Genomic DNA, 57,671 nt, shown 5'->3' with positions numbered 1-57,671 from the left:
ACCATCTCCTTTCGGGTCGCCGGTTTGTATCATGAAATCTTTTATAACACGGTGAAATTTATGCCCGTTATAAAAAGGTTTTCCTTTATAATCTTTTTCAACCATTTCATTTTCACCCTCGGCAAGGCTTACAAAGTTTGCCACCGTGAGGGGAGTTTTTTCAAACTCCAGCATTAATAATATGTTTCCTTTATTCGTTTCAATTTTGGCATACAAACCATCTTCCAGTTTTTCGTATGATTGTGAATTATCTGTGTTATTGCAAGAAAATAAAAGAGCAATTACACTTAAAAAAATACTTGTCATTGGTTTCATTTATAAGTTAATTATTGTTTTTTTACTTCATTTTCCGGTTGTATATCATGTAGTGTAACGGTACATACCAAAGGCTGGTTTATGCCAATTTTATTATTATCGCCATGGTAGCCGTAACCCATGTTGGAAGGAAACAGAAAAGTAACCTTTTCTCCCTCTCTCATTAGCTTTATACCGCTGCGCAGCCCCATCATTATATTTTCTTTATCTACATAATACACTTGTGGTTTTAATTCTGCTTCGCTATATATAATGTTGCCGTTCAGGTCTTTTACATCATAGTCAAAGTAAGCCACATCGCCTCTTTTAGGTTTTAAGGTATCCGTTGTATTCTCTATTTCATAATGATACCAGTAACCTTTATCTGACGCAATATAATCAATATGCGGATTACTTTTAATGATAGAATCTATAAGTGCTTCTTCTTCGGCAATAAGTTTTCGGTTACGCTCTACCGATTCGTTTATAAATGCAGAACCCGAAGATTGCGATACGGGTCTTCTGGCTTGCTGTTGCTGTGAGCATCCGGTAAGTATTATACCTATTAAAAACAGCATTGTAAAAAAAATCTTCTTCATCTCTCAATCAATTTTTATGTTTGCTAAAGTAGCAATAAATTTTTGTATAGTGCTTTCTAATGATTCGGTTGATCTGCCACCGGCGGCATTAATATGTCCGCCCCCGTTAAAATACTCCCGTGCATATTGGTTTACATCAAAACCATCTTTAGACCGGAAGGATATTTTTATAATACCTTCGTCTTTATTTTCGGTAAAGAAAGCAGTAAAAACGATATCCTTAATACTTAATCCATAATTTACAACGCCTTCGGTATCGCCTTTACTGTGCCCCAGTTCGGATAATTCTTCCTGACTCAGGTAGCTGTATGACGTTTTATATTTCGGCAGCACTTTCATGTTTTGCAAAGCTCTTGCCAAAATATGTATCCTGTTTTCCGAATTGTTATCAAACAGCATACCATGTATTTTGCTGTTGTCTATACCAATATCTATAAAGTCAGCCACGATACGGTGGGTAGTACCTGTAGTAGAGGGGTAGCGAAATGAACCCGAATCGGTAACAATGCCGGTGTACAGGCAGGTGGCAATAGTTTTGTTTATAGTATTGCCTTCGCCCAGTTGATGGATAAAATGATATATCATTTCGCAGGTAGAACCATAGTTGGTGTCAGAGAATGTATATTGAGCATAATCATCAGGCTTTTGATGATGATCTATCATTATATACGTTTTCTCCAAATTTTCCAAAACACTCTGCATAGGGTCACCGGTACGGCTAAGGGTATTAAAATCGAGTGTAAAAATTATTTCGGCATCTTTTAACAGCTTTACAGCCGTATCATTTTCTCTTTCAAAAACAGTTACGTTCTCTGTACCCGGAAGCCATTGTAAAAAATCAGGAAACTCATTAGGAGAAATAACAGTAGGCTGATGTCCCTTTTGTAGTAAAAAATGGTATAATCCCAATGTAGAGCCCATTGCATCGCCATCAGGGTTACGATGCGTGGTTATTACAATTTTTTTAGGAGAGGCTAACAATATTTTAATCGCCTCTATATCTTCTTTTATCATCATTTTGCGAATTTACACCTTTTTCCCATATGCCCGCTATGTGCAAAATAAAAGGCTGCATAAGCCAAACGCTTTATACAGCCTTATAGTATATACTATTATTGTAATTATTCTCCCTTATTTTCATAGTTCAGCATCCAGCTTATGCCAAACTTATCAGTAAACATACCAAACAATGGCGCCCAAAAAGTTTTCTCCAAAGGCATGGTTACTCTCCCGCCTTCCGATAGTCCGTTAAAAAGGCGGTGAGCTTCTTCTTCGCTATCAACATTAATTGATATTGAAATAGTATTACCCACAGTAGTCATGTGGCTATAAGAGTTCATTACATCACTCCCCATAAGTAGGGTTTCTTTACTGATAGGTAATGATACATGCATTATTTTATCCTGTTCCGCTTCCGGTATCTGATATTCCGGAGAAGATGGAGTGTCTTTATAATGACCGATATATGGAAACTCGCCACCGAAAACAGATTTGTAAAAGTTGAATGCTTCTTCGCAATTACCTTTAAAGGTGATGTAGGGATTAATTTGTGCCATTTTTTATTGTTTTGTTTTATGCAATGCTAAAATTTAAACGATTCTAAACATCTGGAAACATTAAAGTAAAAACCTTCCAGTTGATAGGGGTTTTCCGCAAGCGTCAGGTAGTCATACTCACCATCAATAAGCGATTGTTTTCCACCAAAATCAAACCCAAGCAGGTTCAATATTTCATACTCATTTAAGGTATTAATTACATAAAAGCAGGTTTCTTTTTCAGTACCGTCGCCACTGCTTAGTATAGCATCTATAATTATAGTTGCCTGTACACTTTCCTTTTCCGCTTCGGCATCTTTGTCCAGTTCGCGAAACGAGTAAATACGATATTCCTTTATCCGTAAACTAAAAGGGTATTGTTTTAAAATATCATCGGTATATTCAATAATTTTTTCAAAATCTTCTTTCTCCGCTTTTTCTTTTTGCAATATTTCCTGCAACTTGTTTTGTTCCTCAGCCCTGCCATAGGGAGCATACTCCTCCTGAAAAGAATACCCGTAATACAAATGCCTTCTTTCTTCAAGCGTCATAGTACTGTCAGCACGATTATAACGCTCAAACAGCTTATCGAAATAGAATGCAGACTTTTTGTCTTTTACATTTTTTTCAATAACAGCATAGTCCGGTGCCGTAAATTCATGATTTTGAGCATATACGAAAGCACAAAACATAAGTGTCAGTAGTGTGGCATATTTTTTCATGGTGCTGGATGTTACTTATTTTAAAGATAATAAAAATACTGTAGTTATCACATAAAACGTGTTTTATCAAATTTTAATGTTATAAAAGTGATAAAAAGAGAGGAATAAAAATTAAAAGTGCGTTTTCATTTATCGATTTTATAGCTATTTTTGCACATGCAACACAACGTACTAATTTTAGATTTCGGATCGCAATACACACAACTAATTGCGAGAAGGGTTCGCGAGTTAAATATATTTTGCGAAATTTTCCCCTACAATAACCCTCCAACTGATTTATCATCCTATAAAGCTGTAATACTATCGGGCAGTCCCTTCTCGGTAAGGGCAGAAGATGCTCCGCACCCTGACCTTTCAGAAATTAGGGGTAAGCTGCCGCTGCTTGCCGTTTGTTACGGTGCGCAATACCTCGCTCATTTTCATGGCGGAGAGGTTGCTCCCAGCAACATACGCGAGTATGGCAGGGCTAACCTTTCTTATGTTAAAGATAACGAGCCGTTTCTTGAAAATGTTCAGGCAGGCAGTCAGGTATGGATGAGCCATAGTGACACTATTAAACAACTTCCCAAAAACGGAGTGAGGCTGGCAAGTACCAAAGATGTAGAAAATGCCGCTTACAGAATAGAAGGCGAGGAAACGTATGCCATACAGTTCCACCCTGAAGTTTATCATTCTACAGACGGTAAGCAAATGTTGGAAAACTTTCTTGTAAAAATAGCCGAAGTACCTCAGAATTTTACTACGGATACTTTTGTAGAAGATATTGTACAGGAATTAAAAGATAAAATACAAAATGATAAAGTAGTACTCGGTCTTTCGGGCGGGGTAGATTCTACCGTGGCAGCAGTACTGCTAAATAAAGCAATAGGCACTAACCTGTATTGCATTTTTGTAAATAACGGCTTGCTCCGTAAAAACGAATTTGAAAGCGTATTGCACCAGTATAAAGATATGGGCTTGAATGTGAAAGGCGTTGATGCGTCTGACCGTTTCCTGTCGCAACTGGCAGGTATTGAAGACCCTGAACTGAAACGTAAAACCATAGGTCGTGTATTTATAGAGGTGTTTGATGATGAAGCACACCAGCTTACTGATGTGAAGTGGCTGGCACAAGGCACTATTTACCCTGATGTTATCGAATCAGTGTCCGTAAAAGGACCTTCGGCAACCATAAAATCGCACCACAACGTAGGTGGATTGCCCGATTTTATGAAGCTGCAAGTGGTAGAACCACTGCGTATGCTTTTTAAAGACGAGGTACGCCGTGTGGGAGCAACGCTTGGTATAGACCCGGAGCTGCTCGGCAGGCATCCTTTTCCCGGCCCGGGATTATCTATAAGGATATTGGGCGATATTACTCCCGAAAAAGTGCGCGTATTGCAAGAGGTTGATGCTATTTTTATTGAAGGATTGAAATCGCACGGACTGTACAACCAAGTATGGCAGGCCGGAGCAATATTGCTTCCTGTAAATAGTGTTGGGGTAATGGGCGACGAGCGGACGTATGAAAAAGTAGTTGCACTGAGAGCCGTAGAATCTACCGATGGTATGACGGCTGACTGGGTACACCTGCCCTATGATTTTTTGATGAAAATATCAAATGAGATAATCAATAAAGTAAAAGGTGTAAATAGGGTAGTGTATGACATTAGCTCTAAACCGCCTGCTACTATCGAGTGGGAATAATTTATCCTAATGTTTTATATAGACAATGTATAGACAAACCAATTATTTAATGATAAAATAGGTTGGTCTTGTACTACCTCTTGTTTCTTTTTACTAAAATTGCAAAAATATATCTACACCCCCCTACATAGATAAGAATAAATTAAAATTTAAATCCTAATTGTTGAAATTTAATAGAAGTATTAATTTTTATTAAATTTTTGGCTGTAATAAGTAATTATTCATAAATGAAAAATAGTTTAGTTGCATTGCTGACACTTGGTTTAATGTTCAGTAATGCTGTAGCGGGACAGGAATCATCCACTCTTGTTTCCGCAAAAAATGTGGCTGAAGAAGTAATAAACCACAGAGTCGCTTTAGGCGAGACCATTGTACTGATTGCAAAAAAATATGTTATACGCCCATCGGATATATATGAGTTTAATCCCGATGCAGTTGAAGGTATATCTCCGGGTAGTATTTTAAAAATTCCTGTTGGCAGAAGTATGTCCGTCAAAGATCATACAAAACCAAAACAACAACAACCGGCGGTAAAAAAAGATACGGTAAGCAAAACACTTAAAGCAAACCTTCCTGTACAGCAAAATCATACGGCAACGGTTAATGATGTATTGCCACAGTCAGCTACGGTAACACCTATTATTGTCGAGCCTGTGCCCACAGAAGCTATTGCATTGCCCGGTAACGGAGTGTTTGAGGTGAAACACCAAGTAAAGTCAGGCGAAACATTAACAAGTCTAAGCAGGCGTTATAATACTACCGTTAGCGAAATTACAGATGCTAATAAAACAAAGTTGCGAAACGGATTACAGATAGGGCAGGAGCTTGTAATACCCGCAGGACCAACACCGGAAACACTTGAGGGAGTTATAGTTCATGAAGTAAAATCGGGCGAAACTTTAACAGGACTTGCCAGAAAATATAACACAACCATAGAGGTAATTACCGAATATAATAAGCGCAAGTTAAAGCACGGTCTTCAGGCAGGGCAAAAGCTGAGTATAATGCCCGGACAGCCGGAATAAGTGAAGTTTCCACTTATTTCAGGTGCAACCGTTTGTTGCTAAGGGGTAATATAAATTCTTAATATAAAAATAAAATTTGTCAATAAGTCGTTACAAAAGTTAACTTTGTAACGGCTTAATATTTTATATAAATACAATGAAAACAAGGTTAATTTTATTATTCGCATTCATGCTATTCTCAACAGTAGCTTTTTCTCAAGAGTATAAAAAACATACTGTGGTTAAAGGCGAGAACATAAAAAGCATTGCAAAAAAATATAAGATTACACCTTATGATATACAGCGGCTGAATCCTGATGCCAAAAATGGTATTAAAGAGAATATGGTGTTGCTCATACCGGCACAGCTTCCGGTATCGCAACAGGTTTCGCAGAAAGAACAACCCAGTAAAGTAGTAAACACTATACATGTATTACAACCATCAGAAACATTTTACAGCCTTTCTAAAAAATATAATGTAACTGTTGAAGCAATTGAAAAAGCAAACCCCAACACAAGTATAGATGACTTACAGATAGGGCAGGAAATAATTATCCCCATAAAAGGCAGTACTGTTGCAGCACAGGTTAAAAAAGTTGAAAAAATTGATGCCAAGAAAGATGTGGATGCCTACATATACCATACTGTTGTTGCAGGAGAAACAAAATACTCCATAGCACGCGATTTTGGTATGACACTGCAAATGCTTGAAGAACTTAACCCTGAAGTAAAAGATATACTGCCATTGGGCTATGAGCTAAAACTGGTTGATAAAAAAGTAGTTAACAATCAGATAGTTACTGCGGTTTCTGATTATATGATATATGTAGTAAGACCAAAGGAAACGTTTTATAACCTGAGTAAGAAAACAGGACTTACCGAAGAGGAAATTATAGTCCTCAATCCTGAAGCAAAAGAAGGTCTTAAAGAAGGAATGCAATTAAAACTTCCTAAAACTACTTCTGTTACTGATACAATACCAGTAGCAACCAAAAGAAAAGCAGTTGATTTGACTAAATCCTTACTAAGAACAACGCAGAAGGAAATAGCTTTGCTTATACCGTTCAATATGGAAAGGGTAGAAACTGATACTGTAAGATCGCAATTACTCAGGAATGATAAATTTTTAAACATAACCCTCGATTTTTATGCAGGCGCACTTATAGCTATAGACTCTGCCGAAGCATTGGGTTTACCATTACGAGTAAAGATACTGGACACAAAAGAAACCAGAAACACATCAGATATTGCAGCTATAAAAAACAGCCTTTATACTACTGATGCGGTAATAGGTCCGTTTTTCCCAGATAATGCAGAAACAGCAGCAAGTTTATTAGGCAATGTGCCTGTAATATCACCGTTATCTAAAGAGTATGGAAAGCAGTACCCTAATTTATTCCAGTCCGTACCATCTTCAGATGATTCTAAAAAAGCATTATTTGATTATTTAGTTATGCAGGGAGGAAACATACTGGCTGTTATCGACTCCAAAAAAATAAGTTCTAAGCAGTATTTAAAAGAGAAATACCCTTCTGTAAAAATAGTACCTCTTAATCCTGACGGCACCATTAATGCAGCCACATTAAAAGGGCTGTTGATAAAAGGCAAAATAAATTATGTTGTGCTGGAAACAGAGCGTTCGGCAATGGCGATAAATACAACAAAAATTCTTGAAGACGCTCTTGACAATTATAACATACAACTTGCAGTACCCGAAAACAATGAAATATTTGAAACAGCCGAAATACCCCTTAGCAGGCTTACTGCTTTGAAAATGATGTATCCGTCGGTAACCAATGATGTTCAAACACCCGAAGAAGCCCTGTTTATAAAAAAATTCAGGGAGAAAAACGGGTGCGTCCCAAATCAGTTTGCCACAAGAGGCTTTGATGTAACCTTTGATATTATACTGCGACTTTTTCAACCTGAACCCTTTACAGCAGTTATGGATAGCGTAACATCCGAGCAGGTAGATAATAAATTTTCATACAGAATGGAAAACGGAGGTTATCGCAATACAGGTGTATATATCATGCATTTTGACGAAAATCTTACTGTAAAACAGGCTGAAAAAACAACCGTTTCGTTACCTACATCACAACGACAATAAATTATGACATCAAAAGTAACCTATCTCGGCGATTTAAGAACATCCTCCGTACACCTGCAATCAGGGAGCGAAATTATATCGGATGCCCCATTGGATAATAACGGTAAAGGCGAAGCCTTTTCGCCTACCGATACTGTAGCCAATGCGCTGGCAACTTGCATGCTTACCGTTATGGGGATAAAAGCACGAGATATGGGTGTGAATATGAACGACTCGACAGCAGAGGTTACAAAACACATGATAGCCGACCCCCGCAGGATTGGTAAGATAGAAGTGGTGTTTACCATGAAATCGGATGCAGATGAAAAAGCAAAAACAATATTAGAAAGAACCGCTTTAACTTGCCCCGTACACCAAAGCCTGCATTCTGATATTGAAAAAAATATAATTTTTAACTGGTAAAAGTCATAATTGCTTGGAACAACCTTCGCCCGAACAGCAAAAAGATTATCTTATAAAATTAGCACATACTAAAATGCCTTTCGGTAAATATGAAGGACGTTACCTTATAGATTTGCCTGAATATTATGTAGTATGGTACAGCAATAAAGGCTTCCCGAAAGGACAACTGGGGCAGCAGTTACAACTGGTACATGAGTTAAAAGTTAACGGGCTTGAACATATAGTACGTACTATTAAAGCACAATATCCTAAACCATAACTCACTAATTGGTATAGGTAACAAGGCACCAATTATTTGTATATAAGGGTATTGATACATTAATTAATCGTTACATTGATTAATTGAAAAAAGGATTGATTAATTTTTGTACTTTTGCCTCGTTTTTTACAACTACTACAACACAACAACAAGCATTATAATGAATCAAACAAAATACATTTTTGTTACAGGGGGTGTGACCTCTTCACTCGGTAAGGGCATTATTGCCGCTTCTCTTGCAAAATTATTGCAGGCGAGGGGGTACAGGACTACTATACAAAAATTTGACCCTTATATAAATGTAGATCCCGGTACGCTTAACCCTTATGAACACGGAGAATGTTATGTGACTGATGATGGTGCTGAAACGGATCTTGATTTGGGACATTATGAGCGTTTTTTAAATGTACCTACCTCGCAGGCTAACAATGTTACTACAGGCAGAGTATATCTTTCGGTAATAGAAAAAGAACGCAGAGGCGAATTTCTTGGTAAAACGGTACAGGTAGTACCCCATATTACTAATGAGATAAAAGACAGGATGCAACAACTGGGGCATTCCGGCGATTATGATATTGTAATAACAGAAATAGGCGGTACGGTAGGCGATATAGAGTCGTTACCGTATATAGAATCAGTTAGGCAATTAGTTTGGGAGCTTGGCGAAAATAACGGTATAGTTATCCACTTAACGCTCGTGCCGTACCTTGCAGCAGCAGGCGAACTGAAAACAAAGCCCACGCAGCACTCGGTAAAAACATTGATGGAAAGCGGTATAAAGGCCGATATCCTGGTTTGCCGTACAGAGCATGAGATTTCGAGTGACTTGAGGCAAAAACTGGCTTTATTCTGCAATGTAAAACGCGAAGCGGTAATACAGTCTATAGATGCCTCTACCATATATGATGTACCCAACCTGATGCTGGAGGAAGGACTGGACAGAGTCGCACTTAAAAAGCTGGACTTACCTGAAAAAAACACACCGGACTTAAAGCAGTGGAATGAGTTTTTGTTTAAACTTAAAAACCCGAAGCATACAGTAAATATAGGTCTTGTAGGTAAATATGTAGAATTGCAGGATTCGTATAAATCAATACTGGAAGCTTTTATACATTCAGGATCTTATAACGAAACTAAAGTTAACGTTATCAGTATTCATTCAGAATATATTGATAAAGAAAATATAGACGAGAAGCTGAAAGGGCTTGACGGTATTGTGGTAGCTCCCGGTTTTGGAGAGCGAGGCATAGAGGGTAAAATAGAAACCGTGCGTTATGCAAGAGAAAACAACGTGCCGTTTTTAGGTATCTGTTTAGGTATGCAAATGGCAGTTATAGAATATTCCAGGAACGTACTGGGGCTGAAAGATGCCAACTCAACAGAGATGAATGCGAGTACCAACAACCCTGTTATCAATATTATGGAAGCACAAAAAAGTGTAACCGATAAAGGAGGAACAATGCGCCTTGGTGCATGGAAATGCAGTTTGGAAGAAGGATCGCTTGCTAAGAAAATATATGGTGTTCCCGAAATACAGGAAAGGCACCGCCACCGTTATGAGTTTAATAGCCAATATAAAGAAGCATTAGAAAAAGCCGGTTTAAAAGCATCGGGTATAAACCCGGATACAGGATTGGTAGAAGTTGTGGAGTTGAACAATCACCCGTTTTTTATAGGGGTACAGTACCATCCGGAATATAAAAGTACAGTAGCCAATCCGCATCCGCTTTTTGTACATTTTGTAAAAGCGGCTGTGGCAGGTAAAAACTAATTGTAATTATTACTTGGCTGAAAATCAGATAGAGAAACAATTTTTTTAAAATATAAATGGAAGAAAAGAAATTTGACCTTAAAACGCTACTTGGATTCGGTTTAATAATGGTACTCCTGTTATGGATGATTTATAACCAGACATCTAATACCGAGGCAGAACTGCAGGAGAAAGAAAAGCAGGAGCAAATAGATAAAGAAAAACAACAACAGGTAACAGAAACAACTGCTACTGTAGAAAAAGATACCACAGTTAATGATTCGGTAAAAGTTTCGGAGTACAAAAATTCTCTCGGAGCATTTGCTTACAGTGCAACGTTGCCATCTGCAAAAGATAATGTAACCGAAATTAAAAACGGACTTTTATCATTAAACATTGCTAATAAAGGCGGTTATATAGTATCGGCTACCTTAAATAATTTTGAGCAGTTTCATAAAGATTCAAAAAGAATAGTAAAACTGATTGAAGATAATAATGCCAATCTTAATCTGCAATTCCAGACTAAAGATAACCGTATTTTTAATACAAAAGAACTTTATTTTGAGCCTGTATTGAGTAACGAAGGCGAAAATCAGGTGCTTACCATGCGCCTTAAAGCAGGACCGCAACAGTATTTAGAATATCGTTATGTATTGAAGCCTAATGAGTATATGATGGATTTCTCCATCCGCACACAAGGACTATCTGATATCGTGAATACTGCTAAACCAATGGATTTGGAATGGCAGCTAAAAGCTTACCGTAATGAAAAAAGTGTTTCCTATGAAAACCGATACACCGAAATGGTATATGAGTATGAAGACGGTAAGGATGACTATTTAGGGCAAGGAAGCACAGAAACAGAACTTGCCGAAGAGGTTACTTATATAGCCTATAAGCAACACTTTTTTACTTCGGTACTTTTAACGGATACTCCTTTTAAAACAGCCGATTTGAAATCGGAGAATTTAGTTAAGGATGAAGAAATTGATACTACGTTTACTAAGAACTTTGTAGCCAAAATACCATTAGCGTTTAAGGGTGGCGAACTGAGTTATAATATGAATTGGTACTATGGTCCATCTGACTATGATATCCTTAATAAGTATGACAGAAACCTTGATGAGGTTATGCCGTTGGGTTGGGGTATTTTCGGGTGGATAAACCGTTACATATTTATCCCTGTATTTGGGTTATTAAGTAGCTTCATACCTTACGGTATTTCTATTATAATCTTTACAATCTTAATAAGATTATTAATGTCACCGGTTACCTATAAGTCCTACTTATCGCAAGCTAAAATGAAGGTAATTCGTCCCGAAATTACAGAGCTTAACGAGAAGTACAAGAAAGACCCGATGAAAAAGCAGCAGGAAACCATGAAGCTGTATAACAAGGCAGGCGTTAGCCCTATGGCAGGATGTTTACCCGCATTGATGCAGATTCCCGTGTTCTATGCACTATTCCAGTTTTTCCCGTCATATTTTGATTTAAGACAAAAAAGTTTCCTTTGGGCAGACGATCTTTCGTCGTATGACTCTGTTATACATCTGGACTTTTATATCCCATTTTATGGTAACCACGTGAGTTTGTTCCCAATATTGGCATCGTTGGCAATATTCTTCTACATGAAAATGACAACGGGCGACCAAAGTATGGCACAACCACCGCAGGAGGGTATGCCGGATATGAGCAAGATAATGAAGATAATGATATACATCTCTCCGATTATGATGCTTATATTCTTCAACAACTACGCATCAGGACTGAGTTTGTATTACTTTATCTCTAACCTTATTACCATAGGTATTATGTTTGTAATTAAAAATTACATCGTAAAAGAAGATAAAGTACACGCCATGATTCAGGAAAATAAAGCGAAGCCGAAAAAGCAAAGCAAGTTTCAGCAAAAAATGCAAACAATGATGGAGCAGGCGCAGGAACAGCAAAAAACAAGACAAGGCAAAAAATAATTTAAAAAGCACTCTTCGGAGTGCTTTTTTGATGAGGCATATATTTTGCACTACAATAAAAAAACTATATTTAGGGTTAAAATAAAAAGCAAAAATTTTAGTATGAAAATAAAATTTGCAATACTATCGGTTTTATTTATTACAAGTATTGGTGCATGGGCACAGGGTAATCAGTTTGACGATAAAGGGAAGCGTCACGGCAAGTGGGGTGATGTGTATGAAACAACCAAACTGCCCCGTTATGAAGGTACTTTTGAGCATGGTAAAGAAACAGGCGTGTTTAAATTCTATCAAAATGATAAAAACAGCACCCTTATTGCCACGCGTGATTTTAGCGCAGGTAACGGAGTATCATATACAATCTTTTATGACGAAAATGGTAAAAAGCTGAGTGAAGGTAAAGAAGTAAACAGATTGCGCGAGGGCGAATGGAAATTTTACCACCCCGGTAAAGAAGCAATACTGTCAGTAGAGCAATACAGCAAGGGCAAGCTAACGGGAACCCGAAAAGTATATTTCCCCAACGCGGCGATAGCCGAAGAAGCCCAGTATAAAGATGACATGAAAAACGGTACATATAAAAAATATACCGAAAAAGGAATAGTACTCGAAGAGTCGATGTATAAAAATGATGAACTTAATGGCTTGGCTACCTATCGAAATGCCGAAGGCGAAGTGGTGAGTAAAGGACAGTTTGCCAACAATGTAAAAACAGGCGTTTGGAAATATTTTGAAAAAGGTAAGCTCGTAAAAGAAGAAGATAAAACTAACCTGAAAATAGAGCTGATAAGGATAAGAGAGTAATATTGAAAATTGCCGTACCTTTGCAGCAATTTTTTAGAAAGAATAACAATGAAGCGTGTAGTAGTAGGATTATCCGGCGGGGTAGATTCGAGTGTGGCAGCCTATCTGCTTATGCAGCAGGGCTATGAGGTTATCGGCTTGTTCATGAAAAACTGGCATGACGATTCGGTTACCATATCCGATGAGTGCCCATGGCTTGAGGACAGTAACGATGCCCTTTTGGTTGCCGAAAAACTGGGCATACCCTTTCAAACCGTCGATTTAAGCGAGCAATATAAAGAACGTATCGTTGACTATATGTTTAACGAATATGAAAAAGGCAGGACACCCAATCCTGATGTGCTTTGCAACCGCGAAATAAAGTTTGATGTATTTATGAAAATAGCCCTCAGCCTTGGTGCTGATTATGTGGCTACGGGTCACTATTGCCGTAAAGGAACGATAGAAAAAGACGGTAAGGAAGTATATCAGCTATTGGCAGGGGTAGATGGCAATAAAGACCAATCGTACTTTTTATGCCAGCTATCGCAGGAGCAGTTGAGTAAATCTTTATTTCCCATAGGGGAGCTTACCAAACCACAGGTACGCGAAATTGCGGCAAAGATGGAGTTGGTAACCGCCGAGAAAAAAGACTCGCAAGGGCTTTGTTTTATCGGTAAAGTGCGCCTACCCGACTTTTTACAGCAGCAATTACAACCCAAAGAAGGTGTTATATATGAAATAGATGCGGATGCAGATACTTATAAAACAGAAGTACCCCAATTTACATCGGTAAAAGAACAACTTGCCTACGAGGCTAAAAATACAGCTTATACCCCCGAAATGGGAAAAGTGGTAGGCAAGCACCAAGGCGCACACTATTTTACCATAGGACAACGCAAAGGGCTAAATGTGGGCGGTACAAAAGAGGCACTGTTCATTATTGCTACCGATGTAGAGCGTAATGCTATATATACCGGGCAGGGGCACAGTCATCCCGGATTGTTCCGTAAAGCGTTGTTTATACAGCAAAACGAAGTACACTGGATTCGTGAAGATTTAGCATTAAAAGATGGCGAAACTATGGAGGTTATGGTACGCATCCGTTACCGTCAGCCATTGCAAAAAGCAACCTTGCATCAGTTTGATAACGGTATGTATATCTCATTTGATACAACGCAAAGCGCTATTACCGAAGGGCAGTTTGCTGCCTGGTATAGTGGTGATGAACTTTTAGGTAGTGGGGTGATATCTTAAAAGAATATTAATCTATCTAACTATATAAATTATGAACAATAACATTTGGCTACATCGTATTTCTCATCATGCACCAGTATCTTATCCTCTTCTTGATAAAAATTATATAACTATTGGTTTTTCAGATTTTATCTATGACGATTTTATTACGAAAGTATTATCTGCTGGTGAAGGTTGGAAACCAAAATGGGATGTTCTTGATGCAGCTTTTGAAGAACAATGGGGTACGAAACCAAGAATTCGACATAATTTGTGGAGATTTATAGAAGGATTTAAAAAAGGTGATTGGGTAGTAGTACCCAAAACAGGAACATTTTCAGTATATGAGATTATAGATGATTTACCTGATTATATTACTAAAATTGATAGTAAAGATATAATTGATTGGGATGGAAATAGACATTATTTTAAAAATGAACGTTTATATAATGAGAGTCATGTTTTTATTGATTTAGGTTTTTTTAGGAGAGTTAAACCTTTAGAACTAAATGTTTCGCGTTATGACTTTGCAGATTCTCAATTAACTTCAAGACTGAAATTCAGATCTACGAATGCTAATATAACGGATTTAAAAGACAATGTTATAAAGGCTGTTGGAGCCTATAGATTAAATAAACCAATTAGTATACACTCAAATGTCAAAGAAACTTTTGCAAATAGTTTTTTAGATATTCTTAAACAGGAATTAAATCCTGATAAGTTTGAGCTTCTAGTGAAATGGTATTTTGAACGTATTGGTGCATCTGAGGCTTATATTCCTCCAAAGAACTCTGTAGATAAAACAGGTGATGTAGATGTCATAGCTGTATTTGAATTATTGAAAGTGATTATTTGTTGTCAAGTAAAATTTCATGAAGGTAAAACTGATGATTGGGCAGTTTCACAAATATTAGACTATCAATCTAAAAGTCAAGAAAAAAACATGGAAGAGGAGTCTTCGTTAGATGATGATTATTCTAGAGTTAATTGGGTAATTAGTACTAGTGAAACATTTTCTGAAAAAGCGGTAAACGCAGCAAAAGAAGAGAAGGTTCAATTATTTAATGGTAAGAGATTTGTTGAAATGCTTATTGATGCAGGAATTTTGAGTTTAGATAAAGCCTTTAACTAGTAATAATGCTCTACAACCTTCATACCCATAACTTTACCAATAATCCCAATGCTCTTGAGGTGGTAAACCGCTATCCGTATGAGGAAATCGATGTACCTTATTTTTCTACAGGTATTCATCCTTGGTATATTGATGAGGATAGGGTAGAGGAGCATTTAGAAATTATGGAACAACGTTTGCAAATGGATAATTGCCTTGCGCTTGGCGAGTGTGGTTTGGATAAACGTATCGAGATACCGCTCGAAATTCAGCAGCCTATTTTTGAAAAACAGCTACTATTAGCAAGAAAATACAATAAACCTGTAATTTTGCACCTCGTTGCTGCCTATCAGGAATTGATTGCTATAAAAAACGAAATGCAACTTGATGTACCTATGGTACTGCATGGTTTTTCTAAAAACATACAATTAGCCGAACAATTACTGGATAAAGGTTTTTACCTGTCGTTTGGGAAATACCTGTTGCGCAATCCTGAATTATCGGGGGTATTGGCAGAAGTGCCGGAAAATCGGTTTTTTCTGGAAACCGATACTATTGAAGAAAGTTTGGATGAAGTGTATGAAAAGGCAGCAACGGCAAGAAGTACTGATATTGAAAATATTAAACAAATAGTAAGTAATAACTTTAAAACGGTTTTTAAGCATGGCTGAGTGGACGGAGCGTGCCGAACTTTTATTTAAAAAAGAAGGACTTGAAAAATTAAAAAATGCTCATGTGCTGGTTGTAGGTATGGGTGGTGTAGGCTCTTTTGCAGCCGAATTTATTGCCAGGGCAGGTGTGGGCAGTATGACTATTGTGGATGGTGATGTGGTGGATATAACCAATATTAACAGGCAACTGCCCGCTTTGCATTCTACCGTTAATAAACCAAAGGTAGCTATAGTGGGCGACAGGCTTATGGATATTAACCCTGAATTGAAGCTGACTCGAATTAAAGAATTTCTTTCGCCGGAGCGTGCTTATGAGCTGGTTACCAATGAGTATGACTATGTGCTGGATTGTATAGACAGTATTACGCCAAAGCTGAACCTGATACTTTCGGCAAGAAGGCAGAAGGTTAAAATAATCAGTAATATGGGTGCAGGGGGTAAGTATGAAGCCTCGAAGGTGAAAGTTACAGACATCAGTAAAACCGAGTACTGCCCATTGGCGAAAACTATCAGAAAACGCTTGAGGAAAGAAGGGGTATCAAAAGGGGTAAAGGTTGTTTTTTCTACAGAAATGCCCGACGAAACCAGTGTGAAAATGACTGACGGAACGAATTTTAAAAAATCGTTTTACGGTACCAACAGTTGGATGCCTGCTCTTTTTGGGCTGCACGCTGCCGAAACAGTGGTAAAATATATTATTAATAAATAATATTTCCTGATTCCTGCTTACGGAGTAGTATCCCTTACTGCCCTAACAGCAGATGAGGCTCTGTCCTGTCTTTGTCTGCTTGCATCTACAGGATGAATGGTAGGAGGCGTTATGTTTATAAGGCTGTCAGGAACTATCGGGAAATAGATATCAGTAATCCATTCCGACGGATTTTTAGATTGCTGTGTGTTATTGCGATATACTTCTATATACTCATTTAAAGTATCTGTTTTTATTGCTTTATCATTACTGTATTTACGGGTTGTATCCCATGCTTTTTTAAGATGGGAGTAATCACCTTTAACAGTTGTTTTTAAGGCAGAGAAAGATTTTAAGACACCTCCTCCAAACTCGCTGCCGGCAGATGTAATAATTTCTTCTTTGATGGGAATACAAATAGTATAAGTAGCCTTATTACTGCTGGTATATTTGTACTTTTTATACATAACAAATGGCGATCCGTCAATAGAGATGTTATTGGTTTTTATAAAGTTTGTGAGTTTTGGCAGTACTATGGCTATATTTTTCTCAATACTCGATATATCGCTTGTTATGCTGTAACCAAGGTAAAAATCCTGTGTTTTTGTACTTTTGCCCATTACCATTATGTTATAATTGGTAAGTTCCTGTTCCATAAAGTTGCCTATTCTGGTTAGCCCTTGTTTCATGGCCTCTTCCGTACGGTTTTCAGTACCCCTTCTAACTATAGAATAGGCTTTTTCCGTAAAAGTTAATTTTCCTTTTACTCTCACACTTACTTTAGTACCGTTCAGCGTATCTTTAAAAGTCCAAAGTATCTCTTGTTTGTTATTATTGTCAGTGTAAGCATATTGCGTAATGCTGTCATCTTTTATGGTTTCTACAGTTTGTATGCTACCCTCTGTTTGTCCTGTTTTCCAGTTTATTGATGCTCCTTTTCCTGATGTTTCAGTACCAATGCGGGTATATACGGTGGTAGAGTCAACATCGGCAAGTATATTGCTGGTTTCCCAGTTAGCGTAATCGTTTATATAGTTGAATAGCGCGGTTTTAGGCACTTTTACAATTTTTTCCTGCCTTATGTCATAACTGCCGTCCTGAGTGGCTATAAACACAGTAAATGCCACCAAAATCAAAAGGAGTAACAGGAAAATATATTTTATAATTTTCATAAAGTGAAAATTTAATTTTCATGTAAAAGTATAAATATTTCCTATAAGAAGCTAAAAATAAAAAACCCGTGATAACGGGCTTATGTTTTAATGATCGCAATCTAAAAAATTTTCAGGGTAGGGCGAGAGGCTCAGTTTATCTACCAGTAAAAAGATATCTTCTTCTTTAGTATATACATCTATCACCTCACTTACTTTGTCAGCATACAGCGTTTTCCTGTGTGTAGTAATGTTATATTCCTGTAGCTTATCTGTTACATGGTAATTAAATGAGATAATACCGGGATATTCATTTTTAAACTGTACTTGCCAGTGGTGCTGTGTACCGTTTTGACCAACATATTTTAGCCTGAATGTAACTTTGGTATAACAATTAGTCTGTTCCCATTTTTGCCAGCCGTTATCAGTTTGAGCCTGTACCAGTGCAATTCCTCCCAGCAGGCAGAGTAATACAAGTATCTTTTTCATAATTATTGAACATTAAGTATGGTTACATAAAAATCAGGAGAAGTTTGATATACTGTTGTCGCATTAGTTGTCATGCCATCTTGTACATCGCTGGTAATTTTAAAATATTTCTTCTTTCCATCTTGATTAATATTCTCGTTATAGTAATCGCTTATACTAACCTCTGCAAAGCTATCTGAATCAAAAGGAGTCTCGGTAATAGTAAAAGTTATATTTGAAACACTATTTTTTTCTGATTTAAAAAAGAACTTTTTTATAAAAAACTTTTTTCCGTTCATCATTTCTTCTTCATAAGTCGCTCTGTACTCAACATCATTGCCTGCTTTTATCCAAGTGTTGTATTTTGCCTGTATTTTGTTATCCATAACGGGTTGCACCTGTAAACTTGCATTGGTAAACGTAGTAGTACCTTTCGATTGTTCAAAACTGTTCTTTTGCTTCGATGTGGCTGATGTATCAGATAAGGCTTTGAGCGCAGGTTTTGATTCAGCAGCAGGTATTATCTGCGTTCGCCCAACATCAAAGTAGTTTACAATTTGCAAACCGCGTTTGTAGGGTATAGTAATCGTATCAGTATCTGTACCCATAGCGCCGTATTTACGAATTATAAACTTGTTTTCACCTTCATGCAACGGAACGCGAATGTATGATATTGTAGCGGGCAGTGTTTGCCAGTTTCGGGTGTCTGCTTTTTCGGTTGCTGCTCCTGCTATATCAGCCCCAAGTTTGACAAGGTCGCCTCCGGCATCGCCCAGCAGTTCTTTGCCTAACGCTCCCAGTCCGGCACTTGTAGCTTTTTTGGCTGCAAATCGTGTTACAATATCTATGGTTTCGCGTAACATTCTGTCTTTAAGCGATTGTTTTGCTATGGGATAAAAATCCTGTGCAAGATTAAATTCCTTTGGCTTACCGTTTACTATAATTTCTGCTTTGTTATAATAGCCTCCTCTTTCGCGATATCGGGGGATAGCTATGGCATTTATACTACCAATATTAGAACCGATGGGTATGGGTATAATTATTTCTTCCAATATATCGCCATCCATATAGCTGCCATAAAATATTCCGCCGGCTCCCGAGGCGGTTATTACTATTTGATCTTTGGCAGGACCTATACCGTTTTCCCAGAAAATAACGGCCTCACCTGTTGGTTTTGTCTGATAGTCTTCCGGGGTTGTTTTCTTGGGTGTATCTTCTGCGGGGATGTTAAACTTAGTACGATAATCGTTATACTCTTGGGTAAACCCCATGAGCTTCGAAGTGCGTAACAAATCTTTTTTAAGCTGCTCCGGCATTGGTACATCAAAAAAATCACCACCGTTTTTGGTATATATTTCTTCGGCATTACGATAGGCAATAAAGGCATTGTTTATATCGCCTACCGATTCGTATATTATACCCTGCAATATTTGCGAAAAGGCATCTTCGCTATATTTATTTTTATTTTCTTTATAATTTTCGTTAAGCTGATACAGCTTAATATTTATCCTTTTGGCCTCTACAAGTGCCTCATTGGGCATGCCCATCATAAAGTAGTTTAGGGCTTTATAATAATGGATAGTAACTTTTTCAAAATCTTCACCTTTGTAGGGCATTGCCATAGGGTTGGTAAGTTTTGAGGCAACCGCCTGCCCGGCATTGGTTTTTATCCTGTCATCTATCAATATATAGGCTTGTTCCAGCAGGGCATTACTGGCTTCATAATTGCCTTGCATATGTTCTACTTTACCCTTTTCCATCAGGTATAAAAGCTTATTCCTCTTTTTTTTCAGGAATTTATTTTTCTCTATTCCGGCAATGGCTTTATTAAAGTTGCCGTTAAAGAGGTCGCTTTCAATATCTGAGGTTTTGGAGTTATAGGTTCCGCAGGATTGAAAGCCTATCAATAACAGTAGCAATAACGCTTTTACAGCGTTACGTTTGTTTTTAATTGCTTTCATAAATATCAGGTGTGTATTGGCTTACAGTTTTTTGCCAATATATTTTTTTATCTTTTTATCGCCTATCCATACTTTCTCATTGGTTTGTATGTTACTAAGCTCAAGATCTACCTGATAGTACACTGTTTTTTCTTTTGAATATTGATCTACGATAGAGTTTACTGTACCTTGCAACATAAAATCGGCACCGTTTTCAAGACCAAATTTTTTCATTGTAGATTGTGATGCAAAATTTTGTTGGTCGGCTCTTTCGCCTCTTATTTCTTCACGCATGTTTCCTGCCTGTACCAGTTTCATTCTGCCTGAATTTATGATAGCTTTTTCGATATCTTTAGAAAAGGTTTCTACAGCAATATGTTCGTGTGATTTATTAACAATCATACCTACAATAATTACCGGTTTTTTTCCTGCGTTGTCTGATGCATAGGTGCTGTACCATGAGTGTTCCATCAATTCGGCAGTAATTTCTTCCGCTGTAAGTCTGGAGTCTGTTTCGTTCCAACGTCCGCTAAGGTCAGTTACTGTATTTTCACTTACACGCTGCACGTTGTGTGTAGAGCAGTTGGTTAATGTAAGTCCTAAAGCAAAAAATAACGATAGGTGCAATGATCTTGATTTCATAATAAGTATTTTGTTGATTAATAATTTAAAGGTATTAAATATTTTAAGATCTTAACTCTGCATTCTTACAAAATATATGCCAATTAAAATCCAGAAAGGTTTTATATAAAAAAAATATCCCGTTAGGGATATTTTTTCGCTAAACCAACTACTCTGAATAAATTAAGAAACTACATAATTGAAAGAAGAAATAATCGTTGTCGGATGGATGCCAACGGTAGTTACTTGTTTAACTTTGTTTGGCAAAGATGCTTAAATTACGATTGCTAAAAAATCCCCATTAGTGGGTATTTTACAATTTTAACAGTAGTTAAAAATCATATTTACGTTCCATAGAGTATCGTAATAACTCGCTTTTTCCCTGTAAGTTTAGTTTTTTTAGTATATTTTTCCTGTGGGTGTCCACAGTTGTTTTACCTATAAATAACAAGTCGGCAATTTCCTGAGATGTTTTTCCCTGTCCTACCAGGTTTACTATTTCCAATTCACGTTTACTCAGCGGAGCTTCGTTATTACTGTTTTTGTCATGCGCTTTTTTTAGCGAAGCATCAAAAAACTTTTCACCCTGCATAACACCTCTTATCGCGTTTGCAACCGTTTTTAATGATGAATTTTTTACTACATATCCTGACGCTCCGGCCTCTTCCATTTGGGTTACAGCTTCATTTTGTTCAAACATGCTAAAGGCTATAACATGGCACTGGGGGAATTCTTTTTTTATCATTTTTGTAGCGGTAATCCCGTCTATCTTGGGCATGCGTATGTCAGTCAGCACAACATCGGGCTTTTTGGCATGTACAATTTCAAGCAATCGTTCACCGTCATTAGCTTCGCCTACAACACATATATCATCTTCATATTCTAAAAATATCTTGATACCGTCTATTAATGACTGGTGGTCTTCGGCTATTACAAGGTTTATCATATTGGTAAGTCTATTAGTATGGTCGTGCCTTTCCCCGGGGTAGAGTCTATAATAAAACTACCGCCAAGCTGTTCTGTTTTTTTCTGTATAGAGGCTATACCCATTCCGTCTTCAGCATTCATTTTATCAGTACTAAAGCCCACTCCGTTATCTTCTATAATAATATTGATTAAATCGTCATGATGCGTTAGTTGTATCGATGCTTCCGTAGCCTGTGCATGTTTTATAATATTGGTAATAAGCTCCTGTACAATTCTAAAGATAGTAATTTCTTGGCTATTATCCAGTCTTTCATTAAATCCGTACGGAATAAAATCAACTTTTAGTTTTTTAGGTATCGATACTTTTTGGACTAATTTTTTTAGAGCCGGAATAAGCCCTTCGCTGGCATATACCCCTGCATTTTTGGCATGGGCAAGCCTCCTCACTTTTTGATAGGCTTCTTCGATAAGGTCATCCGTTTTTTGATAGAGTCGATTTTCATCTTCATTAATCTCGCTTTTCCTTAATTTTAAATTTTCAAAATTTATTTTTAATGTGGCAAGCATACTACCTAAGTTATCATGGAGTTCGTTAGCAATGCGCTGTCGTTCTTTTTCCTGCCCTTCAAGCATGATGTCTATGCTGCTAAGCTCATACTCTTTTAGGGCTTTTTCTAATTTTTGCTTTTCAATCAGTTTTTCCTGATGTGAAATTTTTTCTTTTTTGCGTGCATTTTTTATGATAAGAAAAGCTATTACAGAGCCGGCTATCAGTAACCCGATAGTTACATAATTAATAACTTGTTTGGTTTTAACATCTCCTCTTAATATTTGATTTTCCAGCTCTTTTTCTTTTGTTTTATATTTAGTATGTATATCGTTTATGGCAATATTTTGCTCGGTCACATTTATACTGTCACTATATTGTTGTGTTAATAGCAGGTATTTATAAGCATTTCCATAGTCGTTCAGTTCAGCATAATTTTTATGAAAATTGTTATATATAATCCATTTCGACTTTAGTTCATAATTATTTAGAGGTAAACTGTCCGCTGACTGCAAATGCTTATTAGCAGTAATAAAATCTTTCTTGTGGCGGTAGGATGATGCTAAGTTTAAGTAATAATGATAATAATCTTCTGCCGAGGCATCTGTTTCTTTAAGTATTACAAGCTCTTTTTTTAGATAATAAATACCTGAATCGGGTTTGTGTAAATTTTCATTGTACAGATTTGCAAGGTTATTATAAAAAGCAGACTCAACGTATTTGTGATTTTTCCCTTTCAGAATGTTTAGACCTTTTTTGTAATACCCAACACTTTCATTATAATCGCCTTTATAGGCATAATAGGTTGCCATATTACCATAACCACGCGCTATTCTTAATGAATCTCCTATTTTTTTTGCATGTGTAATATATTCTTCAATATAGGGTTTGTAGGGTACATTATTTCCTTCCTGTGATTGCAATAAATAGATTATATCAAGATTAATATCCATAGCCTTGCTTATGCTATCTATGGATTTATATATCCGTTTTGAAGATCTTAAATATTCGTAGGCTTTACCGTCTTGATTGTCAAGTTCCAAATGTTTAGCGTACAAATAATAATATAATGCTTTATCTTGCGGAGATAGTGATACACTATCTATTGTTTGTAACGCGACTCTGAATTCTTCAGAAGTATCGGAATATAACTTCTCCTGAAGATTAATCAGTTCCTTTGAATTTTGAGAAAAAACCGTGCTGAACATAAAAAAGCTAATCAGCACGGCTATATAATTAAGAATATCTTTCATTTAATAAATTAATACCTTCTCGTGGTGCCAAACCCTGCTTTTGCTGGTCCGGCAACATTACTGCATATACTTCTTAGTATAGAGGCATCAATGGCGTTTCTATTACAAAGCTCTGTATGGCAAACCATATCGTTTATTGGGTATGAACTCGTATCTTTAAGGTGGTATGTAAATACAATTATAGGTTTGCTGTAATCAAAATCACAAGCATACTGACTTGATATTTTAGGTACTTTATCCAAGTCAATTAATATCGTTTCAATGTTCATATCCGGGTTAGGCAATTCCTGCCCGGGGTCATCATTTCTCATTTTCAGGCTTATAACCAACCCATTCCAGTTATTTGTAGAGATGTTACAATATTCAAAATCGTAATCTCCTTTTGGTAGTGCTATCTCCAAACTTGCCAGATGATTTGAGTAATGATAGCCAAAACAATTGTACGTTTCCATAAGATGTGTGTGTATTTGAGGTTAATTAAACAAATATCAGCATTTATGTTCTAAAAAAAAATCCCCTTATATGGGGATTTTTTTAAATTATTTTTATACATATCTCTATTTTAAATAAATCTTGATGAAAAATAACAACGCAACGAAAGCTAAAAAAACTAATAGCACTTTATAGCTCCCCCTATAGTATTTTTTATGAAGTTTTAAATCTTTACGATATACATATATCATAGAGGCAATAAAAACAACTATAAAAAATGCTGCAAATATCCATTGACCTGTTGTAAACATGTTAAAATCTTTTTTACAAAATTACAACAACCGCTTTTATTTTAAGGTATTTTTAAAGCAATAAATTAGTTACATAAGAATGAAAAAACAACTTGAAGCCGTAAAAGAATTTCACACTGCTTTTGGCTTAGGCGTAAGCCATACAACCAAAGGCACGCTGGGCGAAAATGTAAACATGCTGCGCTATAACCTTATGAAAGAGGAAAACGAAGAATACCTGGAAGCGGTACAAAATAATGATATTGTAGAAATTGCCGATGCACTTGGCGATATGCTATATATATTGTGCGGTACTATACTGGAGCATGGACTACAGCATAAAATAGAAGCGGTATTTGACGAAATACAGCGCAGTAACATGAGTAAACTGGGTGTTGACGGAAAACCAATATATCGTGAAGACGGTAAGGTAATGAAAGGACCGGAGTATTTTAAACCCGATTTTACCACAATACTACAGAAGTAAAAAAACACAGCCGGAGCTACTATTAAATAGCTCCGGCTGTAAGTAAGTTATATGGTTTAAGCTATATTTTTACAGTCCAGCCAAAAGTGTCTTCGGCAAGTTTATATTGTATGTTGGTAATCTGTTGTTTTAGTTGCAATGCTATCGAATTTTCCTGTTTTGGCAGTTCGTAATATTTGTCTTTATAGCTAAAGCCCACAATAGGGTTTACCACCGCAGCCGTACCTGCACCAAAAACTTCCTGCAATGTGCCGTTTTCGGCTGCCGTTACTAATTCATCTACCAGTACTGATCGTACTTCTACCTTTATATTTTCGCGAATAGCAATATCTATAAGGCTTTTTCGGGTAACACCATCCAGTATCCTCTCACCCGTAGGAGCAGTATACAATGTATCATTTATCCGGAAAAACACATTCATAGTGCCGGCTTCTTCCAGTTTGGTATGGGTTGCATCATCCGTCCAGATAATTTGTTGAAAACCCATTTCATTTGCAAGTTTGGTAGGGTAAAATTGTGCCGAATAGTTACCGGCAGCTTTTGCTGCGCCAATACCGCCATTGGCAGCCCTGCTGTAATGCTCGGCAATAATAACCTTAACTTCTCCTGAGTAATATGCTTTGGCAGGCGACAGGATAATCATAAAACGATAAAACACTGCCGGAGCAGCTATAACCCCCGGTCCTGTGGCTATCATAAATGGGCGTATGTACAGCGAACTGCCTACACCGTGTTTTACCCACTGTTTATCAATTTCAATAAGCTTTTTCATCCCCTCCATAAAAACAGCTTCGGGCACTTCGGGCATGGCAAGCCTTGCAGCCGATTTATTAAAGCGTTTAAAGTTCTCATCAGGTCTAAAAAGCCATACATCATCATGAGCATCTTTATATGCCTTCATCCCTTCAAAAATAGCCTGTCCGTAATGAAATACTTTCGCCGAAGGATCTATAAGAAACGGCTCATAGGGTTTTATCACGGGTTTTTCCCATACACCTTGCTTATAATCACAAATAAGCATATGGTCAGTAAAAATATTTCCAAAAGTAAGGTTTTCAAAATCTACAGAGTCAATTTTAGTAGTCTCGGCTCTGTTAATGATGATGTCATCAGTAGCGTTGTTGCTCATTAAAGGTTTAGTTTTTGTAGGGTAAATATTGAATTGTGTTGCGTGCAAATTTAAGAAAAAAAGCGGTTTCTTGGTCTGATGAAGTATATTTTAAACCCCGACAATCGTTTATAACTTTAAATTATAAGCATTAAAGCCATTATTAACAAGGTGTATTTGCAGTTTTTATATAAATTTGCTGTATAAAATTAAAATTTGTTACAAATGAAAAAAATAGTATTGCTTGCCGCAACTCTTGTTGTGATGATTGCTTGTAAGAATAATGAAGAAAATAAGTCGGAGGGAGCTGATACATTTGTAGAGGCAATTACTCATGACGAAGAAGCATCTTATGAAACATTTGGTGATAAAATAGTTGCCGAAAAAGCATTTACCAAAGAAGAAATGCTGGAAAAATACGAGAACCTTAAACCGGGCGACACCTTAAACATTAAATTCAAATCAACAATCAAAGATGTATGCCAAAAAAAGGGATGCTGGATGGCTATGGAACTTCCTGATGAGAAAGAATCTTTTGTGAAATTTAAAGATTATGGTTTTTTTGTACCTTTAAATGCAGCAGAGCAGGAAGCAGTAGTTAGTGGTAAAGCCTTTGTGAGTGAAATATCAGTTGCCGAGTTAAAACACTATGCTAAAGATGGCGGAAAATCGCAGGAAGAAATAGATAAAATAACCGAGCCTGAAATTACTTACGGATTTATGGCGGATGGTGTTTTAATAAAAAAATAAATGAGGAAAACCTTATTTGTATTTATCATAACATCATTGATGTTATACGGTTGTGGAGGAAAAACAGAATCTTCCGCATATGAGGAAGTATCGGTTACAGATACTACCTCGGTAGAAAAAGACTTTGAAATGTATGAGATGTCAGAAATGGCAGCATTGATGGAGCAAATGTATGTAGATAATCAGCGGCTGAAACAACGCATCATAGACGGAGATACCATAGGCAATTTTCCTGAACATTTTTTGCGTATTCATGAATCTGTTATGACTGACGAAAGTGAACGGGATGTTTTTTTTAAAGATCAGGCAGCTAAGTTTTTAGAAGCGCAAGGACTCATATACAACGATTCTTTGAATGCAAAACAACATTTTAACGATGCGGTATCGGCATGTGTAAAGTGTCATGAGCAAAAATGTGGCGGACCTATACCAAGAATTAAGAAACTGTACATTAAATAGTGAAGCGACAAATTATAACTACTTCTGACGGTTCGGTTACCATATACCTACCCGAAATGAAGGAAACTTATCATTCTAAATTTGGTGCCATACAAGAGGCATACCATGTATTTATACTAAACGGGCTGACTTTAACACAAGGTCAGCCTGTTTCGATTTTAGAGATAGGGTTCGGTACGGGGCTAAACGCTTTTATAACCTATTTGGAGTCGAAAAAATCAGAGCAGGTAATACATTATACAGCTATAGAGGCATTTCCTGTTCCGGAAGAGGAAGTTGTGCAACTTAACTATGCAACACAGCTTGGAGCGGAAACCGAACAAGCTATATTTGAGCAAATGCATAGCTGTGATTGGGAGGAAAACATATTAATCGATAATAAATTTACATTATATAAGCGTAAACAGCATTTTGAAACGGTTGATGATGTTAACATTTATAACCTGATTTATTTTGATGCGTTTGGCTATCATGCACAGCCCGAACTATGGAGTGCCGATATATTTAAAAAGATGTTTACCGCTCTTAAAACCGATGGAATATTAGTTACTTATGCTTGTAGAACGGTTATTAAAAAAGCGATGCAGGAGGCAGGATTTGTTACAGAAAAGTTGCCCGGACCTCCCGGAAAAAGAGAAATGCTAAGAGCAGTGAAACCTTAAATTTTAGTTAAAAAAATATTAAATTAAAAACTTTAACACGCTGAATTTATCATATTGGTAGTTATTGTATTTAAATTTTTATTACATTTACATACGTTCTTATCACCTAATAACCAATTTATAATTTGTAAAAGAATTATGCCCAGAACTATGATTAGCTACACAAAGCAAATACTGGTAAGCGTAAGCTTTGACCCTATATTGTTTTGTAAAGAAGTAGAAAAAGCAGTTAAAACCCTGTTGCCTTATGAAATCGAACAACTGATAGACTGGCTTCAAACTTTTACGACCGAAAAGCCTGAATTAAGAGCCTGTCTGGCGTATGTTGAGCAATAAAAAAGAAGCCTAATGGGCTTCTTTTTCTTTTTATATTATTTTTTGCTTTGTTGCAGCGGGCTGGTAATTTTAACATCCTGAAAAGCAATAGCACCCTTTATTATCCCTGCTATGGTAGATCTTAACGCTTCTATTATATGTAATTTGAGTTCTTTTTTAGAGTAAATAAGGCTTACCTCGCGCGAGGGTCTCGGCTCTTTAAAATGGCGAAGTTTTTGGCTTGCCTTTTCATCCATATCCAGCGTGTGCAGGTAGGGTAGCAATGTCATTCCCAAGCCCTCATCGGCAAGTTTAACCAATGTTTCAAAACTCCCGCTTTCTATCTGAAAATGATTGTCATTAGCCAATCCTTTTGCTTTACAAAGGTTTAGTATGTTATGCCTGAAACAGTGTCCGTCCTGCAGTAGTAATACATTATTAAAGTTAAGGTCTAAGTCTTCTATCTCAAATTCTTTTTTATTATAGGCTTCCATATTTTCAGGAACGTAGGCTACAAAAGGCTCATAGTATAAAACCAGTTCCTTTATACTATCTTCATTAAGCGGGGTTGCAGCTATGGCAGCATCCAACTGACCGTTTTTAATCATTTTAATTATTTCTTCGGTAGTACGCTCTTCTATAATCAGGTTTACCTTAGGATATTTTTTTATAAAATTGCTCATAAACATAGGTAGTAGTGTGGGCATTATAGTGGGTATAATACCTACTTTAAAATCTCCGCCTATATATCCTTTTTGCTGATCTACAATATCTTTAATTCTCCCTGACTCGTTTACTATATTTTTAGCCTGTTCTACTATTTGCTCGCCCACATCCGTAAGTTGTATAGGTTTTTTACTGCGGTCAAATATTTGTATATCCAGCTCTTCCTCAAGTTTTTGAATTTGCATGCTTAGTGTAGGCTGGGTAACAAAACATTTTTCGGCAGCAAGAGTAAAATTTTTATGCTCGGCAACAGCCAATACATATTGTAATTGAGTAATGGTCATAGTATAAATATTTATGATAAAATTATAAAAACTATTGATAATGCCTATCTTTATTATGATTAAATTTGTTTAAATTTTTAGAGTAAAATACTTACAAATAATAAAAATTATATTTATGAAAACTAACAAAAGCACAGTAGAGACTAATATTCTGGGATTACCGGTAAAAGAAGCAGAGGTTATAGCAGCCGAACTGAACATACTGTTGTCTAACTTTCAGGTATATTATCAAAATTTGAGAGGTATTCACTGGAATATTCGTGGAAAAAGATTTTTTGATCTTCATGTAAAATTTGAAGAACTGTATAACGATGCACAGTTAAAAATTGATATGATTGCTGAGAGGGTTCTTACGCTGGGCAGTACTCCGTTGCATACTTTTGAAGATTACCTATCTAACAACAAATTAAAAATAGGTAAAAACATTTCTAAAGATGTAGATGCTGTACAACTTATTATGGCTTCGCTATCAGATATACTTAAAATAGAAAGAATAATATTGGACGAGTCTGATAAAGTAAATGATGAGGGTACTAATTCTATGATGAGTGATTTTATTACGGAACAGGAAAAAATAATGTGGATGATGAAAGCATGGAGTGAAGAAGAAATTTAATCATTTATTGTTCACATCAATATATATAAATAATTAAATAATAATCCCTATATTCGCCATTAATGAAGGTTTTAGTAAATATAGTACTTCTTTTATTTATATCATTCTTAGCAGTTCCCACTATTGTGAGCCTGCTGGATGATAGTTCTGACGTATCTGTATCTTACAGCCTTAACGAAGAAGAAATTCATAAGGAACTGCAGGAAATAAAAGCAGGTCCGAGTGAATTTACTTTTTGTTTTCTTGCAGCAATAAAAAAATCATCAAAAATAACTTCAAATAATCTCCGAAGACATAAATGTGTGTTCGGAGATGTTTTTTCTCCTCCTCCCGACGTAATTATAATATAGACTAAAAAGCTACTATTGAGCAAATTTTAAACATTTACCTAAGTAAGGGTTTAGCATTATTTATATTATATTTCTCCTCGGTTATGACAAAAAAGATAAATCTTTTTGCAAACCTAAAGACTGATTTTCCATCGGGTCTTGTGGTTTTTTTAGTAGCATTACCTTTATGTTTGGGTATCGCTCTTGCTTCGGGCGCTCCGCCATTATCAGGTATATTATCAGGTATAATAGGGGGGATAGTCATAGGGATTCTCAGTAATTCTAATATAAGCGTTTCCGGCCCTGCTGCCGGGCTTATCGCTATTGTATTAACAGCTATTGCTACACTTGGTTCATTCGAGGCTTTCCTGCTTACAGTATCTTTGGCAGGTTTAATGCAACTGGCACTCGGCTTTCTTAAAGCCGGTAGTATTTCAAATTATTTTCCGTCCAATGTGATAGAAGGAATGCTTGCGGGTATAGGCGTTATTATAATTATTAACCAAATAGAACACGCCTTTGGATATGATATAGTAGGTAATACAGGGTCAGAATCGATTTTCAGGCTCGACGGCGGTAATCCGTTTTCTGATATTCCGGAAATAGCAAGCCGTTTTGAGGGCGGAGCCATTATAATAACACTTGTTTCCATACTCATACTGGTAATTTGGGAAAAAATTCCTGCGCTAAAAAGACTTAAAATGTTGCCCGGTGCTCTGGTAGCGGTTATTGTGAGTATTGTTCTTAACGAAATTTTTATTGCCACAGGCAGTCCTTTTGCTTTAGAAAGTTCTCACCTGGTAAAACTGCCTGTTCCGGAATCTTTTGAAGATTTGAAAAATGTTATTGTAACACCCGATTTTTCCGCAATAACAAACATTCAGGTGTGGATTACAGCAGCCACCATTATGGTAGTAGCTTCTATAGAAACACTTTTATGCATAGAGGCTTCAGATCGGATGGATGTACATAAGCGTTATACCGATACCAACAGAGAGCTTAAAGCACAAGGTATAGGTAACGCCATAAGCGGGCTTATAGGCGGCTTGCCTATAACATCAGTAGTAGTGCGATCTTCGGCAAATGCCAGTGCCGGTGCAAAAACAAAAGCATCTACAATAATTCATGGTGTACTGTTACTAATATGCGTATTAGCCATACCCACACTGCTAAACAAAATACCATTTGCCACACTTGCAGCAGTACTTATAGTAATTGGTTATAAATTAGCCCGCCCTGCAAAATTGAAACATTTTTGGAGTAAAGGAATATATCAGTTTATACCTTTTGCAGCTACATTACTGGCTGTAGTATTGACTGATTTATTAAAAGGAGTTGCCTTAGGTATGATTATAAGTATTATATTTATTCTTAGAGGAAACCTTAAAAGAGCTTACAATTTTAGAAAGCAGGAATATACCCAAGGCGATGTCATCCATATAGATCTTGCCCAAGAGGTTTCATTCCTTAATAAAGCAGCTATAAAATCAACATTAAACGATATACCAAGCAATTCTAAAGTAATAATAGATGCATCCGATACGGTATATATAGCCTATGATGTGCTGGATCTTATTGAAGAGTTTGCTGCCATAAAGGCTAAAGAAGAAAACATAGATGTAACATTAATAGGCTTTAAAACTGCCTATCAGATAGAAAATGCCGAAAACAATAACGTTTTTGTTACTCATAATGACGATAACGGAAATCACAGAAAAGAAAAACAAGACATTTACTAAAAATAAATATTAAAAATTAAAGAAATAATGGGAATAGATTTTTATAAAAAAATTCTTGAAAACAACAAAGCATGGTCTAACACTAAACTGGCAGAAGACCCTGAATATTTTAAGCGCCTTGCACAGGGGCAACAGCCACCATTATTATGGATAGGGTGTTCTGACAGCCGAGTGCCTGCCAATGAAATTATAGGCGCACAACCGGGCGAAGTATTTGTGCACCGCAATATTGCCAATATGGTAATACATTCGGATATGAACATGCTTAGCGTACTTGATTATGCTGTGAATGTGCTGAAAGTAAGACATGTAATAGTATGCGGGCACTATGGGTGCGGAGGAGTGAAAGCCGCTATGGGTAATCAGTCAATAGGAATTATTGACAACTGGATAAGGCATATTAAAGATGTTTACAGGCAAAACAGAGTATATCTTGACTCTATAGTAAGCGAGAACGACAGGTTTGACTCTTTTGTAGAAATTAATGTAAAAGATCAGGTACGCGATCTTGCCAAGACCTCTATAGTACAAGCAGCATGGAGCAGCGGGCAAGAGCTTTATCTTCATGGTTGGGTATATGGGCTGGATACCGGTGTAGTGAAAGACCTTGAAGTAAACTTATACAATAATAACGACCTTGACAGGGTGGACAGGTTAGAGTTCTAATAAAAAAAGCCTCATAGCAATATGAGGCTTTTTTTATTCGTTATCCAGGTTCTCATTAAATACCGAAGGCAACAATTGCGGTATAAACTTGATGAGCAGGGGCAGGAGCAGGCTGCCGCCCGGTAGCAGGAAAATAGTAAGCGATGGTATTGTTTTACATATTTCCAGCAGTTGTTTCTTTACCTTTTTCTTTTCATTAGTATCCAGGTTTCGTAGTGTTGATTGCGATAACAACACCATTAGTTCTCCATTATTAGAAAGCTCTTTCCCCAGCCTGTTTTTATTTCTTTTAATAAGGCGTATTACATTTTGCGAAGCATGATCATAAAAGTGTTTTACAGGGTTAGAGTATTTAAAATAAGGAATATTATTCCTGTTCTTTTTTATAAAAGCATCAAAAAAAGTAATACTCTCTATTACATACTCGTCTTTTATGTGCAATTGCGCTGCAAGTTTGTATAAAAAGTCTATCTCATTCTTTTCAATAGCACCATCACTCCACATAGCCATACCTGCTATGTCCAGCAGATAGTAGCGTTCTAACTCCGATTCGAAATAACCAAGTTCTAATTTTTCCAAATTATCAGCAGTTACTCTGTTTAGTTTAGTATATCGTACAGACGATTCAAATAGTTTTATCAGCAAATCATCATAAGCCGTTTTTTGTGTTTTTTTATTCAAAGCTAACGAAGCTAAACTCACTACTGTTTCTTCCAACTTCCTCAGATAATTATCAGGTATTTTAGCCCCGATAAGGTATTGCCTAAAGGCAAGAATATCCATAAAAAGCAGTGCATTGGTAAGTATATGCGAAAAGTTCCGGCTGATGATGTTGTCATTAGTACGCACCCTTTGGTCAATAATACCTTCAAGTTCGTGGCTGCGCGGCGAGGTAGGCAATACCCTTTTCAAAAAACCATACCCTTCGGGGGTCATCTGTTCATAAAACAGTACAGCTTTTTCTATAAAAACAGCAGGGTTGTCATCCATTGTATATTTTCGGTACAACCCATAAAGCGTATTTAGTAAAGCCGCTTTAGTAGTTTCTTCCGCAGTCCACCCTTTACTTTCTTCTTTCTCCAGATAGTTTACCACCCATACGTGTCCATACACAAAACCTGTATCCCTTACAAGTTTATAGAACTCGTGAGTACTCAGAGTGGCAGGCAATGTATAGTTAAGCCTAGAGAAATATTTATCTATCCATCCGCTTGCAGAAGGGTTAATCATGGTAGAGGTTGTATGATACAAATCTATTATTTTTTCTGTAAAAATGAATGGTCTTTTATGCAAGGAATAATTTTATAACATTAAATTATTATGCTTATAAGCTTATATAATACCTGCTTTTAGTATTTCCATAACACTAATTGTGATAACAGTAACAACTGCGCCTTGTAATATGTTCTAATTTAGCCTAATAATATTCAAACAATAAACAATCCTAATTATGAGAAGAACACCTTTTTTAAGCAAAATGCTCCTTGGGGCAGCTTTAGTAACAATGTCACTTGGAAATGTATCATGTAAAAATGATAAGAAAGACACCGAAGAAGTAGCAGAAGAGCAAAACGAAGAAAAATTTGATGATAATAATGATATGGAAGATGACTCTGAATATCTTGTTCATGCTGCTGAAGTGAATATGAAAGAAATTGAGTTAGGAAAAATGGCTCAGGAAAAAGCTACTAATGCCGGTATAAAAGAGTATGGTAAAATGATGGTGGAACAGCATACAAAGGCTTCGGAGAAAACCAAAGATCTTGCACAAAGTATGAATGTAACGCTGCCAATGGCTATTACTGAAGACGGTAAAGAAGCATGGGAAGACCTTAATGATGAAACAGGAACGGATTTCGACAAGAAATACATTAACATGATGGTAGACGGACATGAAAAAACTATCAAAATGATGGAAGAAGCATCGGAAGAAGCTCAGAGCGAAAAAATAAGAAGATGGGCATCTGATATGTTACCAACACATAGAGAGCATTTGCAAAAAGCAAAAATGCTGAAAGAACAAATGGATAATATGTAATTTATTATTATAAAAACTAATTATGAGAAACTTACTATATATAATTGCAATAATACTTGTAGTGGCTTGGGCTCTTGGAAGTTTTGCCCTTCATGTAACCAGTGCATTAATACACCTCTTGCTTGTAGTAGCGGTTGTAATGATACTACTTAATTTATTCAGAGGAAAAAGATTATAAATTTTTAACAAAATAGTATTCTCGTTATTTTTATGAGTAAACTATAAAAAAACTCTCTTCAGAATATTCTGAAGAGAGTTTTTTATTATTAAACTTGACTAAACTAAAAATTCTGTGATTTAAAAAGGATAGTTGTTTTCAGCTACTATCTTGGCAGCAATCGTTTCCCGTAGTGCTATTACATTAGGTAAGTTTGCATACTTGGTAAAACGTTTCAAGCCCATAAGCATCATGCGTTGCTCGTCGCCTTCTGCAAAAGATGCTATGCCTTCTTTACCCTTTGTATTAATAATATCAACAGCTTTATAAAGATACAGTTGTGCCATAGCTATTTGTTCTTTTACATTTTCGGCACCTTTATTTTTAGCTAATTTCTCTGTACGCAATATGGTAGATTCGGCCATATATATTTCAATAAGGATATCGGCAGCAGCCATAAGCAGTTGTTGGTGTTCCTCAAGATCAGGACCATATTTCTGGGCAGCACTACCGGCAACCATCAGGAAAACTTTTTTCAGTTTACCTATCATTTCTTTTTCTTCTGCAAAAAGTTCAGAATAATCAGGAGTATCAAATGAAGGGATTCCCATCAATTCTTCACCTACTTTCGTTGCAGGATCTAAAAAGTCAACATGACCTTTCATGGCTTTTTTAACCAGCATACCCACTGCAAGCATACGGTTTATCTCGTTAGTACCTTCGTATATACGTGCAATTCTGGCATCTCTCCATGCACTCTCCATAGGGGTATCTTCAGAGAAGCCCATACCACCATATATTTGAATGCCTTCGTCAGAACAGTTTTGTATATCTTCAGATACTGCTACTTTTAATATAGAACATTCAATAGCATACTCTTCCACACCTTTCAGTTCCGCTTCCTGGTGGCTTTCGCCCTCAGCAACACGGGCTTCTATTCTGTTCTGGATGTCTTTAGCAGCTCGGTAGCTGGCACTTTCGCCGGCATAGCAGCTTGCTGCCATTTCGGCAAGTTTAGCCCTTATAGCCCCGAAATTGGCTATGGGTGTTTCAAATTGTACTCTTTCGTTGGCATAGTTAACAGCATTACTTATTGTTCTGCGTTGTGCATCAAGGCAAGCGGCAGCCAGTTTAATACGACCAACGTTTAAGGCATTCATGGCTATTTTAAAACCATTACCCCTTTCGCTAAGCATATTTTCTACAGGTACTTTGGTTTCACTAAAGAATACCTGACGGGTAGAGGAGGCTCTGATGCCCAGCTTGTGTTCTTCTTCTCCTAAAGAGATACCATTTTCAGGGTCATTTTCTACAATAAACCCTGTAATGTATTTATCATTTTCTATACGGGCAAACACAATAAACAGATTACAAAATCCTGCGTTAGAAATCCACATTTTCTGTCCGCTTATTTTATAATGTGTCCCGTCTTCCGAAAGTACTGCTTTTGTTTTACCTGAGTTGGCATCGCTGCCGGCACCCGGTTCAGTAAGGCAATATGCGCCAAACCATTCGCCTGTGGCAAGTTTAGGTACATATTTCTTTTTCTGTTCTTCGGTTCCGTAAAGTGTTATGGGCATGGTACCAATACCGGTATGTGCACCAAAGGCAGTAGAAAAAGAGCCTGTGGCTCCCGAAATGTAATCGCAAACCAGCATAGTAGAAACAAAGCTCATACCCAGTCCGCCGTACTCTTCCGGTACAGCTACTCCAAGAAAGCCCATTTCGCCTGCCTTACGCATACATTCTTCCGTAAAAGCATAATCCTTTTTCTCAAAACGTTCTTTATTTGCCCAAAGCTCACGGTCAACAAACTCTTTAACCGAGTCGCGCATCATTAATTGCTCTTCGGAAAAATCTTCCGGCGTGAAAATATTTTCACTTTTAGTTTCTTTTACGAGGAACTGACCACCTCTTGTTATTTCTTTTTCTTGTGTTTCCATAATTAGATTTTTTAGATAATAGATGAGGGATGATAGACACTAATCGTTGCTCAAAGTGTTTTGAAAACTCATCGTCATCCTTTGAAATTCTTCTATTTTGTTTTCGATTTCTTGCGTTGTTTCTGTTGTAATATAATTTTTATGCGCTGCTAATAATAATTGGGTTTGTAATTCAAATGACGAACCCAATGAAATATCAATAAAATGTCTAAAAGATTTATTAGTCCGGCTCGAACCTTCCGCTATATTTGAAGGTATCGAAAAAGAACACCTATCCATTTGACTTTTCAAACCAAATTTTTCATGTGCAGGGAAAGTATCTGTTATATCAAGAATTAATTTTGCCAGATCCATACCCGATTGCCAAATCTTCATTTTTTTAAAATTGTGTCTTTTAAATTCAGTCATGACAATCTATTATCTATTATCTATAATCTCTTAATCTTCAAAATAAATTAAAAGATTTCATAAATACCCGCTGCTCCCTGACCCGTACCCACACACATGGTAACCATACCATATTTGCTGCCACGACGTTTTGCTTCATCAAATAACTGAACGGAAAGTTTAGCTCCTGTACAGCCCAGCGGGTGACCTAAGGCAATAGCACCACCATTCACGTTAAGAATATCGGTATTGATACCCAACTCACGCACTACGGCAAGCGATTGTGAGGCGAAGGCTTCGTTAAGTTCTATAAGCTCAATATCATCCAGCTTCATACCGGCAAGTTTTAAGGCTTTCGGTATTGCTTTTACAGGACCTATGCCCATTATTCGTGGCTCTACACCTGCTGCTGCATAGTTAACTAACCGGGCAATAGGCTCAAGGTTTAATTCTTTCATCATTTCTTCGCTCATTACCATTACAAAGGCTGCGCCGTCACTCATTTGCGATGATGTACCTGCGGTAACACTACCATCAGCAGCAAATACAGGTCGCAGTCTGCCTAATGCCTCTAATGATGTATCAGCACGTGGACCTTCATCTTTGGTTACGGTATAGCTTTTGGTAGCTTTTTTACCATTAGCATCTACATACACCTGCTCTACCGTAATAGGTACTATTTGTTTATCAAATTTACCTTCTGCCTGTGCTTTTAGTGCTTTTTGGTGCGATTCAAAACCAAACTTGTCTTGGTCTTCACGGCTCACGTTATATTTCTTGGCAACAGCTTCGGCAGTAAGCCCCATGCCCCAGTAATAGTCTTCATGTCCTGCTTTGGCAGCTCTGTAATCAGGTACAGGTTTGTAACCGCCCATTGGTATGTAGCTCATACTTTCGGCACCACCTGCTATAATACAGTCAGCCATACCGCTTTGTATTTTGGCTGTAGCCATAGCAATGGTTTCCAGTCCTGATGCACAGTAACGGTTTACCGTTACTCCGGGTACATCTACAATATCAAGCCCGATAAGGGAAATGAGCCTTGCAAAGTTCAAGCCCTGTTCGGCTTCGGGCATAGCATTACCTACTATTATATCATCAATTCTTGTCTTGTCAAAATCAGGCAGCTCATTCATCATATACTGAATGGTTTCTGCTGCCAGTTCGTCGGGTCTTTTAAATCGGAACACACCTTTTGGGGCTTTACCCACTGCGGTTCTGTATGCTTTTACTATATATGCTGTTTTCATATTATTTAAAATCTATTTTATTATAAAAATTAGTATGAACTTTATTTAGAAGATTTTCAATACCTACATTTTCTAAAAACGAATAATGATTTACAAGGTTTACAGTAGAATAAATACCTTTTTCTTGATTATCAAAATGAAAAAAATTATAAAATAAGAGTACCTGTTCACTAACATTTAGTTGCGATTGAAATAGGTCTGCATATTGTTTATATTTTTCTTTTGAGTTTTGTTCTTTTTCTTCATTTTCTCGGATAAACTTTAAAATATGATAAACATTTCTACAATAATGACTAATTTGATTTTTGTATATAAAAAAGATAATTTCAAATAGGTCATGAATTTTGTTCTTCTCATTCAAATCAAACTCATCTCCTTTCTGTAAAATTACTGTAGAATATTTACTACTATAGTATGATAGTTTATCAAATAGCTCTTTTTTAATTTCATATAAACTAGAACTAATTAAACGATCAATTATATTTTTGTTTTCTCCGTGAAGTCTATACACATTTATCAAATCATTGTTTATTAATGGAAATACATTTGCACTTGTGTGAGTTTCGTGTTTAAGAGTTTTTGGGTCATATTTACTTCCACTAAAATAATCATTATAAAATTTTGTAACTAAGTACGATATACTAAATCTTTCATCAAACCTGATATCTTTTTTCAGTTCTCTGTGAACATTAAGAAGGTTAAAAAATGTTGTTTCAAACTGTTGTTGAGATATTAATAATTGTTGATTCTCTAATTCTTTTTTTTGAGATTTAAGTTCTTTTTTTTGATAATGAAAAGTTTTATAAATATAGAACGTTGCAATAATTGTTAGATATGTTCCTACCATACCACCAATAAATCCTCCTATACCACTTAATTTATCGAAATCAAGATCATATAATGTAACATGACCCTTAGCCCACACAATAATGATTGTAACAATAATAGCTGCTAAGGGAAAAAACACCAATAAGCGTTCAATAAACTTTCTTTTCATTTTTTTAGTTTCTCAATGGCTTGCCCTTCGTTAACATGTGTTGTATACGCTCCAGAGTCTTCCTTTCGCCACAAAGGGATAAAAAGGCTTCGCGTTCTAAATCTAAAAGATATTGTTCTGTCACAAGCGTTGACTCTGATAAATCGCCACCAGCCATAACATAGGCAAGTTTGTTGGCAATCTTTTTATCATGCTCGCTTATGTAGTTTCCTGCTTCCATACTGTCGGTTCCTACAAGGAACATACCCAGAGCCTGCTTGCCCAGTACTTTAACATCATTACGTTTTACCGGTTGTGTATAACCTGCTTCGGCAAGTATTTTGGCATATTTTTTGGCTTCAGCAAGCTGTCGGTCTTTATTTACCACAATTACATCTTTACCTTTTTGCAGTATGCCTGTATCAAAGGCTTCGTATGCCGAAGTTGATACCTTAGCCATAGCTATGGCAAGGAAATATTCCTGTAACACATTTAGCTCTACATCATCTTTATGGAAAAGGTCGGAAGCACGCAATGCCATTTCTTTAGAGCCACCACCACCGGGAATAACACCTACACCAAACTCAACCAGCCCAATGTATGTTTCGGCAGCAGCAACTACTTTATCAGCATGCATACTCATTTCGCAACCACCACCCAGTGTCATACCGTGTGGGGCAACCACTACAGGGATGGATGAATAGCGAACACGCATCATAGTATCCTGGAACATTTTGATAGCCATATTAAGCTCATCATATTCCTGTTCTACCGCCATCATAAATATCATACCGATATTTGCACCTACCGAGAAGTTAGCGGCTTGGTTACCAATAACCAGCCCTTCGTATTCTTTTTCAGCTAAATCAATCGCTTTGTTTATGCCTTGCAGTACTCCGCCGCCTATAGTATTCATTTTACTTTGGAATTCAAGATTAAGTATTCCGTCGCCAAGATCTTCTATTATGGCATCGCTGTTACTCCATACTTTTTTGCTTTCGCGTATGTTGTTCAGGATGATGAAAGCATCTTGTCCCGGTACTTTTTTCTGAGATTTAGATGTAATGTCGTAGTAATAGGTATTACCTTCTTTTACCGTATAGAAGCTTTTATTGCCCGAAACAAGCATTTCGGTTACCCATGCAGCAGGCTCTTGTCCTTCGGCTTTCATCAGTTCAATACCTTTTTCTACACCTACGGCATCCCATATTTCGAACGGACCATTTTCCCAACCGAATCCGGCTTTCATGGCATCGTCTATTTTATAAAGGTCATCAGTAATTTCAGGTATTCTGTTGGCTACATAGGCAAACATTCCTGCAAAGTTTTTACGGTAGAAATCGCCTGCTTTATCAGTACCTTTTATCAGTACTTTAAAGCGGTCTATGGGTTTATCTATAGTTTTTGTAAGTTCCAGCGTAGCAAAAGAGGCTTTCTTTTGTGCACGATACTCCATTGTGTCAAGGTCTAATGCAAGTATGTCTTTGTCCACTTTTTTATAGAACCCTTGTCCTGTTTTACTGCCCAACCATTTATTTTCCATCAAGGTATTGATGAAATCGGGCACTTTAAACAGTTCGTGTACTTCATCATCAGGGCAGTTGTCATAAATACCGTTGGCAACGTGCACTAAGGTATCAAGACCTACCACATCTACCGTACGGAAAGTTGCCGATTTTGGTCGCCCGATAACAGGCCCCGTCAATTTATCAACTTCTTCCACTGTAAGCTCCATTTCTTTAACTTGGTGGAAAAGGCTCATAATACCGTATATACCGATACGGTTACCAATGAAGGCGGGAGTGTCTTTGGCTACTACCGAAGTTTTGCCTAAGAATTTCTCTCCATAGTTATTTAAAAAGTCCAATACTTCCTGTGAAGTTTTTGGACCCGGAATGATTTCGAATAGTTTTAAGTAACGCGGCGGATTGAAGAAGTGTGTACCACAGAAGTGTTTTTGGAAGTCTTCGCTACGTCCTTCACTCATAAAGTGGATAGGGATACCCGAAGTGTTAGAGGTAATCAGTGTACCCGGCTTGCGGTATTTTTCTATTTGCTCAAATACTTTCTGCTTGATATCCAGTCGTTCTACCACTACCTCAATTACCCAGTCGGTCTCGGCAATTTTAGGTAAATCATCATCAATATTTCCTGTGCTGATGCGCGAGGCAAATTTTTGATGATAAATAGGAGAGGGTTTCGATTTTAGTGAATTGGCAAGGTGCTCATTTACTATTCTGTTTTTAACGGCTTTGTCTTGTAATGTAAGCCCTTTTTTCTGCTCTGTTTCTGTAAGTTCCTTAGGCGCGATGTCGAGCAAAAGGACTTCTACACCAATATTGGCAAAATGGCAGGCAATGCCCGACCCCATAATACCTGAACCAATAACGGCTACTTTTTTAATAGTGCGTTTCATTTGCTATATATAGTTTTTTTGTTTGTTTACACAGGCTATGCGCCTGTTGTTATTTATTTTATACTGTTTACAGTTTCTTGTTCTTTGATGTTCTCAGTATTGTAAATTTGCTTTTCTGAAATTAATCCATTAATAACTTCGGCTACTTCGGCAAAATGATCCAGTTTTTCCTGAGATACATGTTGTTTTATTACATCATTAAATTTGAGTACTGTGGTTTTTGACAGTTCTCTTTTCTCTCTACCCAGTTTGGTGAGGTGGATTATAACACCTCTACCATCCACAGGGTTTTTTTTGCGAACTATAAGCCCTTTTTCCTCCATCGACTTTAATGTGCGGGTAAGACTTGTCGGCTCCATTCCCATTTGCGGTCCTAACGCGGTAGACGATATTCCGTTTTCTTTGTCAATAGATAGTAAGGCAAAACCTATCGACATAGTAGCACCATATTTTGAGGCTTCTTCATTATACATTCTTGCTACCGCCTGCCATGTTGCCCTCAGTATATAGTCTATTGTTTTCTCTTTCATAAAGTAATTATTTTCAAATATACAAAAAATTAGTATGCATGCATATTAATTTTATCAAATTTTAATGTTAATAAAAAAATAAATGTTATTTTGAATTATTAGTGTTTCAAGTATGATGTTATTGCAGATTTATATTATATGATGCTAAAATATTAAATTGTAAAGTTGCTTTGTTTTTGTGATATATGTAAATATAGCTAATAATTATTATATATCTATATATAATGAAACTCCCTGTGAGAAGGGAGTTTTGGTGTATTATAGTTATGGCTTAATGACTATTATGTAGCAGTCAGCCCCATCAAAGCGGCAGCCTCCCGAGCGTGTGGGTAGTTCTTATCGTAGGGGTTTACCAATATATTAGTAATAATAACCTTCCAGGTATCGCAATCAATAATTTTTGCAATGGTAACAAGGCAATCGGTAATTTTACGATCGCTCCATTTGTTTTCCCTTTCGGTATCTAAAAGCATCTTATTTAAATATACTTTTACTTTGTGCAATAGTATAAAGTCCTTTATATGATTGGCATGCTGGTATGAATGTTTTATAAAACTAATTAATGTTTTATGAGCATCTTCATAACATGATATATCTTCACAAGGACCCGGAGATAAAAGCACGTCCAATATTTCCGAAGCAGCAATATACAGTTCCGGATCAATATTTTTTGCTTCCAGTTTTTTACTAAGATCACCATAGGTAGCGCAGGTGCAGGCAAGGTACTGATTATGGACACTGTTTTTATACCCGTCAGTTATCAGCCATTCTTTTACCTTTTCGCTTTTACAGATTCTTGCCAATCTGTCCACAAGTTGTATTTTCCCCCATCCGTTTACTTTCTGTCCCACTTCCAGTAAATCATTTTCAGGATTTTCGCATAAGTTTAGTAATGCTATAACTGTATATAAAGTAAACTCATCATGAAGTCCTAATAATTTCAATTTTTCTATAACTACCTGATTTTGGCAAAGCCCCAAAATAGCTATCCCGAATTTAACACTGTTTTTGTGTGCTGTATTTAAAGCCATATCATTAGCAAAAGCAAACAAGTTTGGTTCTATAACCAGGGAGTAGTTGGATATTTCTTCTAAAAAAGGATCTATAAGGTTTATGATATCCTCATACTTAGTAATGGTATTATAAAACTCTGCAGCAGTTTCTTTATTCCCTGTAACGGCTATATCCTGTAATTTTTTAGCAAGTTCCTTTATTTCCCGCAAGGCTGACTCTTCCTGTCCGAATTCAAAAATTACACTGTATATAGATGCTTTTTTTTCTTTTTTTTCCTGTACGTCGATTTTTATATTATCAGGCAGTACGTACTCATACGGCAATTTGCCGGAAGTATCAATACTGCTAATAATATTTCTGTAATGGGAGTGTTTAGTACGCCATTCTGCAACAGCAACCTTATCCCTTGGTTTTAGTAAACGGGATAACCATTTTATCATATATTTTTTAGTTTTAGATGTGTATGTAATATGATAAAAACTATACTGACTGTTTTTATTTTATATACTATGTATTATATATTTTGTCATACAGTTTTTGATATTTTTCTTTTATAGCTTTACGTTTTAGTTTTAGTGTAGGTGTCATTTCGCCACCATCTACAGACCATATTTCGGGAGTTAGCTCAAATCGTTTTACCTGTTCCCAATGTCCGAATTTTACATTAATGGCATCTACTTCCTCCTTTATCCTGCTTATAACATCTTCGTTATTTATGAGTTCTTCAACAGTACCTTGTTTTATACCTTTGCGTTGTGCCCATTGTTTTAAAAACTCAAAGTCAGGCTGTATAAAGGCAGCAGGCATTTTTTCGCCATCGCCTATAACCATTATCTGCTCTATAAAACGCGATTGTTTCATAGCGTTTTCTATAAGCTGCGGAGCAATATATTTTCCGCCTGATGTTTTAAACATCTCTTTTTTCCTGTCGGTTATTTTTAGGAAACCATCTTTGTCTATTATCCCTATATCTCCCGTGTGGAAATAACCATCGGTCATAACCTCTTTGGTTTTTTCTTCGTCATTATAATACCCCATCATTACATTAGGGCCTTTGCATAATATTTCGCCATCTTCGGCAATTTTTACTTCAACACCGTTAAGGGGTCTTCCCACAGTACCTATCCTGAACCCTCCGTTACGCTCATCATTAACCGCTATAACAGGCGAGGTTTCAGTAAGTCCGTAACCCTCCATCACCGGTATTTCGGCAGCGGCAAATACTCGTGCCAGTCTTGGCTGTATGGCAGCACTACCCGAAACCATAAGACCGAGCCTGCCACCAAGTCCTGCTTTCCATTTGCTGAAAATAAGTTTTCTTGCCAGCCATAGCTTTAAGCCATATATGGGGCCGTTAGCTCCGTAAGGTTCATATTTAAGCCCTACTTCAACAGCCCAAAAGAACAGCATTTTTTTAATGCCTGTAAGCTCTGATCCTTTGGCTATAATTTTGTCATATACTTTTTCCAGCAATCGCGGTACTGCCGTAATAACATCGGGGGTCGCTTCTTTTATGTTATCACTCACTTTTTCAATCGATTCGGCAAAGTATATTGATACACCGTAATACTGGTATAAATACAATATCATACGCTCATAAATATGGCATACGGGTAAAAAGCTCAATGCTCTGTTTTTTCCTGCTTCAAAAGGTACTCTTTCAGCACTCATTAGTACATCAGATACTATGTTTTTATGCGACAGCATTACACCCTTTGGTCTGCCTGTAGTACCCGATGTATATATCACCGTAGCCAGTTCATCTTCCGTTATACTGTTTTTGGAGGCTTCCACTTCGTTTTGGTTGCTTTCGTCTTTACCGAGGTCTAATATTTCGTTCCAGCTTTTACAGCCTTGTACCTCTTGAAATGCGTATATCTCTTTCAGCGCAGGCAACCTGTGTTTTATTTTCTGTATTTTATCATAAAGCTCCCCATCAGATACAATGCAATATATAGCCCCGCAATGGTTGAGTATATATTCATAATCTTCTTCTGATATGGTAGGATAAACCGGTACATTTTGTGCTCCCGTTTGTAATATACCTATATCTACGATATTCCACTCTGTTCGGTTGTTTGAAGATATAACAGCTATCTTATCATTTTTTTTAATACCCAGGCGGAGCAATCCTCGCGAAAAAGCATTGGCTTTTGCAATGTATTCCTCGGTAGATGTTTTTATCCATTCATTTCCATATTTGGTAACTAATGCATCCTTAAGATTATATTTTTCAAGCTGATAATAAGGAAAATCGAATAAACGGGTGATAGTATCCATATCTTTTATAAGGTTTTATTATGCAAATTATGAAAAAAATACATATATTCTATAAAAAATATATAATTATAGAGCATAAAACATTAGAATTTCATTTTGATATACGAGTCATTTATATCATTAAGCAAAGTTTATTTTAAATAAGTAATTAGCGCCATTGCTTTTTTATCTGTTTTAAAGTCATTTTGATGCATAAATAAGAATATTTTATAAATAATAAGAATTTAATAATATAAAAGCTCAATAAACACAGTGTAAATTGATATTTCATAGTTTCAAATATGTTATATTTGCGCTCCTAATAAAATATAAAATATCTAATGAAATTAGAAGAAACACTTAAAGAGCGAAGCGGAAATATATGTGAATTAAGCGGAGAAACAGATAACCTGGTTATTTATGATGTACCGCCTACTAAGAATGGTGCTGACACTTCTATATTGATAACAGAAAAATGTCTTAACCAGATAGATAAAAAAGAAGAATTAGACAGCCGTTTTTGGGAGAGTTTTCTACCTACGGCTATGTGGAGTGAAGTTCCTGCGGTACAGGTAGTATCTTGGCGTATGCTTAACCGTTTCAGAAATGAAAGCTGGGCTGCGGATGCTTTGGAGATGATGTATTTGGATGAAGATAATTTGGCATGGGCAGAAGCAACAGGTGACCATTTAGGTGATGGTAATGTTGAATTGCATAAAGATACTAACGGCAACATTTTACAAAACGGCGATACTGTAACACTGATTAAAGACCTTGATGTAAAAGGATCTACCATAAATGCAAAAATAGGTACAGCAGTACGTAACATTCGTTTAGTACACGATAATGTAGAGCAGATAGAAGGTAAAATTGACGGGCAACAAATAGTTATCCTTACTAAATTTGTAAAAAGGCAATAAGTTATTCGAACGATTTAAAATATAAAAAAGCCTCCCAAAAAGGAGGCTTTTTTATTGAAAAATTATCAGAGCGCGACTACTGGATGACAGCCGAAGAAGCCAAAGCCTTTGGGATGATTGATGAGGTGTTGTAGAAAATATAAAGTAGGATTTTTTTAGAACTATAATTACAAAGAAGAAACTGTTATGTGATTTCAATTAATGATTATGGATTTACACTTACGGGTTCAAGGTTTCTGACATAATAAATCTTATTTTCATCGTCAAGTTTTATTTGAAAAATAACATCTTTAGGCATATCTGTACTTAATTTTAAACTATCTGTATAATATTTACCATTTACAAAGATTTCACTGGACTTATCCTCATTTAGTTTAATTACAAAACTGGTTTTATCTATAAACACTCTAGCTCTGGGAAATTTATTGTAGTAATCATTTGTTTCTTTTTCAATTTGGTTTGAATTCAGATTTGTTTTTAAATAAAATCTATCTACATCATTACTAAAACAACTCTTAATATTTTGTTTCGAATTATTTAAATCTAAAAATTGAATGACATAGTCTTTTTTGGAATCAATTACAGAATCGTTAATGGAATTTTCAGTGCTAATTGACTCTATGTTTTTTAGTTCCTCATTTTGAGATTTATTTTGAATAATTAATGCTGTCAAACCTATAACTATAGCTATTAAACTTAGTGCTGCTATATAATTGTAAAACTTTTTTTGCTTATTAATAATTATTTCTATTTCCTTCTTTTGATCCTCTTTAGTCATAGGATTGTCATTAACAACTTTAGACATAATTACTGATTTTTAGATATATATATTTTAAGTACTTCTATACAATCAGTCCACATCTTTAATATTCTGATAAGAGAAAAAGAGATAACACCGGTAGGTGCAAGCATAGCGAGAATATTTAAATAATCTTGTTTTTGAAAAAGCTGATATATTAAAATTCCCAAGAGAATTATAGAAGCTAATGTGATAGTCAAATAAAGATAACGTTCGAATCTAAAGTTTTTTAAAAGAAAAGTTATAGCATCTTTTAAATCAAAAGTTGTTGATTGATCAGACATATATTTTAATAATTTTTTAGTTATCCAAATATATAAAAAAAATGCCTCCTTTTCTGGAGGCATTTTTATCTATTATCTATCGTCTTTTATCTCAAACTCTCTCTTCAATCCACTTACGAGCATTTACAAAAGCTTCGTGCCAAGGCGAAACTTCATCTTTTCTACCCTCAGGGTAGTACGCCCAGTTCCATTGGAACATAGAACGCTCAATATGTGGCATCATTACCAAGTGACGACCATCGTTACTGCTCATCATGGCAACATCATAATCCGAACCATTAGGGTTAGCAGGATAACCGCTATATGCATATTTCGCTACAATGTTATACTTGCTTTCTTCATACGGCAGGTTAAATTTACCCTCGCCATGCGAAATCCATACACCCAGCGTACTGCCTGCCAAAGTGTTCAGCATTATTGAGTTACTTTCCTGTACTGTAACCGATGTAAAGTTACTTTCGTGTTTGTGGCTGTCGTTGTGCAGCATACGTGGTTTTGCTTCGTGGTCAGGGTTTATAAGTCCAAGCTCAATAAACAACTGGCAACCGTTACAAATACCAACCGATAACGTATCTTCTCGCTTAAAGAAGTTCTCTAAAGCTGTTTTGGCTTTCTCGTTATACATAAATGCACCCGCCCAACCTTTCGCCGAGCCTAACACATCACTGTTAGAAAAACCACCAACAGCACCTATAAACTGGATATCTTCCAGCGTTTCACGACCACTGATAAGGTCAGTCATGTGAACGTCTTTTACATCAAATCCTGCTAAATACATAGCATTTGCCATTTCCCTTTCCGAGTTGCTCCCTTTCTCACGGATAATAGCTGCTTTTGGTCGTGGTTTGCCAGTATCAAAAGTTACTTTCTTCCCGTCAAAATGCTCAGGGAATTCATAGTGTAAAGGTTGTACTTTATAATTGTCGTAACGCTCTTTAGCTTTTTCTGCTCCGCTTTGTTTTTTATCTAACAGGTAAGAGGTCTTAAACCAAGTGTCACGGGTTTCAGCAATATCAAAAGAAAGGTTGGTTTCGCCATTTTTAACCGTAACCGTAGTACCCTCCTTCGGTTCTCCTATTTTAGTGAAGTTAACACCATTAGCCGTAAGTGCAGCTTCAACAGTAGTATCTGCTTGTATTACTACCGCTATATTTTCTGCAAACAATACCTTTACAGTATCAGTTTCGTTAAGTGCCGATAAATCATAGTCAGCACCTAAATTCACTTCTGCAAAGCTCATTTCAAGCAGTGTAGTAATAAGTCCACCACTGCCTATATCGTGACCTGCTGCAATTTTACCTTCTTTAATTAATTGTTGTAAAGTATTGAAAGTTGTTTTAAACTTTGCTGAATCGGTAATAGTAGGGACTTCGTTACCTACTTTATTCAGCACCTGGGCGAAAGATGAACCCCCAATTTTAAAGCTGTCATTACTCAGGTTGATGTAATATATATTTCCGCCATTGCGTTTTAATACAGGTTCAACCACTTTAGTAATATCGTTACAATTACCCGCAGCCGAAATAATTACCGTTCCCGGAGCGATAACATCGCCATCAGGATATTTCTGCTTCATAGAAAGCGAATCTTTACCCGTTGGGATATTGATACCTAATTCGATAGCAAAATCGCTGCATCCTTGTACTGCTTCGTATAAACGAGCATCTTCGCCTTCGTTTTTACAAGCCCACATCCAGTTAGCCGAAAGCGATACACTTTTCAGTCCGTCTTTAAGCGGAGCGAAAACAATGTTACTTAATGCCTCACCAATAGAGTTACGGCTGCCCGCCACAGGGTCAACCAACGCAGAAACAGGGGAGTGCCCTATAGAGGTTGCAATACCTTCTTTTCCGTTATAGTCTAATGTCATAACACCAACGTTGTTTAAAGGCAGTTGTAAAGGACCAGCACATTGCTGTTTAGCCACTTTACCGCCCACACAACGGTCAACTTTATTGGTAAGCCAGTCTTTACAGGCTACCGCTTCCAGTTGCAGTACTTGGTTAAGGTATTCGTGTATGTTATTTTGATTATATTCCGGAGTACTGTATTTAGCAGCAACCGTTTTATCTGTCATTATTGTTTTTGGCGATGAACCGAACATATCTTCCAAGGCAAAATCCATTGGTTTTGCACCAGTAGTAGCCGATTCAAACGTAAAACGATGGTCTCCTGTTACTTCTCCCACAGTGTACATAGGCGAACGCTCGCGGTCGGCAATACGTTGTAAGGTGTCAATATCTTTTTCGCCGATAACAAGCCCCATGCGCTCTTGGCTCTCGTTACCTATTATTTCTTTCGCCGATAGGGTAGGGTCGCCCACAGGTAATTTGTCAAGGTCTATTTTACCTCCTGTTTCTTCTACCAATTCACTAAGGCAGTTTAAGTGTCCGCCAGCACCATGGTCGTGTATCGAAACTATTGGGTTATGTTCGCTCTCTACCATACCACGAATGGCATTGGCAGCGCGTTTTTGCATTTCGGGGTTACTGCGCTGTATGGCGTTTAACTCTATACCGCTGCTAAACGCTCCGGTGTCAGCCGATGAAACGGCAGCACCACCCATACCAATACGGTAGTTTTCGCCACCCAGTATTACTACTTTATCGCCTGTTTCGGGCTTTTGTTTTTTGCTCTGGCTTTCTTTACCGTAACCAATACCTCCGGCAAGCATAATTACTTTATCAAAGCCCAGTTTTCGGGCGGCTTCTTCATGCTCAAAAGTTAGTACCGACCCTGCAATAAGCGGTTGCCCGAATTTATTACCAAAGTCCGACGCTCCGTTTGATGCTTTTATAAGGATATCCATTGGCGTTTGGTACAACCATTTACGCTCCTGCATACCGTTTTCCCATGGGCGGTTTTCTTCCAGTCTTGAGTAGGATGTCATGTACACCGCAGTACCTGCCAGAGGTAATGAACCCTGACCGCCTGCAAGCCTGTCGCGAATTTCTCCTCCGCTGCCTGTTGCAGCACCGTTAAACGGTTCTACTGTAGTAGGGAAGTTGTGTGTTTCTGCTTTTATCGAGATAACCGAGTCAAATTCAGTTACATTATAATAATCCGGTTTATCTGCTGTTTTGGGAGCAAATTGCGTTACGCGGGGTCCTTTTATAAAGGCTACGTTATCTTTGTATGCCGAAACAATATCGTTAGGGTTTTCCTGACTTGTTTTTTTGATAAGTTTGAATAGGGAAGAAGGTTTTTCTTCTCCGTCTATTACAAATGTACCGTTGAATATTTTATGGCGACAGTGCTCTGAGTTTACCTGACTGAAACCAAATACTTCTGAATCAGTTAAGTTTCTGCCTAATTTATTAGCGAGGTTGTTAAGGTATGCTACCTCTTCGGTATTTAATGCTAAGCCTTCTTTTTCATTATAGGCTGCAATATCGGTAATTTCCAATATGGGCTCAGGCTGTATGTTTATGGTAAAAATATCTTGGTTTAACCCATTATATTTTTGCGACAGCATCGGATCGAAATCCGTATAGTTTTCGTCTATTCTATGAAATTCTTCAATACGGATAATCCCTATAATCCCCATGTTTTGAGTAATTTCTACGGCATTGGTACTCCAGGGGGTTATCATAGCGGCACGAGGTCCAACAAAAAAATCCGTCAGTGCGGATTTTTCTATTTTATGTGCGTTGCCAAAAAGCCAGTTTAATTTTGCGGTATCTTCTGCCGAAATTTCGTTTTGCGACTGTACCGCAAAAACAGTATTGGTCTGGTTTCCGAAGAAATGAATCATCTATAAAGGTAGTTATGTTGTTGAAAACGCAAAATTAGTTTAAAAAAACATGAAAGGCAATACCAAATAAAAACCTGTAAAATAAAATAGTGGATATAGTTATGTGATAATGTTTTTCTATATTTAGTATATAATTTTTTAGTGATGTAATTATTGTTTTATAATATAAACTGAATTAAAAATGCCAAGACCAAAAACAAAGGAAGAGCTACTATATTTAAGTAATGAAAATTTTAAAAAGCTGTACGTTTTTATAGAGAATTTAGGCTATGAGGAACAGGTAAAAGAATTTCCTGAAGGGACTATGAATAGGAATATTCGGGACGTGTTAGCACATTTACATCATTGGCATTTATTGATGCTGAATTGGTATGAGGTAGGAATGTCAGGAGCGAAACCCGAGATACCGGCAAAAGGTTATACATGGAAAACTACACCTGAACTGAACAAGTGGATATGGAATGAATATCAGAATAAAAGTCTTGATGAAGTAAAGGCGCTATTGGCAGATAGTTTTAAGGAAGTTCAACATTTGATAGTGAAGCACACTGATGAGGAGTTGTTTGAAAAGAAGAGATATAAATGGACAGGAACTACTTCTTTAGGGGCTTGTTTAATATCAGCTTCATCAAGTCATTATGATTGGGCTATAAAACTTATTAAAAAGAATAAAAAAATAAAGCCTGCTATTTAGCAGGCTTTATCTTGAAGAGTTAAGTACGGCTTTACCTACATTTTTCTCTTCATTATTATTTCCATGTTCTTGTGTTCCTCGCCCATTTTGTTATCGTACATTTCCATTTTGCGGGTGTTTTCATCTACAATGGTATATACTTCACGCATTTTACAAGTTTTTCCTGTCATGGGGTCAATAGTCTCACCTGTAAGTGTCATGCTGTTAGAGCCTTCTTCCATTTTACCTTTCATTACCATAAGTCCCGTACCCATGTTGTCTATCCATGTAGAAGTATATTCGTTGGCAGCATTATCATAAGCTACAGTAGATTTACCTTCAAAAGGCATACCCATCATTTCACCTGAATACATACTTTCCTGATAACGACCACCCATTACCATTTTTATATCTGCTGTAGATTTATAGGTTTCCGGCGGAGCATCAGGAGCCATCCAAAAGGTCATTTCGCAATCCCATTTTCCGGTTTCGTCAGCCAGCATTTTATGAGGTTCGCCCGGAGTCATATATTTTTCCCAAGCTTGTGCCATTGCAGCAGAATCCATAGGTTTTTGAGCAGCAACTTCTTCATGAACAATAGTATCGTTCATTGTTCCTGTTTCAGGCTCTGTTTTTTCTTCTTTTTTGCATGATGCAAACGCCACTGCTATTATGGCAAGGCTAACATAAATTTTTTTCATAATTAGTTTGTTTAATGTTTGTAGCTATAAAATTATGAAAAAATTTATCATGAAATCAATTCCTTACATATTATTCTGTAACATAATACTCATAAGCCCCTATATCCGGTATGCCGGTATCAGGGTTAGGTCTTGCCTTGCCGTTAAGGTCGGTAGTAATGCCAATATCGGCAGCAACATCAATAGCATCAGAGTTTTCGCCAAGGTTAAGGTCATTGTCACTTGTTGCTGTAAAATCAGGATTGATATTCGAGTTTTCAGCTATAATGCAGTTATTATATTGTGCTAATGCAGGGTCATTTCCGTCAAAAGGATACAGCGGTTCGTTCCTTAACTGATTGCTGTTATCGATGAGCTTTATCAAACAGTTGTTAAATTTAGAAGTAAAGCTTACTTCGTCCTCCGCTTGTCTTTCCATTGATAAGGCATAATTGCCTGAACCATATATAATACAATTATCAAAAGTAGCATCCATATCACTCAAGTATAGCACATCGTCTATTACCTGATAGTCATTTAATGCTACCGGCACTTGGTTAAAGCTGTTAAAGTAATTGGCAAACGTGCAATGCTTAAAGCTATAGGTGCCTCCCAATGTACATGCCAGTGATGCTTCGCCTGCGTTGTTCATAGCCAGATTATTACCCGAAATTGTCGCAGCCCGTGCCAGTATGCCAAAATTGGTACAGTTGTATATCTGGCTGTTATTTATGGTTAATTTTGGTACAGTTTCATCAAAAAGCCTGTCAATTAAAATACCAACAGTTGCATTTTTTAGCGTAAGGTGATTAATGGTATTCTCCTGTCCTGAAAGCAGAAATATACCGTTCCATTGCCCCGAAATATTAGCAAAATCAGGTTCCAGTCTGTCGCCTTCAAAAATCACTTCATTTTCCATTGCTTCAGTAACAGATTGTTCCCCGTTAATAAGGAGCGCACCACTGTCATCAACAATTAACCCTGATTCGGCATGGAAGTGTACTCTTGCGCCCGCATCAACGGTAAGGGTACTGCCATTAGGCACTAAGGCATAACCATATACCACATAAGGTTTTTCACTCGTCCAGTGCAACTCTTCGGGTGTTGCCAGTTCATGCCCCTGTATATCCGAAGGTTGACCGCTTATGGTGAGCGTTTCTTTCATATCGGTAGGCAACGGTCTGTCAGGTTTTATAAAAATAGCATCCTGTACCAGTGTTACCAGTTCTACTTTTTGGTAGTTAGAACCATTGTCAAACTCTATCTTGTCAGTATATAGAAAGTTAGTATTCTCATTAGCATACTCTGTGTAATCTATAGTTGTTTCAATAAAAATGTACATGCTGTCTTTGGCAAGCAGTTCTACATCATTAAAAACCCTGCCGGGAAGTCCGTCAACCATAAGGCGGTACTTGGATTGCTCTCCTTCGCCTAAACGAATGCTGGGGATACTGATATCTTTATCACTTCGATTATATACTTTTAAGGTATAGGTACTCGAACCAATATTGGTAAAAACCGTATCGAGATATACTGTATCGCGAGAAAATTCCAGATTACCGGTGCTTGACTCAAATTCGAAGTCATTTCGACAAGAAGTAAGCAATACTACAAATCCGGCAATAAATAATAGTAAACAGTTGCGCATAGCAATAACAATTTTTGGTAAAAGTAGCTATTAATTTGAAATTTTTAAAAGCATTTCATTGTAAACGCAGGTTTACTCAATTTAGTCTATACGCTCGTTATTGAGTTTCGTGTTTTGGGTTCTCGCATCCCTGCTTTTTTTGTATTTTTACAGTCAAATATTTTAGCTATGGCTTTTGATAAAGAAAAAGCACTCGAAATGTGCAATCGCTTTTCTGATAATACCCTAATGCAAACCCTCGAAATTGTTTATACTGATGCCGGCGAAGGCTTTCTGGAGGCAAAAATGCCTGTTAACCCACGTGTGCATCAGCCTATGAGGTTACTGCATGGCGGTGCAACCGTAGCCCTTGCCGAAAGTGTGGGCAGTGCAGCATCATTACTGTTTGTAAACCCTGAATTGCAAGAGGTGAGGGGTATCGAAATTTCGGCAAATCACCTGCGCAGTAAGCGTGAGGGGGTAGTTACAGGAACAGCGAGAATAGTACATCAAGGCAGGAGCCTGCACTTATGGGAAGTAAAAATTACTGATGAGGAAGGCAGGCTAATATCGCTTTGTAAAATAACCAACATGGTACTGCCTAAAAAGCGATAATTTTTTTGACTATAATGACAGATACTGATATTCTCTTAAAAATAAAATTACATCTCAACGATAAGAAACCCTTTGCGGTATATTCCAAGCCGGGTTCGGATAGTATAACGGCACTTTTTCAAAAAGACGCAATACAATATCATCTCGATAAATTTGCTGATAAAGGTTTTGTATTTGTATCTTTCAATGGTAATAAAAAAGTATTTATTCCTGCCAATACATCACATATATATACAGCAAAAATAACCACACATGATACAGGGATTATAAAGGAATATAAAGAACCGACTATTGACAAAAAGGCAAAGGAAGATTTTGAAAACCTGGTTGCTAATAGTGTTAAAGCCATTAAAAGTGGAAAGTTCGATAAGTTGGTTGCTTCCCGTACCGAAACAGTAGCAGAACCAAATATTAATATAGTAGAAATTTATCAACGGCTGCTGCATACTTATCCCAATGCTTTCAGGTATTGCTTTTATACTCCCGAAACAGGCTTATGGATGGGAGCTACGCCTGAGCAATTACTTAAATTTAGTAATAATACTTTAAATACAGTAGCATTGGCAGGTACACAACTATATAAAGAAGGAGAGGAAGCCGTTTGGGAAAACAAGGAAAAAGAAGAACAGCAAATTGTGACAGACTATATAATGAGTTCGCTGCAAGAATACAGCGATACTATTACCACCACACCTCCCTATACCTTTAGAGCCGGAAATATAATACACATAAAAACAGATATTACAGCCAAGTTAAAAAACAGCAATTATTTGAAAGATGTAATAAATAAACTACACCCAACCCCTGCGGTATGCGGTATGCCTAAAATGGAAGCTATGCAGTTTTTATTAGAAAACGAAGGCTACAACCGTGAATATTATTCGGGATATTTGGGAGAACTACATCATGATTTTACAACAGACAGTGATAACCATACCAATCTGTTTGTAAACCTGCGCTGTATGAAAATAGTTAACAACAAAGCCCACCTATATATAGGTTGCGGTATAACCAAAGATAGTAATCCCGAAAAAGAATTTTTTGAAACCGTAAATAAGAGCATGACAATGCGAAGGGTTATCTAAAAAAATGATAACTCTACTATAAGGTGGGAATACTACCTTTACATGCTCTGTTATAATAAATTTTAAAACAATATGAAATTAGATATACTTGCCTTTGGGGCACACCCTGACGATGTAGAACTCAGTTGTGGCGCTACCATTGCCAAAGAAATCTCATTAGGCAAAAAAGTAGGAATTGTAGATCTTACCCGTGGCGAACTGGGAACACGCGGTACAGCCGAGATAAGAGATGAAGAAGCAGCCAATGCTGCCAAGATATTAGGAGTATCCGTTAGAGAAAATTTACGCTTTCGCGATGGATTTTTTATAAATAATGAACAACATCAACTCCAAGTAATAAAAATGATACGCAAGTATCAGCCTCAGATAGTATTGTGCAACGCTGTAAATGACAGGCATATTGATCATGGTAAAGGCAGCAAGTTAGTATCTGACGCGTGCTTCCTTTCAGGATTACGCAAAATAGAAACAACCATAGAAGGGCAGGAGCAACAAGCATGGCGACCCAAGCAAGTATATCATTACATACAATGGAAAAACCTTGTGCCCGACTTTGTAGTGGATGTTACCGGATTTATAGATATAAAAGTAGCATCGTTAATGGCATACAAATCACAGTTTTATGACCCAAACAGCAATGAACCCGTTACCCCTATAGCTACCAAGAACTTTAAAGAAAGCATCCATTACCGTGCACAAGACCTTGGCAGGCTAATTAATAGCGAGTACGCCGAAGGCTTTACAGCAGAAAGATATGTGGCAGTGAACAGCTTAGAAGATTTGATATAAAAAATAATATTTTTTCTTTGCAAAAACCATCAAATAGTGTACATTTGCACTCGCAAAACAAATGGTGATTGTAGCTCAGTTGGTTAGAGCGTCGGATTGTGGTTCCGAAGGTCGGGGGTTCGAGACCCCTCATTCACCCAGAAAGTCAAAACCCTTTAAATTTATTTAAAGGGTTTTTTTGTATTATTAACTCTGTCAAATCCCCTGCAGACAATATTTTTTTTCCAAGACAGGATACCCGTTAATACAATGTTTACAATTGATATATTTTTAATAAAAGATAATTAGTTATAATATAATTTTTTTTCTAAAAAAGCAGTTATAAAAGTATTAAAACAAGTATATATAGCTATTTTTGCCAAATCAAAATTTAAATAAATTAATTTCTGTTTATTATATGGGAACATCCGTGGGTACTATTTTAATAACCTTCAAAGTGCATAAACGGCTTGCAGATGTAGTCAAAGAAATGGAAAAAAGAGGCTATATGGATCGTTGGGGAGAATTATCCGATAATAAAGTACATCTATTGCCTGATACCAGCCTTTGGCATAACTTTAAATCAACAGATGCAGCTATAATGGATCTTAAAAACGTATGTGCAGCTATGAATATCCTAATAGAAAGTGCCATTGCAGTCGAAGCATCCAGCTTTACAGGTATATAATAGTTGCCCAAGTTATGAGAACTTATCATTTATAAATAATTCTCTCGCAAAAAAGTTTACAATGTAACCATAAAGTAGCCAGAGTATTAAAAAAAAGTTACGAGAGCGTATTAAAAAAAGCCATACTATTCCTTGCGGGAGAAAAAAAAGTACTTACATTTGCACCCGCAATCAAGGCAACGCTCTGAAAAAAACTGAGAATAAAAAAAGGCAAA

The 57,671-nt window shown here is 36.8% G+C and carries 57 protein-coding genes, 1 tRNA gene and 1 pseudogene (1 of these 59 running past the window's edge); 31 read left to right on the top strand and 28 right to left on the bottom strand.

From position 1 onward, the window contains the following. The 5 genes from E0W68_RS08915 to E0W68_RS08895 form a co-directional block, all read right to left on the bottom strand. Nucleotides 1-315, bottom strand: the start of a protein-coding gene (locus E0W68_RS08915; protein ID WP_135219078.1) for a peptidylprolyl isomerase. 795 nt of this gene lie to the left of the window's left edge; the window shows 315 of its 1,110 coding nt (coding positions 1-315); it begins with the start codon at nt 313-315; the stop codon falls past the left edge of the window. Between the two features lie 11 nt (nt 316-326). After that, a complete protein-coding gene (gene gldI / locus E0W68_RS08910) occupies nt 327-893 on the bottom strand; it encodes a gliding motility-associated peptidyl-prolyl isomerase GldI (RefSeq protein WP_135219077.1) in 567 nt (188 codons plus the stop codon). A 3-nt stretch (nt 894-896) separates the two neighbouring features. Next, nucleotides 897-1,910 carry a DHH family phosphoesterase gene (locus E0W68_RS08905; protein WP_135219076.1) on the bottom strand — a complete coding sequence of 338 codons (1,014 nt, stop codon included), beginning with the start codon at nt 1,908-1,910 and terminating at the stop codon, nt 897-899. Nucleotides 1,911-2,014: 104 nt separating this feature from the next. Next, the gene (locus E0W68_RS08900) at nt 2,015-2,449 is read right to left on the bottom strand and encodes a VOC family protein (RefSeq protein WP_135219075.1); all 435 of its coding nucleotides are present in this window, start codon (nt 2,447-2,449) and stop codon (nt 2,015-2,017) included. Between the two features lie 26 nt (nt 2,450-2,475). Next, nucleotides 2,476-3,150, bottom strand: coding sequence for a DUF4919 domain-containing protein (locus E0W68_RS08895; RefSeq protein WP_135219074.1), 675 nt, complete (start codon nt 3,148-3,150; stop codon nt 2,476-2,478). A gap of 156 nt (nt 3,151-3,306) precedes the next feature. Between E0W68_RS08895 and guaA the strand changes: the two genes are divergently transcribed. The 12 genes from guaA (at nt 3,307) to E0W68_RS08835 (ending at nt 16,844) form a co-directional block, all read left to right on the top strand. Then, nucleotides 3,307-4,836: a glutamine-hydrolyzing GMP synthase gene (gene guaA, locus E0W68_RS08890; RefSeq protein ID WP_135219073.1), complete on the top strand. Its 1,530-nt coding sequence runs from the start codon at nt 3,307-3,309 to the stop codon at nt 4,834-4,836. A gap of 227 nt (nt 4,837-5,063) precedes the next feature. After that, a complete protein-coding gene (locus E0W68_RS08885; protein ID WP_135219072.1) occupies nt 5,064-5,861 on the top strand; it encodes a muramidase family protein in 798 nt (265 codons plus the stop codon). 136 nt (nt 5,862-5,997) lie between these two features. Continuing rightward, nucleotides 5,998-7,950: a LysM peptidoglycan-binding domain-containing protein gene (locus E0W68_RS08880; protein WP_135219071.1), complete on the top strand. Its 1,953-nt coding sequence runs from the start codon at nt 5,998-6,000 to the stop codon at nt 7,948-7,950. Between the two features lie 3 nt (nt 7,951-7,953). Then, nucleotides 7,954-8,352 carry an OsmC family protein gene (locus E0W68_RS08875; RefSeq protein ID WP_135219070.1) on the top strand — a complete coding sequence of 133 codons (399 nt, stop codon included), beginning with the start codon at nt 7,954-7,956 and terminating at the stop codon, nt 8,350-8,352. 13 nt (nt 8,353-8,365) lie between these two features. Next, entirely contained in the window at nt 8,366-8,611 is a 246-nt protein-coding gene (locus E0W68_RS08870) for a DUF3820 family protein (protein WP_225990350.1), read from the top strand. Nucleotides 8,612-8,771: 160 nt separating this feature from the next. Then, nucleotides 8,772-10,382: a CTP synthase gene (locus E0W68_RS08865; protein WP_135219069.1), complete on the top strand. Its 1,611-nt coding sequence runs from the start codon at nt 8,772-8,774 to the stop codon at nt 10,380-10,382. A 56-nt stretch (nt 10,383-10,438) separates the two neighbouring features. Beyond that, on the top strand, nt 10,439-12,334 hold the full coding sequence (gene yidC / locus E0W68_RS08860) for a membrane protein insertase YidC (RefSeq protein ID WP_135219068.1): 1,896 nt from the start codon (nt 10,439-10,441) through the stop codon (nt 12,332-12,334). Nucleotides 12,335-12,436: 102 nt separating this feature from the next. Next, a complete protein-coding gene (locus tag E0W68_RS08855) occupies nt 12,437-13,138 on the top strand; it encodes a toxin-antitoxin system YwqK family antitoxin (RefSeq protein WP_135219067.1) in 702 nt (233 codons plus the stop codon). Between the two features lie 48 nt (nt 13,139-13,186). Further along, nucleotides 13,187-14,374, top strand: a complete 1,188-nt coding sequence (gene mnmA, locus E0W68_RS08850; RefSeq protein ID WP_135219066.1) for a tRNA 2-thiouridine(34) synthase MnmA — start codon at nt 13,187-13,189, stop codon at nt 14,372-14,374. Nucleotides 14,375-14,405: 31 nt separating this feature from the next. Then, on the top strand, nt 14,406-15,485 hold the full coding sequence (locus E0W68_RS08845) for a restriction endonuclease (protein ID WP_135219065.1): 1,080 nt from the start codon (nt 14,406-14,408) through the stop codon (nt 15,483-15,485). 5 nt (nt 15,486-15,490) lie between these two features. Beyond that, a complete protein-coding gene (locus tag E0W68_RS08840) occupies nt 15,491-16,135 on the top strand; it encodes a TatD family hydrolase (RefSeq protein WP_225990349.1) in 645 nt (214 codons plus the stop codon). After that, nucleotides 16,128-16,844: a tRNA threonylcarbamoyladenosine dehydratase gene (locus tag E0W68_RS08835; protein WP_135219063.1), complete on the top strand. Its 717-nt coding sequence runs from the start codon at nt 16,128-16,130 to the stop codon at nt 16,842-16,844. Before E0W68_RS08840 ends, E0W68_RS08835 begins: the two co-directional genes overlap by 8 nt. A 17-nt stretch (nt 16,845-16,861) precedes the next feature. On the opposite strand, the gene E0W68_RS08830 is transcribed toward E0W68_RS08835, so the two are convergent. From E0W68_RS08830 to E0W68_RS08800, 7 genes are all read right to left on the bottom strand, one after another. Then, a complete protein-coding gene (locus tag E0W68_RS08830; protein ID WP_135219062.1) occupies nt 16,862-17,995 on the bottom strand; it encodes a GyrI-like domain-containing protein in 1,134 nt (377 codons plus the stop codon). A gap of 87 nt (nt 17,996-18,082) precedes the next feature. Continuing rightward, entirely contained in the window at nt 18,083-18,463 is a 381-nt protein-coding gene (locus E0W68_RS08825; protein WP_135219061.1) for a hypothetical protein, read from the bottom strand. A 2-nt stretch (nt 18,464-18,465) separates the two neighbouring features. Continuing rightward, nucleotides 18,466-20,403 carry a COG3014 family protein gene (locus tag E0W68_RS08820; protein WP_135219060.1) on the bottom strand — a complete coding sequence of 646 codons (1,938 nt, stop codon included), beginning with the start codon at nt 20,401-20,403 and terminating at the stop codon, nt 18,466-18,468. 21 nt (nt 20,404-20,424) lie between these two features. Further along, nucleotides 20,425-21,024, bottom strand: coding sequence for a penicillin-binding protein activator LpoB (locus tag E0W68_RS08815; RefSeq protein ID WP_135219059.1), 600 nt, complete (start codon nt 21,022-21,024; stop codon nt 20,425-20,427). Nucleotides 21,025-21,334: 310 nt separating this feature from the next. Beyond that, complete coding sequence (locus E0W68_RS08810) at nt 21,335-21,949, bottom strand: response regulator transcription factor (RefSeq protein ID WP_135219058.1); 615 nt, start codon at nt 21,947-21,949, stop codon at nt 21,335-21,337. Further along, nucleotides 21,946-23,730 carry a tetratricopeptide repeat-containing sensor histidine kinase gene (locus tag E0W68_RS08805; RefSeq protein ID WP_135219057.1) on the bottom strand — a complete coding sequence of 595 codons (1,785 nt, stop codon included), beginning with the start codon at nt 23,728-23,730 and terminating at the stop codon, nt 21,946-21,948. Before E0W68_RS08805 ends, E0W68_RS08810 begins: the two co-directional genes overlap by 4 nt. 8 nt (nt 23,731-23,738) lie before the next feature. Beyond that, the gene (locus tag E0W68_RS08800) at nt 23,739-24,182 is read right to left on the bottom strand and encodes a hypothetical protein (RefSeq protein WP_135219056.1); all 444 of its coding nucleotides are present in this window, start codon (nt 24,180-24,182) and stop codon (nt 23,739-23,741) included. Nucleotides 24,183-24,552: 370 nt separating this feature from the next. Between E0W68_RS08800 and E0W68_RS08790 the strand changes: the two genes are divergently transcribed. Then, entirely contained in the window at nt 24,553-24,939 is a 387-nt protein-coding gene (locus tag E0W68_RS08790) for a pyrophosphohydrolase domain-containing protein (protein WP_135219054.1), read from the top strand. A gap of 61 nt (nt 24,940-25,000) precedes the next feature. Here the strand turns inward: E0W68_RS08790 and E0W68_RS08785 are convergent, their stop codons facing one another. Next, a complete protein-coding gene (locus E0W68_RS08785) occupies nt 25,001-26,068 on the bottom strand; it encodes a branched-chain amino acid aminotransferase (RefSeq protein WP_135219053.1) in 1,068 nt (355 codons plus the stop codon). Between the two features lie 204 nt (nt 26,069-26,272). On the opposite strand from E0W68_RS08785, the gene E0W68_RS08780 reads away from it, so the two are divergent. The 4 genes from E0W68_RS08780 (at nt 26,273) to E0W68_RS08765 (ending at nt 28,254) form a co-directional block, all read left to right on the top strand. Then, the gene (locus E0W68_RS08780; protein ID WP_135219052.1) at nt 26,273-26,797 is read left to right on the top strand and encodes a DUF4920 domain-containing protein; all 525 of its coding nucleotides are present in this window, start codon (nt 26,273-26,275) and stop codon (nt 26,795-26,797) included. After that, the gene (locus E0W68_RS08775; RefSeq protein ID WP_225990348.1) at nt 26,798-27,256 is read left to right on the top strand and encodes a hypothetical protein; all 459 of its coding nucleotides are present in this window, start codon (nt 26,798-26,800) and stop codon (nt 27,254-27,256) included. Then, nucleotides 27,256-27,918, top strand: coding sequence for a tRNA (5-methylaminomethyl-2-thiouridine)(34)-methyltransferase MnmD (gene mnmD / locus E0W68_RS08770; protein WP_135219051.1), 663 nt, complete (start codon nt 27,256-27,258; stop codon nt 27,916-27,918). Before E0W68_RS08775 ends, mnmD begins: the two co-directional genes overlap by 1 nt. Before the next feature lie 138 nt (nt 27,919-28,056). After that, a complete protein-coding gene (locus E0W68_RS08765) occupies nt 28,057-28,254 on the top strand; it encodes a hypothetical protein (protein WP_135219050.1) in 198 nt (65 codons plus the stop codon). 35 nt (nt 28,255-28,289) lie between these two features. On the opposite strand, the gene E0W68_RS08760 is transcribed toward E0W68_RS08765, so the two are convergent. Beyond that, nucleotides 28,290-29,243, bottom strand: coding sequence for a LysR substrate-binding domain-containing protein (locus E0W68_RS08760; RefSeq protein WP_135219049.1), 954 nt, complete (start codon nt 29,241-29,243; stop codon nt 28,290-28,292). A 115-nt stretch (nt 29,244-29,358) separates the two neighbouring features. Here E0W68_RS08760 and E0W68_RS08755 point away from each other — a divergent pair, with 115 nt between their 5' ends. The 4 genes from E0W68_RS08755 to can all read left to right on the top strand — a co-directional run bounded on the left by E0W68_RS08755 (nt 29,359) and on the right by can (nt 32,593). After that, a complete protein-coding gene (locus tag E0W68_RS08755; protein ID WP_135219048.1) occupies nt 29,359-29,859 on the top strand; it encodes a Dps family protein in 501 nt (166 codons plus the stop codon). Nucleotides 29,860-29,921: 62 nt separating this feature from the next. Beyond that, on the top strand, nt 29,922-30,209 hold the full coding sequence (locus E0W68_RS08750) for a hypothetical protein (protein WP_135219047.1): 288 nt from the start codon (nt 29,922-29,924) through the stop codon (nt 30,207-30,209). An 83-nt stretch (nt 30,210-30,292) separates the two neighbouring features. Continuing rightward, complete coding sequence (locus E0W68_RS08745; protein WP_135219046.1) at nt 30,293-31,927, top strand: SulP family inorganic anion transporter; 1,635 nt, start codon at nt 30,293-30,295, stop codon at nt 31,925-31,927. 27 nt (nt 31,928-31,954) lie between these two features. Continuing rightward, the gene (gene can / locus E0W68_RS08740) at nt 31,955-32,593 is read left to right on the top strand and encodes a carbonate dehydratase (protein ID WP_135219045.1); all 639 of its coding nucleotides are present in this window, start codon (nt 31,955-31,957) and stop codon (nt 32,591-32,593) included. A gap of 33 nt (nt 32,594-32,626) precedes the next feature. On the opposite strand, the gene E0W68_RS08735 is transcribed toward can, so the two are convergent. Continuing rightward, nucleotides 32,627-33,844 carry an LETM1-related biofilm-associated protein gene (locus E0W68_RS08735; protein WP_306786587.1) on the bottom strand — a complete coding sequence of 406 codons (1,218 nt, stop codon included), beginning with the start codon at nt 33,842-33,844 and terminating at the stop codon, nt 32,627-32,629. Between the two features lie 199 nt (nt 33,845-34,043). Here E0W68_RS08735 and E0W68_RS08730 point away from each other — a divergent pair, with 199 nt between their 5' ends. Further along, nucleotides 34,044-34,631 (top strand): DUF4142 domain-containing protein, encoded by a 588-nt coding sequence (locus E0W68_RS08730; protein ID WP_225990347.1) that lies wholly within the window; start codon nt 34,044-34,046, stop codon nt 34,629-34,631. 22 nt (nt 34,632-34,653) lie between these two features. After that, a complete protein-coding gene (locus tag E0W68_RS08725; RefSeq protein ID WP_135219044.1) occupies nt 34,654-34,809 on the top strand; it encodes a lmo0937 family membrane protein in 156 nt (51 codons plus the stop codon). Nucleotides 34,810-34,928: 119 nt separating this feature from the next. Here E0W68_RS08725 and E0W68_RS08720 read toward each other — a convergent pair whose 3' ends face one another. The 8 genes from E0W68_RS08720 to E0W68_RS08685 form a co-directional block, all read right to left on the bottom strand. Continuing rightward, nucleotides 34,929-36,731: an acyl-CoA dehydrogenase family protein gene (locus E0W68_RS08720; RefSeq protein WP_135219043.1), complete on the bottom strand. Its 1,803-nt coding sequence runs from the start codon at nt 36,729-36,731 to the stop codon at nt 34,929-34,931. A 39-nt stretch (nt 36,732-36,770) separates the two neighbouring features. Next, nucleotides 36,771-37,106 carry a four helix bundle protein gene (locus E0W68_RS08715; RefSeq protein ID WP_235831829.1) on the bottom strand — a complete coding sequence of 112 codons (336 nt, stop codon included), beginning with the start codon at nt 37,104-37,106 and terminating at the stop codon, nt 36,771-36,773. Between the two features lie 80 nt (nt 37,107-37,186). Then, entirely contained in the window at nt 37,187-38,368 is a 1,182-nt protein-coding gene (locus E0W68_RS08710) for an acetyl-CoA C-acyltransferase (RefSeq protein WP_135219041.1), read from the bottom strand. 1 nt (nt 38,369) lies between these two features. Continuing rightward, entirely contained in the window at nt 38,370-39,365 is a 996-nt protein-coding gene (locus tag E0W68_RS08705) for a putative phage abortive infection protein (RefSeq protein WP_135219040.1), read from the bottom strand. Between the two features lie 4 nt (nt 39,366-39,369). Beyond that, complete coding sequence (locus E0W68_RS08700) at nt 39,370-41,760, bottom strand: 3-hydroxyacyl-CoA dehydrogenase/enoyl-CoA hydratase family protein (RefSeq protein ID WP_135219039.1); 2,391 nt, start codon at nt 41,758-41,760, stop codon at nt 39,370-39,372. A gap of 53 nt (nt 41,761-41,813) precedes the next feature. Continuing rightward, nucleotides 41,814-42,290: a MarR family winged helix-turn-helix transcriptional regulator gene (locus tag E0W68_RS08695; RefSeq protein WP_135219038.1), complete on the bottom strand. Its 477-nt coding sequence runs from the start codon at nt 42,288-42,290 to the stop codon at nt 41,814-41,816. 281 nt (nt 42,291-42,571) lie between these two features. Continuing rightward, nucleotides 42,572-43,744: a hypothetical protein gene (locus tag E0W68_RS08690; protein ID WP_135219037.1), complete on the bottom strand. Its 1,173-nt coding sequence runs from the start codon at nt 43,742-43,744 to the stop codon at nt 42,572-42,574. A 67-nt stretch (nt 43,745-43,811) separates the two neighbouring features. Continuing rightward, nucleotides 43,812-45,584 carry an AMP-dependent synthetase/ligase gene (locus E0W68_RS08685; protein WP_135219036.1) on the bottom strand — a complete coding sequence of 591 codons (1,773 nt, stop codon included), beginning with the start codon at nt 45,582-45,584 and terminating at the stop codon, nt 43,812-43,814. Between the two features lie 320 nt (nt 45,585-45,904). Between E0W68_RS08685 and E0W68_RS08680 the strand changes: the two genes are divergently transcribed. Then, nucleotides 45,905-46,483: a PhnA domain-containing protein gene (locus E0W68_RS08680; protein WP_135219035.1), complete on the top strand. Its 579-nt coding sequence runs from the start codon at nt 45,905-45,907 to the stop codon at nt 46,481-46,483. A gap of 11 nt (nt 46,484-46,494) precedes the next feature. Continuing rightward, nucleotides 46,495-46,617: pseudogene (locus tag E0W68_RS13990) on the top strand (ATP-dependent Clp protease proteolytic subunit); the annotation flags it as partial. Nucleotides 46,618-46,688: 71 nt separating this feature from the next. Here E0W68_RS13990 and E0W68_RS08670 read toward each other — a convergent pair. Genes E0W68_RS08670 through purL form a run of 3 tightly spaced genes read right to left on the bottom strand, consistent with a single transcriptional unit; the run spans nt 46,689 to nt 51,320 of the window. Then, nucleotides 46,689-47,288 (bottom strand): hypothetical protein, encoded by a 600-nt coding sequence (locus E0W68_RS08670; protein ID WP_135219034.1) that lies wholly within the window; start codon nt 47,286-47,288, stop codon nt 46,689-46,691. 2 nt (nt 47,289-47,290) lie between these two features. Next, nucleotides 47,291-47,629: a hypothetical protein gene (locus E0W68_RS08665; RefSeq protein ID WP_135219033.1), complete on the bottom strand. Its 339-nt coding sequence runs from the start codon at nt 47,627-47,629 to the stop codon at nt 47,291-47,293. A 28-nt stretch (nt 47,630-47,657) separates the two neighbouring features. Beyond that, a complete protein-coding gene (gene purL / locus E0W68_RS08660; protein WP_135219032.1) occupies nt 47,658-51,320 on the bottom strand; it encodes a phosphoribosylformylglycinamidine synthase in 3,663 nt (1,220 codons plus the stop codon). Between the two features lie 181 nt (nt 51,321-51,501). Here purL and E0W68_RS08655 point away from each other — a divergent pair, with 181 nt between their 5' ends. Beyond that, the gene (locus tag E0W68_RS08655) at nt 51,502-52,014 is read left to right on the top strand and encodes a ClbS/DfsB family four-helix bundle protein (RefSeq protein WP_135219031.1); all 513 of its coding nucleotides are present in this window, start codon (nt 51,502-51,504) and stop codon (nt 52,012-52,014) included. Between the two features lie 35 nt (nt 52,015-52,049). On the opposite strand, the gene E0W68_RS08650 is transcribed toward E0W68_RS08655, so the two are convergent. After that, nucleotides 52,050-52,694 (bottom strand): DUF1579 domain-containing protein, encoded by a 645-nt coding sequence (locus E0W68_RS08650; protein WP_135219030.1) that lies wholly within the window; start codon nt 52,692-52,694, stop codon nt 52,050-52,052. A 70-nt stretch (nt 52,695-52,764) separates the two neighbouring features. Beyond that, a complete protein-coding gene (locus E0W68_RS08645; protein ID WP_135219029.1) occupies nt 52,765-54,321 on the bottom strand; it encodes a choice-of-anchor Q domain-containing protein in 1,557 nt (518 codons plus the stop codon). A 168-nt stretch (nt 54,322-54,489) separates the two neighbouring features. Here E0W68_RS08645 and E0W68_RS08640 point away from each other — a divergent pair, with 168 nt between their 5' ends. From E0W68_RS08640 to E0W68_RS08620, 5 genes are all read left to right on the top strand, one after another. Further along, nucleotides 54,490-54,915, top strand: a complete 426-nt coding sequence (locus tag E0W68_RS08640) for a PaaI family thioesterase (RefSeq protein ID WP_135219028.1) — start codon at nt 54,490-54,492, stop codon at nt 54,913-54,915. Between the two features lie 14 nt (nt 54,916-54,929). Next, entirely contained in the window at nt 54,930-56,000 is a 1,071-nt protein-coding gene (locus E0W68_RS08635) for an isochorismate synthase (protein ID WP_135219027.1), read from the top strand. 72 nt (nt 56,001-56,072) lie between these two features. After that, nucleotides 56,073-56,789, top strand: a complete 717-nt coding sequence (gene bshB1, locus E0W68_RS08630) for a bacillithiol biosynthesis deacetylase BshB1 (RefSeq protein WP_135219026.1) — start codon at nt 56,073-56,075, stop codon at nt 56,787-56,789. A gap of 63 nt (nt 56,790-56,852) precedes the next feature. Next, nucleotides 56,853-56,928, top strand: a tRNA-His gene (locus E0W68_RS08625). 258 nt (nt 56,929-57,186) lie between these two features. Continuing rightward, nucleotides 57,187-57,456 carry a hypothetical protein gene (locus tag E0W68_RS08620; RefSeq protein WP_135219025.1) on the top strand — a complete coding sequence of 90 codons (270 nt, stop codon included), beginning with the start codon at nt 57,187-57,189 and terminating at the stop codon, nt 57,454-57,456. Nucleotides 57,457-57,671: the final 215 nt, after the last annotated feature.

It is taken from the genome of Flavobacterium salilacus subsp. salilacus (assembly GCF_004634195.1).
Lineage (GTDB): Bacteria > Bacteroidota > Bacteroidia > Flavobacteriales > Flavobacteriaceae > Flavobacterium > Flavobacterium salilacus.
The sequence above is the reverse complement of the archived record's forward strand: the minus strand, read 5'-3'. Positions and strand labels throughout refer to the sequence as shown.

Coding starts and splice junctions, on each gene's coding strand:
- gldI (WP_135219077.1), bottom strand. CDS start 893: ATGAAGAAGATTTTTTTTACAATGCTGTTTTTAATAGGTATAATACTT.
- E0W68_RS08905 (WP_135219076.1), bottom strand. CDS start 1,910: ATGATGATAAAAGAAGATATAGAGGCGATTAAAATATTGTTAGCCTCT.
- E0W68_RS08900 (WP_135219075.1), bottom strand. CDS start 2,449: ATGGCACAAATTAATCCCTACATCACCTTTAAAGGTAATTGCGAAGAA.
- E0W68_RS08895 (WP_135219074.1), bottom strand. CDS start 3,150: ATGAAAAAATATGCCACACTACTGACACTTATGTTTTGTGCTTTCGTA.
- guaA (WP_135219073.1), top strand. CDS start 3,307: ATGCAACACAACGTACTAATTTTAGATTTCGGATCGCAATACACACAA.
- E0W68_RS08885 (WP_135219072.1), top strand. CDS start 5,064: ATGAAAAATAGTTTAGTTGCATTGCTGACACTTGGTTTAATGTTCAGT.
- E0W68_RS08880 (WP_135219071.1), top strand. CDS start 5,998: ATGAAAACAAGGTTAATTTTATTATTCGCATTCATGCTATTCTCAACA.
- E0W68_RS08875 (WP_135219070.1), top strand. CDS start 7,954: ATGACATCAAAAGTAACCTATCTCGGCGATTTAAGAACATCCTCCGTA.
- E0W68_RS08865 (WP_135219069.1), top strand. CDS start 8,772: ATGAATCAAACAAAATACATTTTTGTTACAGGGGGTGTGACCTCTTCA.
- yidC (WP_135219068.1), top strand. CDS start 10,439: ATGGAAGAAAAGAAATTTGACCTTAAAACGCTACTTGGATTCGGTTTA.
- E0W68_RS08855 (WP_135219067.1), top strand. CDS start 12,437: ATGAAAATAAAATTTGCAATACTATCGGTTTTATTTATTACAAGTATT.
- mnmA (WP_135219066.1), top strand. CDS start 13,187: ATGAAGCGTGTAGTAGTAGGATTATCCGGCGGGGTAGATTCGAGTGTG.
- E0W68_RS08845 (WP_135219065.1), top strand. CDS start 14,406: ATGAACAATAACATTTGGCTACATCGTATTTCTCATCATGCACCAGTA.
- E0W68_RS08840 (WP_225990349.1), top strand. CDS start 15,491: ATGCTCTACAACCTTCATACCCATAACTTTACCAATAATCCCAATGCT.
- E0W68_RS08835 (WP_135219063.1), top strand. CDS start 16,128: ATGGCTGAGTGGACGGAGCGTGCCGAACTTTTATTTAAAAAAGAAGGA.
- E0W68_RS08830 (WP_135219062.1), bottom strand. CDS start 17,995: ATGAAAATTATAAAATATATTTTCCTGTTACTCCTTTTGATTTTGGTG.
- E0W68_RS08825 (WP_135219061.1), bottom strand. CDS start 18,463: ATGAAAAAGATACTTGTATTACTCTGCCTGCTGGGAGGAATTGCACTG.
- E0W68_RS08820 (WP_135219060.1), bottom strand. CDS start 20,403: ATGAAAGCAATTAAAAACAAACGTAACGCTGTAAAAGCGTTATTGCTA.
- E0W68_RS08815 (WP_135219059.1), bottom strand. CDS start 21,024: ATGAAATCAAGATCATTGCACCTATCGTTATTTTTTGCTTTAGGACTT.
- E0W68_RS08810 (WP_135219058.1), bottom strand. CDS start 21,949: ATGATAAACCTTGTAATAGCCGAAGACCACCAGTCATTAATAGACGGT.
- E0W68_RS08805 (WP_135219057.1), bottom strand. CDS start 23,730: ATGAAAGATATTCTTAATTATATAGCCGTGCTGATTAGCTTTTTTATG.
- E0W68_RS08800 (WP_135219056.1), bottom strand. CDS start 24,182: ATGGAAACGTACAATTGTTTTGGCTATCATTACTCAAATCATCTGGCA.
- E0W68_RS08790 (WP_135219054.1), top strand. CDS start 24,553: ATGAAAAAACAACTTGAAGCCGTAAAAGAATTTCACACTGCTTTTGGC.
- E0W68_RS08785 (WP_135219053.1), bottom strand. CDS start 26,068: ATGAGCAACAACGCTACTGATGACATCATCATTAACAGAGCCGAGACT.
- E0W68_RS08780 (WP_135219052.1), top strand. CDS start 26,273: ATGAAAAAAATAGTATTGCTTGCCGCAACTCTTGTTGTGATGATTGCT.
- E0W68_RS08775 (WP_225990348.1), top strand. CDS start 26,798: ATGAGGAAAACCTTATTTGTATTTATCATAACATCATTGATGTTATAC.
- E0W68_RS08765 (WP_135219050.1), top strand. CDS start 28,057: ATGCCCAGAACTATGATTAGCTACACAAAGCAAATACTGGTAAGCGTA.
- E0W68_RS08760 (WP_135219049.1), bottom strand. CDS start 29,243: ATGACCATTACTCAATTACAATATGTATTGGCTGTTGCCGAGCATAAA.
- E0W68_RS08755 (WP_135219048.1), top strand. CDS start 29,359: ATGAAAACTAACAAAAGCACAGTAGAGACTAATATTCTGGGATTACCG.
- E0W68_RS08750 (WP_135219047.1), top strand. CDS start 29,922: ATGAAGGTTTTAGTAAATATAGTACTTCTTTTATTTATATCATTCTTA.
- E0W68_RS08745 (WP_135219046.1), top strand. CDS start 30,293: ATGACAAAAAAGATAAATCTTTTTGCAAACCTAAAGACTGATTTTCCA.
- can (WP_135219045.1), top strand. CDS start 31,955: ATGGGAATAGATTTTTATAAAAAAATTCTTGAAAACAACAAAGCATGG.
- E0W68_RS08730 (WP_225990347.1), top strand. CDS start 34,044: ATGAGAAGAACACCTTTTTTAAGCAAAATGCTCCTTGGGGCAGCTTTA.
- E0W68_RS08725 (WP_135219044.1), top strand. CDS start 34,654: ATGAGAAACTTACTATATATAATTGCAATAATACTTGTAGTGGCTTGG.
- E0W68_RS08720 (WP_135219043.1), bottom strand. CDS start 36,731: ATGGAAACACAAGAAAAAGAAATAACAAGAGGTGGTCAGTTCCTCGTA.
- E0W68_RS08715 (WP_235831829.1), bottom strand. CDS start 37,106: ATGAAGATTTGGCAATCGGGTATGGATCTGGCAAAATTAATTCTTGAT.
- E0W68_RS08710 (WP_135219041.1), bottom strand. CDS start 38,368: ATGAAAACAGCATATATAGTAAAAGCATACAGAACCGCAGTGGGTAAA.
- E0W68_RS08705 (WP_135219040.1), bottom strand. CDS start 39,365: ATGAAAAGAAAGTTTATTGAACGCTTATTGGTGTTTTTTCCCTTAGCA.
- E0W68_RS08700 (WP_135219039.1), bottom strand. CDS start 41,760: ATGAAACGCACTATTAAAAAAGTAGCCGTTATTGGTTCAGGTATTATG.
- E0W68_RS08695 (WP_135219038.1), bottom strand. CDS start 42,290: ATGAAAGAGAAAACAATAGACTATATACTGAGGGCAACATGGCAGGCG.
- E0W68_RS08690 (WP_135219037.1), bottom strand. CDS start 43,744: ATGATAAAATGGTTATCCCGTTTACTAAAACCAAGGGATAAGGTTGCT.
- E0W68_RS08685 (WP_135219036.1), bottom strand. CDS start 45,584: ATGGATACTATCACCCGTTTATTCGATTTTCCTTATTATCAGCTTGAA.
- E0W68_RS08680 (WP_135219035.1), top strand. CDS start 45,905: ATGAAATTAGAAGAAACACTTAAAGAGCGAAGCGGAAATATATGTGAA.
- E0W68_RS08670 (WP_135219034.1), bottom strand. CDS start 47,288: ATGTCTAAAGTTGTTAATGACAATCCTATGACTAAAGAGGATCAAAAG.
- E0W68_RS08665 (WP_135219033.1), bottom strand. CDS start 47,629: ATGCCTCCAGAAAAGGAGGCATTTTTTTTATATATTTGGATAACTAAA.
- purL (WP_135219032.1), bottom strand. CDS start 51,320: ATGATTCATTTCTTCGGAAACCAGACCAATACTGTTTTTGCGGTACAG.
- E0W68_RS08655 (WP_135219031.1), top strand. CDS start 51,502: ATGCCAAGACCAAAAACAAAGGAAGAGCTACTATATTTAAGTAATGAA.
- E0W68_RS08650 (WP_135219030.1), bottom strand. CDS start 52,694: ATGAAAAAAATTTATGTTAGCCTTGCCATAATAGCAGTGGCGTTTGCA.
- E0W68_RS08645 (WP_135219029.1), bottom strand. CDS start 54,321: ATGCGCAACTGTTTACTATTATTTATTGCCGGATTTGTAGTATTGCTT.
- E0W68_RS08640 (WP_135219028.1), top strand. CDS start 54,490: ATGGCTTTTGATAAAGAAAAAGCACTCGAAATGTGCAATCGCTTTTCT.
- E0W68_RS08635 (WP_135219027.1), top strand. CDS start 54,930: ATGACAGATACTGATATTCTCTTAAAAATAAAATTACATCTCAACGAT.
- bshB1 (WP_135219026.1), top strand. CDS start 56,073: ATGAAATTAGATATACTTGCCTTTGGGGCACACCCTGACGATGTAGAA.
- E0W68_RS08620 (WP_135219025.1), top strand. CDS start 57,187: ATGGGAACATCCGTGGGTACTATTTTAATAACCTTCAAAGTGCATAAA.